The following is a 56465-nucleotide window of genomic DNA, read 5'->3' as shown; positions in this document are numbered from 1 at the left end:
GTGGCAGAGCAGATGAGAGTCGAACCTCGTCATCTCGTCCCGGACCTTCTCGCAGTCGCGCTCGTACTGGCGCTCGCTGACCTCCAGAGCCGATGTGACGGGCTCGCCGAAGTCCGTGAGCACCAGGATGCGGCGCAGCTGGGTCAGGTACCCGTAGGGGAAGCCGGCGGAGAAGGTAGGCGTACGAGGTGGATCGGTCATCTCCGGCTCGTGCCAGCTGATTCCCTCCGCCATGAGCGCCCGGCTGAGGCGGGCGAAGGCGGAGCGGTGGTAGTCGAGCCCCTCCGCGTCATTGCGCGCCTGGTCGTAGAGGAGTCCCACCGATATCGAAAGTCCCATGGGCCGGAGTGTAGGAGGGCCCCCTGACACCCGACCGCGCCTCCCGGGGCCTGCGAACCGGGATGACCTCCCGAGTCGAACCGAGATGACCCACCGCCGCCGCGGTGCGGCCCCGCCCGCGCGGCGTCGGTGGGCATCCGCAGGTTGCCGCGGCTCCCCCGTCCGCCCCTGCGGTCCCGGCCGCTCACCGCCCACCGCCCGCCGCCCGGCCGCTCGCCGGCAGGATCGCGAGCCCTGATATCTTGCCAGCGCCGTGGTGTACGGGAAACCGGTCGAATTCCGGTGCGGCCCTCGCCACTGTTGCCGCGGAGTACCGCGGCCCTCGCTGACCGGCTTTCCCCCCGGTCAGGGCCACTGAGCGGGCTGGGAGAGCCGCTTGGGAAGGTCGGCCGCGGCGCGTCGATGCGGAAGCCAGGAGACCGGCCACGGCGTGACATGTGCCACGAGGGTTTTGGAGAACATCTGCCCAGCGGTCTGCCGTACCCGTTTCGATCCATACCGCCTCGCCGACTCACCGGACGCGGTCGCCGCGGTGGCCGCGGTGACGAAGGCCGTCACCGGCCAGGAGCCCGGCCTCACGTCGGAGGCCTGGGAGGAGGTGCCCGGCCACCGGCACCAGGTCATGGTGTGCCGCGGCCCGCGTTGCACGGCCAAGGGCGCGGAGGAGGGACTACGCGCCCTGGTACGGAAACTGACCGAACAAGGCCTCGGCGACGACGACGTGCTCGTCACCCAGACGGGGTGCCAGTTCCCCTGCAAGGCGCCCGTCGCCAGCGTGCAGCCGGACGACATCTGGTACGGGAGGATCGACCCGGCTGTCGCCGACCGCATCGTCACCGAGCACCTCGCCGGCGGACGACCGGTCGAGTCCCACCGACTCCCCCGCCACAGGAGAGAACGGACAGGCCACCACGACGACTGATCGCGACCCACCGGCACGGGAGCGGGGTGAACCCCGTCCCGGGCCCACCGGCCGTCCCGTTGCCTCACGACAACGGGACACGACCAGTCGGCCACTTGCCGACGGTGTCCGGCCGACGCGGCCGTCGCGCTTCTCCCGGGGCAGACGAACCGGGTGCTACGGGTCGGGGCGGCGGGCCTTCGCCTCCTGGACACAGCGCTGGAGAAGGTACTCGACCTCGTCGGGAGCACAACGCATCCGGGCCTGCTGCCAGGCACTGTCGAAGTCGAACGGGGACCGGCTGAGCCGCTGAAGGCGGAGCGCCCGCAGGGTCGTACGCGGGGCGAGCAGGACCCGCCACAGGGACGCCCTCATCCGGCCCGTCCGTCCGGGGCGGCCCGGTCCTGCGGCGCGGTGGCCGCCGTCAAGTCCGAGATGGAGTGCCGGAGCAGGACCTTCATGGCCTCGTGCCGGGTCTCCGGATCCTGGAATCCGGCGCCGACCGCCTCCCACTGTTCGAGGAGCGGGTGCCACCAGGCGTTGCAGGACCTGATCGCGCGTGAGAGCCGTTGCAGGTCGGCCACCCGGTCCTCGTCCGGGAGCGCGGAGGTCCCCTCGATGCGGTCGATCACCACGAGGTCCGGGTGGTCGTAGAGGGCTGTCTTGAGGAACTCCAGCCGCCTGATCCGTTCGGTGTCGGCCCGCCGGACGGCCAGGGTCTCCCGCACGGTGGGCGACAAGCGGAGGGTGAACTTCGCGGACAGCAACCGGTAGTGGGGGTTGCGCCGTCTGTCGAGCGTGCCGAGGACGGCGTTGAGGGTGTCCTCGGCCCCGAGCGGGTCGTCCGGCTGCAACCCGGCGGTCACTTCCGCGGCGGCGGCACGGAGGTCGCTGCGGACCTGCTCCGCCAGATTGATCCGGTGCCGCAAGGCGGGTCGCCAGGTCAGGGTGAAGGTCGCCTCGAAGGGTACGCCCGCTTCGAGGCTGGGAAGTCGGCACGGCCGCGGGCAACCGATGGTGCGCGCGGCCCGCTGCCACGGCCACCTCATCGAACGGTGCCCTCGGGTCCGAAGAGCTTGTGGAACGGGGCGCCGACCAGGTGCTGGTAGAAGTCCTCGGCGATGTTGACGCCCTGCGCCGTGACGGAGCCCGTGAGCGCCTGCATCAGGTTCATCCCGGCCTGGAACATGCGGTGCCCGCGGAGCGGCACGAGCAACTGGTCACGGAGGTGCACGTAGCTGTCGGAGTCGGCGTCGTCTCCGCAGGAGCGGATCCAGCCGGTGATCCTCGGGATGGTCTCGCCCGCCGTCTCCGGGCTGCTGAGCAGCTCCGTCAGGGCCCGCTGGACATCGATCTCCGGCAGGTCGGCGGACAGCAGCCACGGCAGTCCCGGGGTGTCCAGCGACATCAGGGCGAGGAAGGCCAGGCTCCCGCTCCGGGACGAGCTCTTCGCCTGCTGCCAGGTCCGAACCTCGGTGACCATCCGGTCCCGGCCGGCAGGTCGGTGGACGAGCTCCTCGAAAGCCGCGAGCACGCTCTGCCGGACGGCCGGGTCGGTGGTCGTGTGGGCCACCCGCCGCAGCCGAACCACGGCCATCTTCGCAACGGCGGAGCTGACGTCGGGGTCGGCCAGGACGAGGCGGCAGGTAGCGACCACGGTGGGCGCGTTGCCGTTCGTGTCGGCCCACTGGTAGAGCGTGGCCCAGACGATGCGTCCGATGTGCTCGTCGTGTACCACGGCCCGGAGGACGGCACCCTGCAGGTCCGGCTCGGTCAACTCGGCCAACTTGTTAAGGTGTTCCCTCGTCCCATGGCGCAAGGCCAACGACGCGAGCATCCGAACCGTCGGGTCCGTCGGGTCAGGCCGGTCGGCGAGTTTCGCGAGCCAGCCAAGCAGCGGCGTACGCATGTCCTCGTAGTTGTCCCAGACGTACTCGAGCACCGCCCGCCCGTAGGCCGGCCGGTCGAAGAACACCACGTCGCGCCCGTCGACCGCGGCACCGACGTCCTGGATCCGGCGGCGCAGACCGCGGCCCGCGAACGGTGCCTGGACGGCCGTCCCCGTCGTCGGGCCGCGGTTCGCGGACTCCACCGCCGCCTGCAACTCCCGCGCGCCGGCGGATACCAGGGACACCGGCGCGGACTGCCGCACCGCCAGGGCGAGCAGCAAGTAGCGGTCCTCGAGCGCCAACGACCGCTCGGTCCTACCACTGGCGGCGGTGCGGTCACCGAAGAGCTCGTCCAACTCCCCACGCCAGTCCGACAGCGCCTCGAGCACACGGCCCTCGAACGTCTTCGCCGCGTCGCGGTCCGCTCCGCTGCGGAGCAGGGAAGGAGCCTGCTGGTCCGGGTGGTACTCCTCCCAGACCGCGAGGATCCGGCGGACCGCCCGGACCGCCTCCACAGCGTTCAGGCCTTGCAGTTGGGACCGGGCCTGAGTGGAGGCCCTGATCGCCCTGGCCGGCTCGTGGTGGCCGCCGGCCTCAAGATGGGCGTCCACCACCGCGCCGGCGGCGGGGGGCTCCGTCAGGCGGAGCACCTGCACCCCCGGCCGGGTGACCAGGCTGGTGACGTCCCAGACGTCCTGAGCGACCGTCAGCACCAGGTGGGACCCACAGCCGGCGAGGTGCTCGGCGTGCTTCCCCAGTGAGGCGAGGAAGTCGGCCGAGACCCGGTCGGTGTCCGGATCCTTGAGGTCGAGCTGGAAAGCGTGCCGCTCCTCCAAGGGAAGCCGGGGCCGGCTGGGCGAGTTCCAGTCCGCCTGCAGTTTGACCAACGCGGTGCTCGGTGCGGTGTGCTCGGCCAGCAGGCGCAGCGCGAAGGTGGTGGCGCCGATCGCGCGGGGGGCGACAACGACCAGGACGGGAGCCCGCACCCCGCCGGTGTCCGGGTCGAGCGCTTCCCGCCAGGCGTCCACCCACGCGTCACGGACGAACGGCTGCTCCAGGAAGACCTCACGGTCCAGTTCCTCACCCTCAAGGACATCGCGCTTGCGGGTCTCGAGGATCAGCTGCTTGACGTCGCCGCCGACGACGACGTCGACCTGCCGGTAGAAGTGCGCCACCGAACCGGTAGCCGTGTGGATACCCGGGGCCACCTCCCGGGTGGCGGGCCGCTCCGGAACCTCCTCGACCAGGGCCGGCGGGACGTCCGGCGACTCCGAGCGGTGACCCTGCCCGGGCTGTACCCACGTCGGCAGCCGGGACTCGAGCTCTTCGCCGACGTGTCCCTCGTCGCTCGGCTCGTCAGCGGGCCGGGGCGGGTGAAGGGTTTCAGACACGGGCTTCTCCCTTGTACGGATGCGACGGATGAAGTGGTGTCGGCTCACCGGGTGCGGCGGTCGATCCGGAGGTTTTCGACGGGCCCGTTGATCACGGGGTCGTTGAGCGCGCCGTGGAAGTTGAGGACGGCCCCCGCCCTGGCGGGCCGCTCCGACATGGGGTGCGTCGAGGGCGCGGAAGTCGGGCGCGGGGCGGCGCTGTCAGGGCCGGGCAGGTACCCGCGCAGGGAATCGGCGAACAGTCCCGGGACGAGCAGCCGGCACGGTTCCTCGAACCCGGGCTTGTCGGCCACCCGGGCGTTGGCCGCGAGGAACTGGCGTTCCGTCAGCCCAGGGCCGGTCCGTCCGGCCAGCACGGAGCGCCGGTAGACGGGCTCCGAGATGACGGCCGCCAGGAACAGCCCGTTGTCGGTAGCGGCTGCGATGGCCTGGTAGGCCGCGTCACTGTTGACCAGCCGGCAGGCGTCGTTGATCGCGGCGCCGCGGTGGTCGGGGACGCTCAGCGGGCCGACGTGGATGGCGGCGCGGAGGCGGATAGCCGGTCCGCCCATCCGGATGTCCTCGTAGCGCTGGAGCGCGGCGCTCAGGTTCCCCAGCAGAGGATCGACCAGCCGCGCGACGTGCCTGGGCGGGAGGAGCAGGATGACACCGTCGCCCGCGTCCCGGTAGCCGGTGCCCAGGGTGCACGGCGCGGGCAGTCCGCTCTGGGCGAAGACGGCCTCCAGGATGCTGTCCAGCTCGGACCGGACCGGCGACATCTGCACTTCGGGGAGCCGGCTGTAGCCCTTCATGTCGACGACCATGACGGCCTGCTCGGGCGGCACGTCATGGCCCGTCGCGTCGCGGTCGAGTGCGTCGCGGCCCGTCGCGTCGCGGTCCGGTGCGGAAGCGGAGGAAGTCATGGATAGGCGGCCTTTCGGCAGTCGGGGCGGTGGACGAGGCCCCATGCTGCTCGGCCGGACGGAGCGGTGGTGCCCAGTACTGGGCACCACCGTGGTGGCCTGCGTCACTCAGGCGAGCACGTCGGCCTGGATGGCCTGCATGTCCCGAATGACCAGTCCGCCACCGGCCTCGGTTCCGAGCCAGCCCCGTTCCCGCCACGGTCTGATCGCACTGCCGACGCCGTTCCGGGAGGCACCGATCAGCTGCGAGAGCTCGGTCTGGGTCAAACGCACCACAGTCTCGGCTCCGCGCCGGGAAGCCGCCTGGACCAGTCGGCCCAGAGCGGCGGCCAGACGCACCGGCACCGGCGCGGTCGCCATTTCCAGCCTGACCACCTCCGCCTCCCGAACGCGCGCAATGGCATGCCGCAGCAAGGGAATTGTCAAATCGTGTTTGTGGACGAAGGCGAGGAAGTCGGGGGCGGGGATGAGGTGGACGCGGCACGGTTCAGCGGCGATCACCGAGGCCGAGCGTGGCTGGGCGTCCAGGACCGCGAGTTCGCCCAGCAGTTCGCCTGCGCCACGGACGGCCAGCAGCGTCCGCTCGCCGTTGGCGCCCGCCAGGGTGACCAGCGTGGATCCGGAGCTGATCAGGATCACCTGGGTGCCGGGATCACCCTGACGGAGCAGCATGGATTTGGCGGGACGGATGCGTTCCGGTGCGAGATTGCGCATTTCTGACCAGAGCTGATCACCGATGAGAGATTCATGACGAAGATACATGTGCCCCCCCTTGAGATTCCTCGGATTGCAGAGGGACGATGCTCTCAATTCATGCAGGAATCCAACAGGCCGATTCCAGTCACTGTGCCCGCCGCAGCGATCAGGTCCGCCGAGACCCTGCGCCCGGAACTTCCGCTCGGCGAGCCCGGCCGGCCTCCACAGGCGCTGCGCCTCCAGTTCGACCAGGGCGGCCCGGTCCAGAGTCGCCAGGTCGACGGCGCCCACCGCCCCCGGCACGGGCGAGGAATCGGTGGTCCCGCTGTTCGTGCAGGTTGGGGCCCGACCTGCGGCCGAGCGACCCGCCGGCTGGGCACTGAACGGTGCCGCCCGGGGGTGAGCGCAACCGGAACTGCGACCAGGCGCCTCTGCGAGACGGCGGCGATCCCGCCCCGGGCTACGCGGGCATCACCCCGTGGATGCGGGAGATGGTGAACATCCGCTCGTCGTTCCGCAGGTGGCACCAGCCGTGCAGGTAGGGGGCGTCCAGTTCGAGCCGGCTGAGGGTGCGGACCGTCTCGTCGCCCGAGGCCGCGACGTACTCGATCGTGATGGCCTGGCCGTCGTTGACGGCATGGGCCAGCTGGCGGACGTCGGTGAAGGACAGATTGCGCGCGTGCCCTGCGATGATCTCCTCGGTGTCGCTGTCGTAGGGGCGGTCGTCCCACGGGTCCGGCTCCGGGATGTCCTGCGGGGCGTCCCGGAGCCGGACGGCGAGGGAGGACAGGTCGACGGTCGTCCGGGCGCCCGTGGTGTGGGCGTCCGCCCGCTGTGTGCGGGACCTGCCACCGGACAGGCGCGGCGGCGGGAGGGTGCTCGCCGCACGGGGGCGTTGGGCCCGCTCGACGCGGACGGACCCGTCGGGCTTCTCGGCGACGGGGGCGTAGCCCGCGGACCGTAGTGCCGCGAGCGTCTTGTCGAGCGGGATCCGGCTGATCAGCACCGTCGGTGCCAGCAGCCGCAGGCCGAGCTGGGTGAGCTTGCGGTGCGCTGCCAGTTCGGCCAGGAGGGCGGGCTCCTCACCGTGGATCACACAGGCCGCGGAGACGATGCGCACTCGACCGTGGCTGCGCGCGGTGTCGTGGATCAGGTACGAGAGCGGCTGGGGAAGCGGCTCGACGGCGATGGCGGCCAGGTCGGCTGTGAGGGCGTCGGGGGTGAGGCCCGCGTCGAGGGCGCGGCGGACGCTTCCCGGGCTGAACCGCCATACGGACGCCGCACCGGCGGTCTCCCGGTCCGCGACGGAGTCCAGCAGGGCGAGGAGGTGCGCCGACGGTGTGCCGGCGACCACGGCGGTGAGATCGCTTCCGAAGCGGGCGGTCCCGCTGGCGGCGGGCAGCAGTCGCCGGCAGGCGTCGGTCAGGGCTTGGGCGTCGTCGGCGAGCAGGGCGGCACCGATCGGGGACACGGCCCCGAGGGCGAGTGCGCCGAGCAGTTCCGCCTCCCGGATCAGGGTGGCGAACGGCGTGGTGTCCTGGGGGAGTTCGTCGACGAGCGGGCGCAGCCACCCGAGCAGCGCTCCCAGGTCCGCCGAGTTCGCCGCGCCTTCGCCGGCCGGAAGTTGCGATGCGGCTGTGAGCAGCCCGTGCCGGGCCTGCACGCAGCCTCCGCAGGGCGGTGCCCCGGCGAGCGCCGGCAGAGCCTTCCCGTCCTCGTCGCGGCTCCCGCCGGGGGTCAGCGGGAGTGCCCACCACGCCCGGAGCAGCACGGCGAGTTGGTCGGCCGGTTCCTGCTCGGCCCAGTTGTCGTAGGACGCGGTCGCCGCGACCCGGTCGCCGTCCCGGGCCAGTAGTCCGGCCGCGCTCGCCGCCTCCAGGACGAGGCGTACCGGGATCTCGTCGCACTGTGCCGCTTTGCCGATCCGGGCCAGCTCGCGGGCGCCGACCCCGCCGGCCTTGAGCCGGGCCGGTGGAGCGGCGGCGCACACCCCGAGGACGGACACGGCGTGGGCGGCGAACGCCATCGTGGCGGCCGCGGTTTCCCGGTCGATGTCCGAGACGGTGGCGGGCCCCGGCCGCACGCTGGGCGGGAGGGGTGTGAACGGGGCGTGCCAGTCGGGGCCGCGCAGTGCGAGTGCCACCTCCGCGGGCATGCGGGCCGGCCCGTACCGGTGCCGGTCCCGGATCAGCAGTCCCCTTTCCAGTGCCCACTGTTCGCCGGGCCCGAAGTCGGCCTGAGGCCCCCCGAACATGATGAAGCCCGGTCGTTCCGGAGCCTCATGTGCCCGCCGCTCGAGAAGTTTCCGCGTGGCTGCGGGCGCCTTGGCCACCAGCGCGGTGACCCGGGCCGGGTCGCTGTGATGGTCGATCAGCGCCGCCAGGCGCATTTCTTTCCTGTCGGCGGCGGGTTTGACGGCGAGTTTCGCCACCATGCGGCCCAGTTCGTCGGAGTTCGAGCCCGCGAGCAGTCGTGCGAGCGGTGCGTCGAGTCCCAGCGGCGAGCTCCACGCGTTCCGCAGCGGCGCGGCCATGTGCAGCAGGCCGTTGCCGTCGGGCCACATCAGAGCGCGATCCGCCAGTGCCTCCAGGGCGGCGGCCAACCCGTGGGCGCGTTCACCGTGTGTCGCGTCCAGGAGGCCTGCCAGGTCGTCCCGCGATGCAGCCGTCAGTACGGCGACGGCCTCCGCCACCTGTAGGCACGGCTGCGTGAGTCGGGGCAGGGCCAGCGCCACGGACGCCGGGCGCTGGAGGCGGTCCGCCAGTTCGCCGACCGACCGCGGTTCCGGAGCCGACACGGCGTCCGGGCGCGCCGCCAGGACCCGCTCCAGCTCGGCAGCGTCGAGACCGCGAAGCCATGCGGCCAGCGTCGATCCGTTCTTCTTACTGATGGGGACACCTCGCCACGCAGAAGGACGGCCTGCCCTGCCGAAAGCAGGCCCGGAGCACAATGATGGCCCACCGAAGGGGGTGGGTACGACGACCGGTAGAAACCGCCGAACCGGTCGGGCCCTTCGTGAAGGGCGCAGTCGCGCCCCCGCGGTCACGCCTCCGCGACCGCCTCCAGCGGACTCAGTGCGGCCGCCCTTCGGGCCGGGGCTGCCGCCGCGACCGCTCCGATCGCGAGGGAGGCCAGGCAGACGAGGGTGAGCGTGCCCCAGGGCAGCACCAAGGCGTACCGCTCCATCGCGCCGCCGGCCAGGGCGCCGACCGCCCAGGCGCCGAACAGGCCGCCCGCCAGGCCCAGCAGGGTGCCGAAGGCCGCGACCGTCACGGCCTCCAGGCGGATCATCCGACGGATGCCGGGGCGGTCCATGCCGAGGGTCCGCAGCGCCCCGATCTCCCGCGTCCGCTCGGCGACCGACATGGCCAGGGTGTTCACGATGCCGAGGGCCGAGATCACCACGCCGATCGCGAGCAGCCCGTACATCAGGGTGAGCAGGTCGCTCATCGTCCCTGCGGCCTCGCGCACCAGTGCGGTTTGGTCCTGCACCTTCAGCAGCGGGTTGTCGCCCACCGCCGTGCGCAGCGCGCCCTCGGAGACGCTGTCTCCCCGTACCAGGAGCCGCTGGACGGAGCCGGGCTTGAAGCCGTTGCGCTGCACCTCGCCGCGGTCGCCGAGCACCTCGTGGGCGGTGGGGTTGTCCCGGTAGACGCCCACCACGGTGTACTCGGTGATCCCCTCGCCCCGGCCCATCCGGGCGTTGATCCGGCCGCCCTCGCCCACCCCGGTCTCCCGGGCGACGCTGCCGGAGACGGCGATCCGGCCGGGCCCGAGGTCCTTGAGCGAGCCGCTCAGGAAGTCGAGCTTCATGGTCTGATCGACGGAGCCGGGGTCGACGCCGGAGATCTCCCGCACCTTGCCGCCCATGACCGCCGTGGAGTCCGCGACCGCGCTCGCCGTCCGCACGCCGGGCGTACCGGCCACCCGCTGGACGGCCGCCGGGTCGATGCCGGTCACGGTGTTGCCGGTGCTGATCACGTAGTCGGCCCCGAGCCCGTCCGCCGCCTGCCGGTCCAGCGCCTGCCCGGTCGAGCTGCCGATCGTGGCGAGCCCGCTGACCAGCGCCGTACTGATCAGCAGCGTCGCGGCGGTGGCCGCCGTACGCCGGGGGTCGCGCAGCGCGTTCTGCCGGGCGAGGCGGCCGGCGATGCCGAAGCGGTGGGTGAGGCGCCCGGTCAGCCGGATCACGGGCGGCGCTAGCACCGGCGCCAGCAGGATCAGGGCCACGACCAGGACACCGCAGCCGAGCATCGCACTGCGCAGGTTCTCCTCCGAGGCGTCCTTCGCCGAGCCCGCGAGCACGACCAGCAGGCAGACACCGAGCAGCAGCAGCCCCGCCCCGGCAGCCGTGCGCAGCCGCGAGCGCTCGGCGGGCTGGGTCACCGAGCGCAGCGCCTCGATCGGCGCGATCCGCGCGGCGCGGCGCGACGGCAGCCAGGCGGCCAGCACCGTCACCCCCACCCCGACGGACAGTGCCGCCGCCACCGGCCGGGCCCCGATCACCAGCGGGCCCTGCGGCAGCCGGTTCCCGTCGCCGCTCAGCAGGTCCGGCAGCACGGAGGCGATGCCGAGCCCGAGCGCGAACCCCAGCGCCGACGCCACGACGCCGACCACCGTGGCTTCGGCCAGCAGCGAGCGCACCACCTGGCGCCGGGTCGCGCCGACCGCCCGCAGCAGCGCGATCTCCCGGGTGCGCCGGGCGACCAGCATGGTGAAGGTGTTGACCACCAGGAACGAGCCGACGAACAGCGCCACGCCGGCGAAGACCATCGGCATCTTCTGGTAGCCGCGGGTCAATGTGCCGACGTAGATGGCTTGTTGGTCGGCCTGTGCCTGCCCGGTGGTGGCCTCGGCCTGGTCGGCCGGGAGCATCCCCTCGATCCGCTGCGCCAGCTCGTACTGACTGGTCCCCGGCCCGGCTGACACGTCGATGCCGGTGTAGTGCCCGGGAGTTGCGAACAGCTTCTGCGCCGTCGCCCGATCGAGGAGGGTGAGCGTGCCGCCGGCCGTGACCCGGGTGTCCCGGGTGGTCACGATGCCGACCAGACGCGCGGTGAGCACCGGGCCGTCGGTGGCCAGCGTGACCGTGTCGCCGAGGTGGAAGCGGCCGGCGGCCGCCGTGCCCCGGTCGACGGCGATCTCGCCCTCGGCAGCCGGCGCGCGGCCCTCGGCCAAGGGGTGGCGCGCCGGATCGTACGAAGCCGCGAGGTTCGTCCCCTGCTTGACCCGCAGCGGCGTGCCGTCGGCCGCGTTCAGCACCGCGCTGCCGTCCGCCGACGGCCGTACCGCCGTCACTCCGGGCACATCGGCGAGCCGGCGCGCGAGCGCATCCGTCAGCACGCTCGGCCGGTCAGGGGCGGCGGGTGACTCCTTCGGGGTGACGGTGACCGCGATGTCGGCGAAGTTCCGCGACGCGGCGGCACGGTGGGCGGCGGCGGTGGAGTCCGCGAAGACGAGGGTGCCGGAGACGAACGCGACACCGAGGCAGACCACGAGGACGGTCATCAGCAGGCGTGCCTTGTGCGCCAGCACGTTGCGCAGGGCTGAGGTCAGCATGAGCGGCTTTCGGAAGTATCGGAGGTGGGAGCGGTTCAGCGCGCGAAGGCGGAGGACTGGGGGTTCCCCCCGGAAGTACGCTGCAGGACGTCCAGCACCCGGTCCGGCGTCGGGTGCGCCATCTCGCCGGCCAGCCGCCCGTCGGCGAGGAACACCACCCGGTCCGCGTACCCGGCGGCCACCGGGTCGTGGGTGACCATCACCACCGTCTGCCCCAGCTCCCCCACGGAGTCCCGCAGGAAGCCGAGTACCTCGGCGCCGGCCCGCGAGTCGAGGTTGCCGGTCGGCTCGTCGCCGAACACGATCGCGGGGCGGGCGACCAGCGCCCGGGCGACCGCGACGCGCTGCTGCTGCCCGCCGGACAGCTCGGCCGGACGGTGGCCGAGCCGTTGGGAGAGCCCGACCATCGACACCACCCGGTCCAGCCACTCCCGGTCGGGCTTGCGCCCGGCCAGCGACAGCGGGAGCGTGATGTTCTCCAGCGCGGTCAGCGTGGGCAGCAGGTTGAACGCCTGGAAGATGAACCCGACCCGGTCGCGCCGCAGTCGGGTGAGCTGCCGGTCGCCCAGGCCGCCCAGCTCCGTCGTCCCGATCCGGACGGAGCCCGAGGTGGGGGTGTCCAGCCCGGCGGCGCAGTGCATCAGGGTGGACTTGCCGCAGCCGGACGGGCCCATGATCGCGGTGAACTCGCCCTCCCGGAAGGCGATGCTGACCCCGTCCAGGGCGGTGACCCGGGTGTCGCCGCTGCCGTAGACCTTGGTCAGGTCGGCGGTCGCGGCGGCGATCCCCGCTGTCGTGTGCGGGGCGAGCGGGTTGGCGGTCATGTTGGGGGCTCCTGTCCGAAGTGCGAATCACTGCACTTCGAAGGGTGTCCAACCGATGTATCGGCGTCCTGGCCCGCCGTGCATCGGTTCCCGCTCTGCTTCGCAGCAGTCGGGTAGCAGCCGGGGGCTCAGCCCGGCGGCAGTCGCAGTGTGGCCACCGCCCCGCCGTCCCCCGCGCCGGTGTCCCCCGCGCCGCCCGCCGCATTGGCGAAGCTCAACTCCGCGCCCAACACCCGCGCCTGCCCCACCCCGATGGTCAGCCCCAGGCCGTGCCCGGTGCCCCGCCCGGCGTCCCCGGTCCGGAACCGGCGCGGGCCCTCCCGCAGCAGCTCCGCGGGGAAGCCGGGGCCGTGGTCGCGCACGACGACCGTCCGTCCCTCGACGCTGACCAGCACCGGAGCGGCCCCGTGCCGGTGGGCGTTCACCACGAGGTTCCCGACGATCCGCTCAAGCCGCCGGGGATCGGTCTCCACCGACGCCGCTTCCTTCACGCGAACCTCGGCCTCGAACCCGGTCCGTGCCACCGCCTCCCGCACGACCTCTCCGAGCGGCACCCGGGCCCGCACCGGCTGCTCCGCCCCCGCGTCCAGGCGGGAGACCTCCAGCAGGTCCTCGACCAGCCCCCGCAGGTCCCGCACCCGGCCCCGGATCAGATCCTCCGTCTCCCCCGTCGGCAACAGGTCCACGGCAGCCAGCAGTCCGCCCACCGGGGTGCGCAGCTCGTGCGCCACGTCCGCCGTGAACTGCCGTTCGGTGCGCAGCCGCCGGCCGAGGCTGTCGGCCATCGCATCCACCGTCGCCGCGATGCTCGCCACCTCGTCGTGCCCCTTGGTCGGCCCGGTACGGGCGTCGAGGTCCCCGGCGGAGATCCGCCCGGCCGCCTCGGCGACCCGGCCCAGCCGGCGGGCGAGCAGCGAGGCGCCGTACCCGGCCAGGGGCGCGGCGAGCGCGAGGGCGAGCAGCGAGGCGACCACCATGGCCGCGTCCAGTCTGGGCAGGTTCGACAGCTCCGGGCCCATGTTGACCCGGAACGCCAGCACCGGGCTGCCCGGTCCGCCGGTCCGCTGGGCGGCCCAGACGGTCGGTCCGTCGTTCCCCGCCACCCGTCCGTCGTACGCGGTGTGCCGGTTGCCGTCGGCCGGGTGGCGCAGTTCGGCGGGCAGCTCCGCCGGGTCCAGCTCGGGCCCGTCCACCAGTACACCCGTGCGCCGGTAGACGTCCATCGCCGAGTACACCGCGTTGAAGGCCCGTGCCCCGGCCCGGGCGCGGATGTCCTGCGCGGTCCACAGGTGCACCAGCACCCCGACCGCCACCGCGACCAGACAGGCGGTGGCGGCGGCCAGCGCGGCGATCTTCCACCGCAGGGAGGCCCAGCGCCGGAGAAACGTACGCGGCATGGTCAGCGCCTGAGCTTGTAGCCGAAGCCGCGCACGGTCTCGATCCGGTCCCGGCCGAGTTTACGGCGCAGCCGCTGCACGCACAGGTCGACGACCCGGCTGTCGCCGTCCCAGCCGTACTCCCAGACGTTGCGCAGCAGGGTGTGCCGCTCCAGCACCACCCCGGGGTGGGCGGCGAACTCCAGCAGCACCTTCAGCTCGGTCGGGGTCAGCGCCACCGGCTTCCCGCAGACGGACACCTCCATACCGGCGGTGTCGACGGCCAGGTCCCCGAACACGAGCACCTCCCCGTCCGATGCCGCGGACGAGGGCGCCGGAGCGGGCGCGTACGTCGCCCGCCGCAGCAGCGAGCGGATTCGCGCCACCAGCACGTACGTGTCCACCGGCTTGACCACGTAGTCGTCCGCCCCGGCCTCCAGCCCGGCGACGACGTCGAGCCCGTCACCGCGCGCGGACATCATCAGCACCGGCACCAGGCTGGTCTCCCGGACCCTGCGGCACAGGCCGATCCCGTCCAGCCCGGGCAGCATCACGTCCAGGATCAGCAGGTCGAACCGCTCGTCCCGGAACAGCTCCAGCCCGGTGAGGCCGTCCGCCGCGGCCGTCATCTCGTAGCCGTAGCGCTCCAGCGCGACGGTGAAGGAGCGGCGCATCAGGTCGTCGTCCTCCACCAGCAGCACACGGACAGGACGCGAGGAGGCCTCGGTCGGGGTGAGGGAGGGCAAGGACGGACAACTCCTGTTTCAGGCGACGAGGGGGTCGCCCTCTTGTACAGCCAGGTGGCGACCAGATAGGGAATAGTACGGGGGCGGTCTCGGCGACTGTGCCCGCGAGGCGACGAAGGCCCCGACCGGCGAGCCGGCCGAGTCCTTCCTTTCGCCCCTGGTGGGCAGGGGATGGTTGGTATCACCCGCACGGAAGGGGCCCGGAGCGGTGGAGCGTGACCTGCCGGTCGTCCTACCCGAGCCCGGGGCCCACCACGAGGAGCCCCGGCTGTGGCCCTTCGACCTCCCCTTCCCGTACCGGATCAGCCCCTGGCACGACCGGGCGCGAGCGCACAGCCGGGGCTGGGTCCAGCGGACGGGTCTGGCCCCGGACGCAGCGGCCCTGCGACGGCACGACCGGTACGACATGGCGCTGTTCGCCTGCCTGAGCTATCCCGACGCCGCCCGTGACGGGCTCGAACTGGTCGCGGACTGGGTCTCCTGGTGGTCGATCTGGAACGACTTCCCGGACGACCCGGACTTCATCGGCACCCCGGGGCGGGCCGAGGCGTTCTTCGCCTCCCTCACCGCCGTCCTCGACTCACCCGCCCCGCGGTCCGACGGCCCGCGAACCGACGACCCGCACATCCGTGCCTTCGCCGACATCTGGCGCCGGTGGTGCGAGGGGATGTCACCCGCGTTCGTCGCACGCACCGGGGCGAACTGGAAACACTGGTTCGCCGCCTACCTCACCCGCTGCGAGCAGCGGCGCGAGCACGTCCTCCTCGACGTCGACGAGTACCTCGCCCTGCGCGAAGTCACCGGCGCCGCCCGCCTGGAGATGGACGCCGCCGAGCGCTGCGGCCGGTACGAGGTCCCGGACGACGTCCTTGACAGCGGCCTCCTGCGGAGGATGCGCCACCTCACCGCACAGGTCATCAACATCACCCAGGACGTCCAGTCCCTGGCGAAGGAGGAGGCCGCCGGCGACCGGCACAACCTGGTGATCGTCCTCGAACAACGGCACGGCGCCACCCGCGAACAGGCCCTCACCCGGATCCACTCGATGGCCCGCGAGCACACCGACGCCTTCCTCCGGGCCGAGGCCGACCTGCCGCGCCTGCTCGACCGGCTCCGGATCGCCGTCGAGCGGCGGACACCGGTACACCGCCACGTGGCCGACCTGCGCTCGCTGATGCGCGGCTGCGTCGACTTCTGCGCGGCCTCGGGGCGGTACCGGTAGCCGCGCCTCGGGGCGGTGCCGGTAGCCGCGCCTCGGGGCGGTGCCGGTAGCCGCGGCCGGCCCCCTACTTGCCGACCAGCACCCGGGCGACGATCCCGCTGAGCGCCCCGGGCGCCAGCCGACGGGCCGTCCACAGAGCCCGGGTCCCACGCCCCGGAAAGGCCCACGACCGGCCACGCGCCAGCGCCCGGTCCATCGAATCCAGCACCGCTTCGGCACTCAGTCCCCGGCGCGGGCCGAGCAGTTGCGGGGTCTCGACACGGATCCGGTCCAGCATCGGCGTCTCCACGGCCGGCGGGCAGACGCACAGGACCCTGATGCCCTCCGCACGGTGTTCCGCCGCGACGATCTCGGCGAGGAAGTGCACCGCCGCCTTCGCCGCGCCGTACCCGCCGCCCAGCGGGACCGGCACCCAGCCGCCGATCGACCCGAACAGCACCACCTCTCCCCCGCCCCGGGCCGCCATCGACGGCACCACCGCGTGCACCACCCGCAGTGTGCCGCCGTACACGGTGTCCATCACGCGAAGGGTGTCCGCCGGATCCCGGTCGAGCAGCCGCCCCATCCCGGCGGCACCCGCGCAGTGCACCAGCCGGCGCGGCGGGCCCAACTCCCGCCCCACGTCGAGGACCACGGCGGCGACGGCCGTCCCGTCCGTGACATCGCAGACGAACGGGCGCACCCCGGACGCCTCCGCTGCCAGACGATCGAGACCGGCCGCGTCCACATCGAGGGCCGCGACCGCCCAACCCGCCCGGGCCAGCCGCAGGGCCGCCGCCCGGCCGATACCGCTGGCAGCGCCGGTGACGACGGCGACATCTCCTCGCAAGGACGCCATGCTCCTGCTCCTGGGCTCGTCTCGGCTTGACTCGGTCGGGGATCTCGCTGTTCGGCTGCAGGTGATCACGGTGGTGCGCCGGCCTCACGGGCGCACGAGGCCGCGAGGCTTCCGAGAGGTGCGCGATGTCGGTCCGTCCCCGGGCGTGCGCCGAGGTCCCAGTATTGACGCACGGATGGCGCGGGCCAGCAACCCCGGTGGCACAACGGCGATGTGGGTGCGTGACCGTCTCGACGGGTTGTGGCGGGACGAGGGATTTCGCCGACTGGTACCCGCGCGACGGGAGCCTCGGGAGGTCCGGGCCGTGCGGCCGGGGAGGCGTTCAGGCCTGCCCGAGGACGTGGCGGTGCCTATCCCGTGCCGCTCTGCGGAAGACCTCGCGCATTTGCTCGCCGGTGGTTCCGCGCGTCTTGACGGCATGGCAGTTCGGGCAGAGCGCGATCATCGCCTCGGGGAGGTCGGCGCCACCGCGTGCGTGGTCGTCGACGTGGTCGACTTCGAGGAGGTAGTCGCCACTGACGGAGCGGTCCGAGGTGTAGCGGGGGCTGGGGCAGGAGGGGTTCTCGCAGGCGCCGAGGCTGCGTTCGAGGACGGCCTGGCGGGCGGCGGCGCTGCGCGAGAGCTGGGTGCCGACGCGAGGCCGGGCCCGGTGCGAGCGGCCGGCCGCGGTGGTCTCGCGTGCGGTCCGGTCGAGGTCCCGGTACCGGGTGGGCGTGGCCATGGTGCGCAGGAGGTCGGCGATCGCCCGGCAGCGGGCGGGCCCGGACCGGCCTTCCGCCGGATCGGCGGGCACCACGTACGCGCCGGTGGCCGCGTTCCACTCGCCGAAGAAGGCGGCGGCGTTGAGCTGCGCGCACTCCCACCAGGAGCGTCCGAGCGTCGAGAGGATCTCCAGATGATCGAGGAAGACGTCCCCGTCGGGGGCCCGGTCGCGGAGGATCTCGTACTCGAAGTCCCCGAAGAGGGAGGCGTAGGCGCGGCTCCTGCCGAACAGGACGACGCGCTTGCCGCTGATCGCCTCGATCAGGGACGGCGAGACTTCCTTGAACGGCGGGGCGTCGGCGACCTGGTCGGCGGACAGCCCCCACGCGGCGAGGTCGCGCTGCGGCAGCCGGCCCCATTCCGGGTTGACCAGTTGGCGCCAGAGCACGGAGCCCGCCGTGTCGGCGACGGTGAACTCGCATGAGGAGAGCGCCTGGAGCGGACGGGTGGTGTGCCGCGGCGGTTCACCGATCGAGGAGACCGACATGATCACGGCGTTCGGGTCGGCCAGAACCTCGGCCGCCCATCGGGACGCCGACCGCCGGTCCTCGGCCAGGCGGTCAGCAGTCGGTTCGGCGTCCGACTCCTGCGCCTCGTGGACGTCGTACAGCGGTTCCACCCGGGTGACCATGACGGACTCTGGCCGCTCGCGACCTACGGCCACCTCGGCCCGGGTGGGTGCGCCGAACTGGAAGCCGTCCGGGGCCAGCGAGTTGGCGGGTCGTCGGCCCGCCCGGCCGAGTTCGGCGGCACTCCGAAGGCCGGCCGGCGTGGCCTGCCAGCGCTGGCCGATTCCGTGGGGCCGGGCGAAGACGGTGCGCGCCGCCGCCGAGGCGAACAGGCGCGCCCCGAAACCGGCGGGAATGCCTCCGCACAGCACGAGTTCGGAGCCGGACGGTGCGGGATCCGCGGAGGGGCTGGTCACCGTAGGATCGTATCCGGACACATCCGGTGGATCGTCCGGTCGCAGGCTTGGAAACGGGGCCACTGGTACTCGCACCGATCGAGGACTGGTGGTGGCTCGGGCTCGTCTGGGGCAGGTCCGTCGTCGCGTGTGCCCGGGGCGGGCTCACCCCCGGGGCTCGCCGGCCTCGGTGCCCGTGTCGCGGGCCCGCTGCCGTCGCCTCCGCTGGGCGGCGCGGGCGATGTCCGCCCCCATGTGCTCCAGGAAGGCCGAGCCCTCGGCCATCCTCGCGCCGGCCGGGGTGTCCGGGCCGAGCAGGTCCGCACCGTCGCGCGCGAACTCGGCCAGCAGGGCGTTGCGTTGGGCGCTCGCGAGCAGGGACCGGTACCAGATGTCGTCGTCGACGACGTAGCGCTCGCGCTGGGCGCCGCCGTCCCGTTCGCGCCGCACCAGCTCCTGGTCCGCAAGGTAGCCGATCGCCTTGGAGACCGACGCCGGGCTCACCCCGAGCCGCTGCACCAGCTCGGCGGCGGTCAGGCTGCCCCGGTCGGTGACGTAGAGGCAGGCGAGGACCCGGCCGACCATGCGTGGCATGCCGAGGTGCGCCAGCAGCTCGGCCAGTCCCGCCGCGTACTCCTCCACCGCCACCGGATCGCGGCCGTCGCCGGGGCCGGCGGTGCCCTCCGGCACCCGGGGCGGGGCGGCCCTGCTCCGCCGGGAACGCCGTACGGCGGCGCGTTGCGCGTTGTCCGCCCGATAGCCGGACGGGCCGCCGTTGCGGGCGATCTCGCGGGTGACCGTGGAGGTGGGGCGGTCGAGCTGCCGGGCGATCTCCCCGTAGCCCAGCCCCGCGGTGAGCCCCGCGGCGATCAGGCGGCGCTCTTCCCGGGTCAGTCTGGCGCCTGGCACGGGCGCTCCTCTCGTCGCTGCCGAGTATGCGGCGCCACCGATCCCATTGCAACAGTCCGGCGCCGGTTCCATTGCATTAGTCGGCACTGTCATTGCAAGGAATTATCGCTTCTCAACTGGGAGTTCCAGCCTGGAGGACCGTCATGGCATTGAGGGATCGGTGAATACGGACCTAGCCTTTTCCTCGTCAGTGAAACCGACCGCGCTCAGGGGGAGACCACCGTGAAGACCACCGCCCGCACCGCACTCACCACCGCCCTCGTCGGCACCCTGCTGGCCGCCGGGCCGGCCGCTTCCGCCACCGCGGCCACCCCGGCCGCCTCCGCCGCCGAGCGCCCGCACGGCGGAGTCCACTCGGTGCTGGACCGCGCGGTGTCCGAGGCCGGTCTGCCGGGAGCCCGGGCGGAGGTCAGCGACGGCGACTCGACCTGGTTCGGGACGGCCGGCACCGCCGACCTGGACACCGGCCGCGCGATGGCGCCGAAGGACCGGTTCAGGATCGGCAGCACCACCAAGACCTTCGTCGCCACCGTCGTCCTCCAACTGGCGGCCGAGCAGCGGCTCGGCCTGGACGACAGCGTCGAGCACTGGCTGCCCGGCCTGGTGGACGGCCACGGCTACGACGGCTCCCGGATCACCGTCCACCAGCTGCTGAACCACACCAGCGGCGTCTACAACTACGTCGACGCCCCGCAGTTCACGAGCCGCTTCGTCGGCACGCCGTTCCTGCGGCACCGGTTCGACGACCTCACGCCGCGAGAGCTCGTCGAGGCCGCCGTCGCCAACGGCCCGAAGTTCGCCCCGGGGACCGGTTGGGCCTACTCCAACACCAACTACGCGCTGGCCGGGATGATCGTGGAGAAGGCCACCGGCCGCAGTCTCGCCCAGGAGATCGCCGAGCGGATCACCAAGCCGCTCCACCTCAAGAGCACCTACGAGGCGACCGCCGGCGACCCGCGCATCCACGGCCCGCACGGCCGCCACTACTCCACGCTGATGGAGCGGAAGGAGGACGCCCCGGTCTACGACGTGACCGAGCTCAACCCCTCCTGGGGGTACGGCTCCGGCGACATGATCTCCACCACCGGCGACCTCACCACCTTCTTCCGCGCCCTGCTCGAAGGACGGCTGCTGCCGCCCGCCCAGCAGGGCGAGATGTTCACCATGCTGGACACGCGGGGAAACTGGATCCCGGGCACCCGGTACGGCCTGGGCGTCGCCTCACAGGAGCTGTCCTGCGGCACGGTGTGGGGCATGGGCGGCGCGATCAACGGGTCCTGGTCCTACACCTTCGGGACGCGCGACGGCCGCCACCTGCTCTCCACCGAGGTCAACGGCGACTGGGCCAAGGGAAGTTGGGGATCGCCGATCGGGGTCTTCACCGCCGAGCTGGAGGCGGATTTCTGCCCGGCGCCCGCTTCCTGAGGCAGCCGCGGACGACACCAGGTACACGGTCGTGAGACTGGTGGGCTCGTATGTCGAAGTGTCGCGCAATCGCCGTGACGGCGCCGGATGAGATCACCGCGAGTGCGGCAGCACTGCTGAATCAGCTGGTGCGGCCGGCGGGCGATGCTGCTTCGCGTGCCTCGATGACCTCGTGCAGGTGTGCCTCTGCCCAGGCACGTGCCGCTTCCAGCAGATCAAGGAGGCTCCGGCCGAGCGGGGTCAGTTCGTACTGGACGTGCTGGGCAGGTCCGACATGAACGGTTCGGATGACGAAGCCGTCACGCTCCGCCGGCGGTGCGGGGCCGTCGTCTGCGAAGCACTGGACGGTAGACGACCGATCAACGCAGCTGGATCGCAGGGCGACGATCGTCCTCGCACCCGCCCGCCGCACCGTCCACCACGCGTCTACCGCCGCCCGCCAGAGTCATGCCCGTTCCCGAAGCGGGCCGCCGGACGGCGCCCGGCAGACGACTCCCAGGAAGACGCACATGATGCTCCGCAAGGTTCTCGGAACCGTGGCCGCCGCCGTCACGGCAGCCGCCGGCCTCACCTTCGTCACGCCGACCACGGCCTCCGCCGACATCACCAGCGGGGTGCAGTGCCGCCAGTTCGTCGGCGGGATCAGCACGCCCGTCGTATCGCAGCCGGGGCCCATCACGAGGAGTTCGGGAGGAGCCGGGGGCATCGACCCGGGCGCACTGCTCGGCGGCATCTTCTCGGGCGCCCAGTTCATCAAGTCGCTCATCGACGAGGCCAACAAGGCCGCCCAACTCCGCGAGAACCAGGCCGGGTTCGTGGAGAGCCTGGAGAAGAACCTGGAGTACATCACCAAGGGCGAGTACAACATCAGCATCGTCCGAGCGGGCAAGGGCTTCTCGGAGAACATCCTCCAGAAGGCCAACTGCTTCGGCACCGTCAAGTACGACGGGGGCTCCGAGGAGACGGCGCTGTACGACGTGTACATCTTCGACGGCGACGGCCAGGTGTGGAGCAACAACGGCGCCTACGGCTACCAGAACTGGCGGCACTACGGCTTCACCCACTCCACCGGCACGGCGGGCAGCACCACCGACAAGTACACCTACTGGTTCCCCACCACCATCCAGAAGTCCGCCCACGACGCGGCCGACGCCCGCAACCGCGGGGCGGCCGGAAAGCCCGCCCACGGCAAGGTGGTCTCGCTGATCTCCGACAACGGCCTCGCGGTCGACCTCGCGGACGGCAAGACCTTCGCCGGGAACAAGATCTGGGCGTACGGGCCGAACGGCTCCGAGGCCCAGAAGTGGGCGCTGTGGGACAGGGGCAACGGCAACTGGCAGATCGAGACCGACTTCCGCGGCAAGATGCTGATGGACGTCATCCCCAACGACTGGCACACCCACCTGGTGCAGGACAACGGCGGCACCAACCAGCTCTGGCGCTTCGAGGACTACGGCAACGGCTGGTACCGCATCCGCAGCGTCTACAACATGCAGAACGGCTACCCCAACGGTGGCTGCCTCAGCGCCGACTCCCAGGGCGTCCAGCTGGGCGCGTACAACTGCGACCGGAGCGTGGGCGGCGGCCAGCTCTGGAAGCTGATGTAGGACCCCTGCCCAACCCCGGGCCCCGTACCGTCCGCCGACGGTACGGGGCCCGGGCGCGCGCCCGGCGGCCATCGACACACCGTCACAGGACGGATGCCGGGCCGGCCTCCTGGACGTCGGCTACGTCGAGGACGGCCCCACCGACGGCCCTGCGGTGATCTGCCTGCACGGCTGGCCGTACGACATCCACAGCTACGTCGACGTCGCCCCGCTGCTCGCCGCCCAGGGCTACCGGGTGATCGTCCCCTACCTGCGCGGACACGGCACCTCCCGCTTCCTGTCCGACCACTCGATGCGCAACGCCCAGCAGTCGGCGGTGACGCTGGACGTGCTCGCCCTGATGGACGCGCTGGGCGGTACAGGCTCCTGTCGGCCGCCGAACGTTCCGGCGGCGCCCGTCACCGTCCGGCCGCGTAGGCCTGCATCCCCCGCGGGTCCGCGGCGGCCGACAGGAGCCCGGTGCGCGGATCGCGGGCCACCGCGCAGACGCGGCCCTCGCTCCACGGCCCGGCGACCCGTACCCGGTGCCGGCGTCGGCGCAGCTCGGCGATGGCGGCGTCGCCGATCCGCGCCTCGACGACGACCCGGGCCGGGTCCATGGCATGGGGGTGGAAGGAGGACGGGAAGCTCTCCTGGTGCCAGTTCGGGGCGTCGACGGCGCCCTGGAGGTCGAGGCCGCCGCGCACGGCCGGGCGGAGGGCGACGGCCAGGAAGAAGTGCAGGGTCCACTGGTCCTGGGCGTCGCCGCCGGGTGTGCCGAAGGCCAGCACCGGCTCGCCGTCCCGCAGTGCCAGCGAGGGGGACAGCGTCGTGCGCGGACGGCGGCCGGGGGTGAGGGAGTTGGGCAGTCCCGGTTCGAGCCGCGCCATCTGGAGTCGCGTGCCGAGCGGGAATCCCAGGTCCGGGACGACGGGGCTGGACTGCAGCCAGCCGCCGCTGGGGGTGGCGGAGACCATGTTGCCCCAGCGGTCGACCACGTCGACGTGGCAGGTGTCGCCGTTGGTGGCCCCGTCGGCGGCGGTGGTCAAACCACCCTGGCCCCGCGGATCCCCGGGGCCGCCGGGGCCGCCGGGTCCGGTGACGGTCGGCTCGCCGTCGCCGAGCGCCATCGCCCAGTCACCGGCCCCGGGGGCGGCGACGGCGCGCCGGCCGAGTCGTGGCGGCCGACCGCCGGGTCGGCCGGGGCGCAGCTCGGCGGAGGCGAACTCGCCGATCAGCGACCGGCGTTCGGCGTTGTAGGCGGGGTCGAGCAGGTCGGCCGCGGTGACGCCGGCGTGTTCGGGGTTGTCGCCGTACCAGGCCTCCCGGTCGGCCATGGCCAGCTTGCCGCCCTCGATCAGCGTGTGGAGGTACTCCGCTCCGCCGTACCGCGGGCCTTTCGACCCGAAGTCGTCCGGCAGCAGGGCGAGTTGCTGGAGGAAGACCGGCCCCTGGCTCCACAGTCCGGGCTTGCAGACCGTCCAGCCGCCCCACTCGTGGCTGACCGGCTCCTCGTACGTCGCCTCGAAGGCCGCGAGATCGTCGCCCGTGAGCACCCCGGCGTGCGGCACGCCGGAGGTGTCCATCGCCGGGCGCGCGGCGAACTCGGCCAGCGCGGCCGCGACGAACCCCTGTCGCCAGACCTGCCGCGCCGCGTCGATCTGCTGCTCCCGCCCCGCCCCGGCGGCCTCCGCCTCCGCCAGCAACCGCCTCCAGGTATCGGCGAGACGGACGTTGCGCAGCAGCGCGCCCGCGGCCGGCGGACGGCCGTCCGGCAGGTAGAGCGCGGCCGAGCTCGGCCAGTGCCGCTCGAACTGCTCGCGGACCGCCGTGACCGTCGCCCCGATGGCCGGCAGCGCCGGGTAGCCGTGTTCCGCATGCCCGATGGCGTACCGGAGCACCTCGGACAGCCGTTTGGTGCCGTGGTCGCGGAGCAGCAGCAGCCAGGCGTCGAAGGCGCCGGGAACGGTGGCGGCCAGCGGCCCGGTGCCGGGCACCTCGTCCAGGCCGAGCGCGGTGTAGTGCCCGATGGTGGCCGCGGCGGGTGCTCCGCCCTGGCCGCAGAGCACCTGCGGCCGTCCCCCGGCCGGGGCGAGGATGATCGGCACCTCGCCGGCCGGGCCGTTCATGTGCGGTTCGACGACCTGGAGCGTGAACCCCGCGGCCACGGCGGCGTCGAAGGCGTTCCCGCCGTCCTCCAGGACCGCCGTCGCCGTCGCGGTGGCCAGCCAGTGGGACGAGGCCGCCATGCCGAAGGTGCCCTGCAGGGTCGGACGGGTGGTGAACATGCGAGTCCTCCTCGGATTCGGGCCGGCTGCCAGGGATCCCTACCCGGCGACCGACCGGCTTGAAAGCCCACCCGAGTCCCCGTCCATCGACCGGTAGCCGTCCGGGACCGCCCGTGAGGGCCCATGCCGTGACGGCCCCGCACCTCACGGCGGACGGGATGCCAGTGATCCCGGGCGTGGAAGTGCCCGAGGCCTCTTCCCGGCCCCACGTGCTGTGGCGCTCCCGGCCCGGCATCGCGAAGCCGTGGAGTCCACCGACGTTCTCGGCCGTGACCGGCTGGAGGATCGGCGCGTGCCCGTCGGTGTACGACGGCCCGTACAAGGACGTCGTCCATGCCCTCCACACAGGCGAACGGCAGCCGGACCGACCGCTGCGGCCGCGCCGGCGGCTGCTCTTGTGCCGGACCGACAGGTCGGCCGCCGGGCTCCACCGCCGGGTCGTTCCGGGCCGACAGGCCGACAGGCCGACAGGCCGACAGGCCGACCGCCCGGCGCGTGAAGCGGTACGGGGAGGCCCCGCACCGCTTCACACCGCCCTGCGCCACCGGGAATCGACCGATCCCACCCCGTGCGCGGGACGGGTCTGTCAGTGGCTCAGGCGCACTTGACCTGAACCTTGTGCCAAGCGCCGTGGTAGTAGACCTCGACGTAGCAGCCCCTCGGCTTGTCCTCCGCCGAGGCGGTGGTCGCCGTCGCCACGCCGAGGCCGACGAAGGCGACCAGGCCGGCGAGGGCGACGGCCGCGCGCCGCTTTCCGGGGCGGGCGGTGGCGCCGACAGTGGTGCTGGTGGCCATGGATGGACCCCTCTCCTGATGGGCCGGCCCTGCCGGGGCCGGCCGAACGGTGTCGGAACAGGGGCATGTGGCCCCCGCCGCCCCCGACCGGAGGCGGCAGCACGAGAGTGGGCCACGGAAGGGGACGCCGGGGAGGTCACGGTCTGACCTGGCAGAGCCGCAAAAGCCGTGCTCGGGCCCTCTGGACGGGAGTTGTGCGTACGACGACAATCACGGACATGGACCGCGCCGAAGCACTCCGTGACTTCCTGCTCTCCCGGCGGGCGCGGCTGCATCCCGACGAGGTCGGACTCCCCGTCCACGGCACCCGCAGGGTCAGCGGACTGCGCCGGGAGGAGGTCGCCGACCTCGCGGCGATGAGCGTGGAGCACTACACCCGCCTGGAGCGGGGGAACGCCTCATGCGTCTCCGACGGCATCCTCGACGCGGTCTGCGAGGCCCTGCGGCTCAGCCCGGGGGAACGCCGCTACCTGCGCAGCCTGGCCCGGCCCGCCGGCACCGACGTGCCCCGCCTTCCGGACGATCGACGGTCGGACCTGCAAGCGGTACTCGACTCGATGGCCCTCACCCCCGCGTACCTGGTCGGCCCGCGCGGCGCCGTCCTCGCCTGGAACCGGCTCGCCGCCGCCGTCTTCCTCGACTTCGGGCGCCTGCGCCCGCAGGAGCGCACCGTCGGCCGACTGGTCTTCACCGATCCGCGCGTGCGCCGGCTCTACGTCGACTGGGAGGCCAAGGCCCGGGAGACCGTGGGCCTGCTGCGCACCGAGGTCGGCAAACGGCCCCGGGATGCCGCGCTCGCCCGCGAGATCGGCGAACTGCGCGAGCACAGCCCGGTGTTCCGGCGGTTCTGGGACGAGCAGGTGGTGCTGGAACAGACCCATGCGACGCTGCTGCTCGCCTCCCCCCGGGTGAGCGGCCCGCTGCGGCTGTCCGCGTCGGCGCTGCACCCTGCCGACCATCCCGACCTGGTGATCGTGGCGTACACGGCGGTGCCGGGGTCGGATTCCGAGTCCGCCCTGCACCGGCTGGCACGCGCCGTCGCGTCGGCCGAGACGCCTCTCCTTGCCCCGGCGACTCGCCGCCCTGCTGGGCCGGATCGCGACCGGCCGGGGATGACCGACCGGGCATGACCGACCGGCGGTGCGGCCCCTACGACCCCTCCCACCTGCGAATTCGACGGGAACGTGACGCGAACACCTCCGTCTGCTGCGGGGGTGTTTCGTCTTCGTGTCCAGATGCCTTGATCCCTGGTGTCACGGGTCGCCCACGCACAGACTGGCCACTGCACGGTCGTGCAACCACCCCTTGGATCGAGGAAGTTCCACCCGCATGCGTACCTGCCCCAGACCCGGCGCTCCCGAGCCTCACCCGCCGCATCCGGTGGGGAGGTGCCGTCCGTGCTCCGGTATGTGACCCGCAGGGCGGTGAGCTGGTTCCTGGTGATCGCCGTGGCCACCAACGCCACGTACTTCCTGGCCAGTTGGTTCCTCGACCCGCGCTCGAACTTCAAGGAGCTGCGCCCGGTCCGCACCGAGGAGCAGATCTCCCGGGCCCTGGCCCCGTACAACCTCGACCCGCACGAGCCGCTGCTGCACCGCTGGTGGGACTGGCTGACCGGGGTGGCCCTGCACTTCGACTGGGGCCGCTCCCCGGTCGGGGTCCAGGTGAACGGGGAGATCGGCCACCGCTCCCTGGTCAGCGCCGAACTGGTGATCGGCGCGACGATCCTGTCCGTCGTCGTCGGCGTCGCACTCGCGGTCCACACCGCCTCGCGCCAGTACGGCTGGCGGGACCGGGCCGCCCAGGCGCTGTCCATGGCGCTCTTCAACGTCCCGGTGTCCATCGCCGCCCTCGCCCTGGTGCTGCTGGCCATCGGGCTGAACGAACACGCGGGTTGGCACTTCCTGTACGTCGCGGGGGAGAACTCACCCGACGTGGAAGGGTTCTGGGCGACGATCGGCGACCGGCTGCTGCACCTGATCCTGCCGACGCTGACGCTCACCCTGACGGGGTACGTGGGCTACCACCTCACCCAGCGCTCCCTGCTGCTGGACGTCATCGGCTCCGACTTCGTGCGCACCGCCCGGGCCACCGGGCTCACCCGCGCCCAGGCGATCCGTCGGCACGCCCTGCGCACGGCCCTGATCCCCACCGCCCAGTCCGTGGCCTTCAGCATCCCGGCCGTCTTCACCGGCGCGGTCCTCACGGAGACGATCTTCGGCTGGAACGGCATGGGCCAGTACTTCATCCAGACCATCAACAAGAACGACGTGCACGGCACCGTGGCGACCGCCGCCTTCGCCGCCGCCCTGACCGCGATCGGCGCGATCCTCGCGGACATCGCCACCGTTCTCCTCGACCCGAGAGTGCGGGTGAACTGAGATGGGCACCCCTGTGAGTCCCGACGGGACCTCCGAAGGCGTCCTCGCCACCGCCCCCGGGCCAACCGCCGATCCGCTGCTCACCGAGCACGACGGGCACGACGGGCACAACAGCCATGACGGGCACGACAGGCGCTATCTGGGCCGGCGCCGCCTCTACCTGCGCCGCTTCCTGCGCAACCGGACCGCCGTCGCCGGTGTGGTGATCTTCCTGCTGCTCGTGCTGTTCAGCGCGCTCGGCGGCCTGTTCACCCCGTACGGCTACGCGGACGCCGACTTCTCGGCTCTGACCCAGTCCCCCGGCGCCGAGCACTGGTTCGGCACCAACCAGGGCGGCAACGACGTCTATGCCGCCGCCGTGCACGGGCTCCAGCGCTCGCTGGTGATCGCGGTGACCGTGTCCCTGCTGACCGTCGCCATCGCCGCGGTCGTGGGCGCGGGCGCCGCCTACTTCGGAGGCCGGGTGGAGAAGGCCACCCTCGCCCTCGTCCACTTCCTGCTGATCGTGCCCTCCTTCCTCGTCCTCGCCCTGGTCTCGCACCGGCTGGCGGGCGACTGGCGGGTCCTCATCCTCGTCCTGACGGTGTTCGGCTGGATGTCCACCGCCCGCGTGGTCTGGTCGGTGTCGACGTCCCTGCGCGAGCGCGACTACGTGCGCGCCGCGGAGTTCATGGGCGTGCGCCCCCTGCGCATCGTGGTGCGCCACATCATCCCCAACCTGGGCTCCCTGCTCATCGTCAACCTCACCCTGGGCGTGGTCTCCACCGTGCTCAGCGAGACCGCCCTGTCCTTCCTCGGCTTCGGCGTCCAGACCCCGGACGTGTCGCTGGGCACGATGCTCGCCGACGGCGCGGGCACCATCACCAGCGCCCCCTGGCTCTTCGCCTTCCCCGCCGGGCTGACCGTGCTGCTCACCGTGTCGATGACCTTCGTCGGCGACGGCCTGCGCGACTCCCTCGACCCCACGTCCACCACCGGCGCGGCAGGAGGCCGACGATGACCCTCGCACCCGCCCCCCGCACCGGGCCCGCACCCGTCCTGTCCGTACGCGACCTGCGCGTCTCCTTCCCCTCCGAGGCCGGACCGGTGGAGGCCGTGCGCGGCGTCGACTTCGACCTCCTGCCCGGACGCACCCTGGGCATCGTCGGCGAGTCCGGCTCCGGCAAATCCGCCACCGCCCTCGCCGTCATGGGCCTGTTGCCGCCCACCGCCCGGCTCGGCGGCCGGATCCTGCTGGGCGGGCGCGACCTGGCGGCGATGGACGACAAGGAGCTCTCCCGAGTGCGCGGCAAGGACATCGGCATGGTCTTCCAGGACCCGCTGTCCGCGCTCACGCCCATCTTCAGCGTCGGCCGACTGCTCGCCGAGGCCCTGCGCGTGCACCGGGAGCTGTCCAGGAAGGACGCCTGGGAACAGGCGGTGGAACTGCTCGACCTGGTCGGCATCCCCGACCCCCGCGAACGCGCCAAGTCGTTCCCGCACGAGTTCTCCGGCGGCATGCGCCAACGCGTCGTCATCGCCCTGGCCATCGCCAACAAGCCCTCGGTGCTCGTCGCCGACGAGCCCACCACGGCGCTCGACGTCACCGTCCAGGCCCAGATCCTCGACGTGCTGCGCCTGGCCCAGCGGGAGACCGGCGCCGGTCTCGTCCTGATCACCCACGACCTGGGCGTGGTGGCCGGCCACGCCGACGACGTCGCCGTCATGTACGCCGGACGGATCGTCGAGCACGCGGGCGTCGACGAGCTCTTCCGCCGTCCCACGATGCCCTACACCGCCCGCCTGCTGGCCAGCGTCCCGACCGTGGACAGCGGTGTCGAACGGCCCCTGATCCCGATCGGCGGGGAGCCGCCGTCCCTGGCCGACCTGCCCGGCGGCTGCCCGTTCGCGCCCCGCTGCGCGGTGGCCCGGGACGTGTGCCGGACCACCGAACCGGACCTGACCGCACCAGCCGGTTGGCCCGGCCGCGTCGCCTGCCACCGCGCGCAGGAGATCGCCGACGGAAGCCTCGACCCGGCCGGGGAGGCCGCCCCCGTACCACCGGCCGGCTCCGGGGCGCGGACCGCCGGCGACGTGGTCCTGCGCGTCGAGGACCTGGTCAAGACGTTCCCCGTCACCAAGGGGGCCCTGCTCAAGCGCCGGGTGGGGACCCTGCACGCGGTCAACCACGTCAGCTTCGAACTGCGCGCCGGCGAAACCCTGGGCCTGGTGGGGGAATCCGGCAGCGGCAAGACCACCACACTGCGCGAGGTGCTACGGCTGCGCGCCCCCGAGGGCGGCCGCATCGAAGTGGCCGGCACCGACGTCGCCACGCTGCGGTCGGCGGCCCAGGTGCGCGAGCTGCGGCGCGACGTCCAGATCGTCCTCCAGGATCCGACGGACGCCCTGGACCCCCGGCTGACCGTCTTCGACCTGCTGGCCGAACCGCTCCAGGCCGCCGGCGCCGACCGGACGGCCATCCGGTCCCGGGTCCCCCGGCTGCTGGACCTGGTGGGCCTGGACCGCGCCATGGGCGACCGCTTCCCCGCCGCCCTGTCCGGCGGCCAGCGCCAGCGCGTCGGCATCGCCCGCGCCCTGGCCCGCGAGCCGAGGCTGCTGGCCCTGGACGAGCCGCTGTCCGCCCTGGACGTCTCCGTGCAGGCCGAGATCATCAACCTGCTCGCCCGGCTGAAGCGCGAACTGGGCCTGGCCTACCTGGTGGTGGCCCACGACCTGGCCGTGGTGCGCTACTTCTCCGACCGCATCGCGGTGATGTACCTCGGGCACATCGTCGAGTCCGGCGCCACCGAGGAGATCTTCGCCCGGCCCCGGCACCCGTACACGAAGGCCCTGCTGTCGGCGATCCCGGTGCCCGACCCGGAGCGCGAGCGCCACCGCGAGCGGATCGTCCTCGCGGGCGAGCAGCCCAGCGCCGCCCGGCTGCCCGAGGGCTGCGTGTTCGTCGACCGCTGCCCGCTGTACCGGGAGGCCGACGAGAGCGTACGCACGCGCTGCCGCACCGAACGGCCGGCGACCGTCGCCGCCCCGGACGGCTCCGACCATCAGTACGCCTGCCACGCGGTCTGACTCCCGCCCCTCCCTCGCCCGCCGCCTCCCCTTTCTCGCCCCTTCTCACCGATTCCCATCAAGGACATCCCATGCGTCGCAAGCTCGCCCTGCCCCTCGCACTCGTCGCGGCCGTCTCGGTCGCCGCCACCGCGTGCTCCTCCTCCGGCAACTCCCCCGGGCAGGACGCCAAGAACGCCGCCAAGGCCGCGTCCTCGGTCACCGACTACAACCCCCAGCCGTACGAGAACATCAAGGACGGCGGCACCTACACCACCTCGGGCACCTTCGACGAGCAGGGCAACCCCTTCAACGTCAACGGCACCCTGAACGCGCTGCGGATCTGGTCCTGGTACAACGCCGACGCCATCACCTACTCGCCCACCGGCGAGGTCCAGTACAACCCGGACTACTACAGCGACGTGAAGGTCTCGGTCGAGGGCGGCGACCAGAAGGTCGTCATCACCCTCAACCCCAAGGCCGTGTTCAACGACGGCACCCCGATCGACTGGCGGGCCATCGAGGCCACCTGGAAGGCCAACAACGGCTCCAACAAGGACTACGCGGCCTCCTCCACCGACGGCTACGACCGCATCACCTCCGTCACCCCGGGCGCGGACGACAAGCAGGCGGTCATCACCTTCAAGGGCGTCAACGCCTCCTGGTCCGCGCTGTTCACCACCTTCCTGCACCCCCAGGCCGCCACCGTCGACAACTTCAACAAGGCGTACGTCAAGACGGCCCACCCCGAATGGGGCACCGGACCGTACACCGTGGGCACCTGGGACGCCCACTCCGGCAACATCACCTTCGTGCGCAACCCCAGCTGGTGGGGCCGGACGGGCAAGCTCGACAAGCGCGTCTACGTCAACCTGGAGAGCGCCGCCTCGATCAACGCCTTCAAGAACGGCGAACTCGACTACACGTCCGCCGTGGCCGCGGAGAGCCTCAAGCAGGTGAAGACGGTCAAGGACGCCGAGGTCCGCCGCGGCGGCAGTCCCTTCGAGTACTCGCTGTACCTCAACGCCAAGTCGCCCCTCCTCGGTGACATCCAGGTCCGCAAGGCGGTGCAGGAGAGCATCGACCGCGCACAGATAGCGAAGATCCGCTTCCAGGGCCTCGACTACACCGAGCCGCTGCCCGGCTCGGCGGTGCTCTACAGCTTCCAGCAGGGCTACCAGGACAACGTCGCCGCCGTACTGAAGTACGACCCCCAGGAGGCGCGGAAGACCCTGGACGCGGCCGGCTGGAAGCCCGGGGCCGACGGCATCCGCACCAAGGACGGCAAGGAGCTCGCACTCGGCTACACCCTGCTCGGCGACGACCCCATCGAGAAGGCCACCGCCGGAGCGTTCACCGCGATGCTCAAGGCTGTCGGCGTGAAGGTGGACATCAACAAGGTCTCCGAGAACGACTTCTCCAAGGTGCTCAGCGACCGCCGCTTCGACCTGTTCGTCTCCGGCAACCGCTCGACGGACCCCTTCGGCGCGCGGTACCTGTGCGACTTCTACTGCTCGGACCGTGACTCCAACATCACCGGAGCCGGCACCCCGGAGCTGGACGGGGAGATCCGCGCCACCGGGGAGATCGCCGATCTCGGCGAGCAGATCGCGGCCGTCAACAAGGTCGAGCAGAAGGCCCTCCAGCAGTACGCCTTCCTGCCGCTCTACAGCGGACCCTCCACCTACGGGATCCGGAAGGGCCTCGCCAATGTCGGTGCCACCATCTTCTACAGCCCGCTGCCCGAGACCATCGGCTGGCAGAAGTAGCACCGTCGGCGCCCAGGACGTGCGCACCGTCCGCGCCCGGGCGTCGTCGAGCAGTTCGGCGGCCTCGGCGAGGAAGTCGGCGAACGGTCAAGAGCTCGTGCCACAGGTCCCGGGGAAGCAGGTGGACGGGAAACAGGTGGAGGCGTCCCCGAAGGGGAGCCCGGTCCGGTCACGCCGGCGGGATCGGGCCGAGGTAGGTGCCGCCGGAGGCGTCGATGGTCTGACCGGTCACCCAGCGGCCCTGCGGGCCCGCCAGGAAGCCCACCACGTCCGCGACGTCCTCCGGTCGGCCGATCCGGCCCAGGGCGGTGATCGACTCCAGCCCGGCCATCGCCTCCGGGGCGCTCGTCCACCCGGACGTCATGTCGGTGAGGATCACGCCGGGGTTGACGGTGTTCACGGTGATCCCGCGCCGGCCGAGTTCGTTGGCGAGCGGCGCGGCGAGGGCGGTCAGCGCCGTCTTGCTGACGGTGTAGCCGATCTGGAGGGGCGAGCCGATCCGGGCGGCCGCCGAGGCCACGTTCACGATCCGTCCGCCGTCCCGCAGCAGCGGCAGGGCCCGCTGGATCACGAAGACCGGGGTGCGCACGTTGATCGCCATCACCCGGTCGAACTCCTCCTCGGTGATCTGCCCGATCGAACCGGCCAGGTGGATGCCCGCGTTGTTGACCAGGACGTCCAGGCCGTCCTCGCCGTGCTCCGCCAGTCCGGCGGCAAGGCCCTCGAACAACCGGTCCAGCGCGCCGCTCTCGCCGAACCGGGCCCGCACCGCGAACGCCCGGCCGCCGGATGCGGCGATCAGCTCCACGGTCTCCGCGGCGGCCTTCTCGTTGCCGCCGTAGTGCACCGCGACCAGCGCCCCGTCGGCGGCGAGCCGCAGCGCGACCGCCCGCCCGATCCCGCGCGACCCGCCCGTCACCAGTGCCGTCCTGCCGTGCGGTTCACCCATGGCCCGCCACTCCCTTCGTGCCGCCCCGGCCGGATCCGGGGCTCGGTCCGGGCCGTCGCGGCCCGGTGCCGGACGACCCCTCATGCATGCCCGGGACCGGAGGGCTGATGCCTCCAGGCTCGCCCACGGGCCGGTGTTCGCCCGTACGGCCGCCGCCCGCCGGTCAACCGACGCGCCGGCGGGGCCGCGCCCGCGGGGTGCGTCTTTTGCCGGAACCCCTTGACAGGTATAGACCACTCCGCTTGAGTCTGGGGCAGCCCCGCACCGGCCCGCACCCCGGTCCGCCCGTCCCCCACGACGTGCCCCACCCCGCGGGGCCCCGCTCCCCTGCCCCGACGTCCCTACCTCCACGACCGTGCGGCCCCACACCGCACAAGGGGTGATCAAGTGTCCACGAAACGCCTGCTCGCACTGCTCTCCGCCGTCGTCACGGCGCTGGCGGTGGTCCTGCTGCTGCCCGCGGCCAACGCCAGTGCCGCCGTCTGCGCCACGCCCTGGAACTCCTCGGCCGTCTACACCGGCGGCGCCACCGTCTCCTACAGCGGCCACAACTGGCTCGCCAAGTGGTGGACCCAGAACGAGCCGCCCAGTACCGGCGGCTCCGGCGTCTGGTCCGACCAGGGCGGCTGCGGCACCGGCCCGACGACGACCCCCACCCCGACCGTCACGCCGACGTCCACCGGCACCCCGACCCCGGGCGGATTCCCCGTCAGCCAGGCCCAGTTCGACCAAATGTTCCCGAACCGGAACCCCTTCTACACCTACCAGGGCCTGATCGACGCCCTCTCCGCCTACCCCGCCTTCGCAGCCACCGGCAGCGACACCGTCCGCAGGCAGGAGGCCGCGGCCTTCCTGGCCAACGTCAGCCACGAGACCGGCGCACTGGTCTACGTCGTCGAGCAGAACACCGCCAACTATCCGCACTACTGCGACACTTCACAGCCGTACGGCTGCCCGGCCGGGCAGGCCGCGTACTACGGGCGCGGCCCGATCCAGCTGAGCTGGAACTTCAACTACAAGGCGGCCGGCGACGCCCTCGGCATCGACCTGCTGCGCAACCCCAACCTGGTGCAGACCGATCCGGCCGTCGCCTGGAAGACCGCTCTCTGGTACTGGAACACCCAGAACGGGCCGGGCACCATGACCGCGCACAACGCGATCGTCAACGGCTACGGCTTCGGTGAGACCATCCGCAGCATCAACGGCTCACTGGAGTGCAACGGCGGCAACCCCGCCCAGGTGCAGAGCCGCATCGACGCCTACCAGCGCTTCACCCAGCTGCTCGGCACCGTGCCGGGCTCGAATCTGAGCTGCTGAGCGCCCACGACCCGTCCCCACGATCGATCCTCCGGCCGCTTCGCGGAGCGGCCGGAGGATCGTCGAAGCCGGGACGCCTCCTGCTCGGCACCGCTCTGGATCCACGTCGACGGGGCGCTCGGCGCAGCGTACGCGCCGTTCCAGCGCATGGCCTACCACGAGGAGAAGTTCGGCTGGACGCCCGACGCGGACCTGCCCGAATTCGACTTCGGTCTCGTCGTGCCGAGCGAGAGCCACGGGCCCGTCGACATGGTCCCGTCCATCGCGCTGAGCGGGCACAAGCGGAGGCTGCCGCCCCGTCCCCGCCGAGCCCGAGGTGCTCACCCTCGGCACCAAGCCACAGCTGATCACCCTCGCCACCGTGCGGCCCGCCGACGCCTGCTCCCCGAACGGCGGCGGTTGCTGACCGCAGCGGGACACCACCCGCACCACCGGGCCGCGACCGGAACGGCCCTCCGGATGCGGCCCCGCACCGCACTCCCCGCCCGGCGCCTGACCCGGATCACCGGCCGGGGCGCTCTCCGCTGCGCCCCTCCCGCCTGAAGTACCCTCCCCGGAAGCCCACTTCACCCCGTGCTCGCACCGTACGCGCCAGGGGACGTCTTGAAGGTCCTGAAGGTGGCCCGGTAGTCGGCGGGGGACGTGCCGACGTGGCGGTGGAAGGCCGCCCGGAAGGCGGCGGGGCTGCCCAGGCCGCTGAGCCGGGCGACCTGCTCGACGGGTGTCGTGGTCGTCTCCAGGAGTTCGCGGGCCCAGTCGATGCGGGCCGCGGTCAGCCAGGCCATCGGCGAGGTGCCCGTCTCCTGCTGGAAGCGGCGGATGAACGTCCGGCGGGACATGTGCGCGCGGAGGGCCAGCTCGTCCACGCTCTGCCGTCGGGCGAGGTTGTCGAGCATCCAGGTGCGGACCGGTCCGAGCTCCTCACCGCAGGCCGCCGGTCGGAAGCGGTCGATGAACTGCGCCTGCCCGCCCGGGCGTTGGGGCGGGGCGACGAGTGCCCTGGCACGGGCGTTGGCGGCCGCGGCGCCGAAGTCCCGCCGGATGATGTGCAGGCAGAGGTCGATGCCCGCGGTCACGCCCGCCGAGGTGAGGACGTCGCCGTCGTCGACGTAGAGCTGGTTGGGTCGCACGTCGATCCGGGGGTACCGGCGCTGCAGCTCGGCGGCATCCCGCCAGTGGGTCGTCGCGGGGCGCCCGTCCAGCAGCCCGGCGGCCGCCAGGACGAACGCGCCCGTACAGATCGACACGAGGCGGGCTCCGCGCTCGTGCGCCGCGCGGATCGCCGCCAGCGCCGCGGCGGGAGGCAGGCTGTCCGGGTCCTGGTACCCGGGGACGACGACGGTGCCGGCGTCCCGCAGCGCCTCCAGCCCGGCGGACGCGGCGACGGTGAAGCCGCCGCTGTCGACCGGTCCGGCGGCCGGGTCCGTGCAGACGGTGACCCGGTAGTGCGGGTCCGACCCGAAGGTCTGCACCGGGATGCCGAGGTCCAGCGGGAGCACCCCCGGAAGTGCCAGCACGGCGACCAGGTGCCCTTCGGCGGCCTGGGTGCTTCGCGTACTTCGCGTACTTCGCGTGCGCGGCGTGATCGGCGTGATCGGCATGGCACGATCCTAGCGACCCATGGCCCCCGTGCCACTGTCGCGGGCGGGGCCCCGGTTCCTAGCCTGGGGCCATGGACCTCTCACTCGACCTGCCCACCGGCCCCCTGGCCGAAGCCGTCCTCTCCGCCGTGCGGACCACCGAGACCCCGGCGGTGGCCAACCACAGCGTGCGCAGCTTCCTCTTCGCCCAGCTCCTCGCCGCCCACGAGGGCTGCCTGGACGACGCCGCATACGACCGCGACCTGCTGTTCGCCGCGACCGCCCTGCACGACCTCGGCACCGGCAGCCTGGCGAAGGGCGAGGCCCGCTTCGAGGTGGAGGGCGCGGACCTGGCGGCGGACCTGCTGCGGCAGCACCACGTCCCCGAGACGGACGTCGACCGCGTGTGGGAGGCGATCGCCCTGCACGCCTCCACCGGCATCGCCGAGCGCCGCGGCCTGCTGTCCTACCTCACCAGCGAGGGCGTGAGCGCCGACTTCGGCCGCAACGCGGACGTCGTCGCCCCGCACGCGCAGCGGATCCACGCCGCCTACCCCCGGCTGGCCATGGTCCGCTCGCTCGTCGACGCGATCGTGGAGCGGGCGGCCCGCTCGGCGGCCGCGGCACCCCGCTACTCGCTCGGCGGCGAACTGCTCCGCGAACGCCGGGCCGACGGCGTCACCCGCCTGGAGCTCGCCGCCGCCACCTCCCCCTGGGGGGAGTAGCCGCCCGACCGACCACCGGGGCGGACGGCACGCCACGACCGACCGACCGACCGGCCCGGCCCGGACGGGCACGTCGGCGGACGACCGACCACCGACGACCCACGACCGGCGACCGGCGACCGGCGACCGGCGACCGGCCTCATTCGGCGTCGGTCCCGGTCGGTCCCGCCTTCTTGGAGGAGTTCCTCCTCAGGCCTCGTCGAAGCGCTCCCATCAGGTGCCCGGCCGGCCCCCGCGGCCGCGTCCGGGGCTCCTCGGGTACGGGCCAGGGAATCCTCGCTCTCGTGAAGTCGTAGGCGGTCTCGGCGTGTTCGGCCTGGTCGATGCCGACCGTCTCGGTCTTCGGGGAGACCCGGAAGCCGATGGTCCGCTGGATCGCCCGCCCGAGCAGCCAGGAGATCGCGAAGGAGTAGACGGCGACCGCCGCGACCCCGATCGCCTGCTTGCCGAGTTGCCCGGGCCCACCCCCGTAGAACAGGCCCTTCGCGCTCTGGCCGACGTGCCCCGTGGCCAGGAGACCGATCAGCAGCGAGCCGACCGCCCCGCCGACCGCGTGCACGCCCACCACATCGAGCGAGTCGTCGAAGCCCCAGCGGTACTTCAGCGAAACGGCGGCGCAGCAGACCACGCCCGCGACCAGCCCGATCGCGATCGCGCCGAGCATCGAGACCGAGCCGCAGGCCGGAGTGATCGCGACCAGGCCGGCCACCGCACCGGAGGCGGCGCCGAGCAGGGTGAAGACGCCGCGCCGGGCCTTCTCGTAGGCCAGCCAGCCGATCATCGCGGCGGCGGTGGCGACCTGGGTGTTCATGAACGCCATGCCGGCCACACCGTCGGCGGCCAGCGCCGAGCCCGCGTTGAAGCCGAACCAGCCGAACCAGAGCAGCCCGGAGCCGAGCATCACCAGCGGCAGGCTGTGCGGGCGCATCGGGTCCCTCCCGAAGCCGATCCGTCTGCCCAGCACCAGGCAGAGCGCGAGGCCGGCCACACCGGCGTCGACGTGCACGGCCGTGCCGCCGGCGAAGTCGATCACGCCCACCCGGTCGACCAGCCAGCCGCCGTGCCCGTCGTCGGTGAAGAACACCCAGTGCGCGACCGGGAGGTAGACCACGGTGCCCCACAGCGCGACGAACAGCACCCAGGCGGTGAACCTGGCACGGTCCGCGATCGCCCCGCTGATCAGCGCCGGGGTGATGATCGCGAACATCAGCTGGAACGCGGCGAACACGGTGACCGGGATCGAGCCCTTCAGGTCGTCCAGGCCGATGCCGCGCATTCCCAGGTGGTCCGGGTTCCCGATCAGACCGGCGAAGGAGTCCGTGCCGAAGGCGAGCGAGTAGCCGTAGAGGACCCACAGCACGCTGACGATCGCCAGCGCGACGAAGTTCATGGCGAGCATGTTCAGGACGCTCTTGACCCGCACCATGCCGCCGTAGAAGAAGGCCAGTCCCGGGGTCATCAGCATCACCAGTGCGGCAGCGATGAGCACGAACGCCGTGTCGCCCGCGCTGAAGCCCTCCGGCATCGGCGCCTCCTCCTGCTGTCGATGCCACGCCGCCCGTGGAGCCCGTCCCCGCGGCGGCCGCGCGGACCGTGACGAACCGTACCGCCGGACACCACCCGGAGCGGCCGAGCCTTCCCCCCGGGTACGTCGAACGGGCTAGCCCGGCGGCCCTGGGGCTGGGGTCAGGGCGGGGTGACACGACGGCCGCCTCGGCCGGTCGGCCCGGTAGCGCCGGTAACGTCCCGGGTCATGAGGATTCTGGTCACCGGCGGTGCCGGGTTCATCGGTTCGGCGGTCGTACGGGCCCTGGCGGCCGCGGGCCACGAGGTCCGGGTGCTGGACGCGCTGCTGCCCGCCGTCCATCCCTCCGGGGTGATGCCCGTGCTGCCGGAGGGCGTGGAGGCGCGGCACGGTGACGTGCGGGACGCGGCGGCGGTCGAGCGGGCGCTGGTGGGCGTGGACGCGGTCTGCCACCAGGCGGCGATGGTGGGCCTGGGGCTGGACCTGGACGACATGCCCGCGTACGTCGGCTGCAACGACCTCGGCACGGCGGTCCTGCTCGCCGCGATGGCCCGTTCGGGCGTGCGGAACCTGGTGCTCGCCGGGTCGATGGTGGTCTACGGGGAGGGCCGCTACCGGTGCCCGGCGCACGGGGACGTCGCGCCCGGTCCGCGACGCCCGGCCGACCTGGATGCCGGACGGTTCGAGCCCCCGTGCCCCCGGTGCGGCGCCGGCCTGAGCCCCGGGCTGGTGGCGGAGGAGGCCCCGACCGATCCGCGCAGCGTGTACGCCGCCACCAAGCTCGCCCAGGAACACCTGGCCTCCGCCTGGGCCCGGGCGTGCGGGGGGCGCGTCCTGACGCTGCGGTACCACAACGTCTACGGCCCTGGCATGCCGCGCGACACCCCGTACGCCGGGGTCGCCTCGCTGTTCCGCTCGGCCCTGGCCCGGGGCGAGGCGCCGCGGGTGTTCGAGGACGGCGGGCAGCGACGGGACTTCGTCCACGTCCGGGACGTGGCCGGGGCCAACGTCGCCGCGCTCTCGGCGGTCGGCGGTCGGCTTCCTGGCAGTGCCCGGGCGTACAACGTGGGCAGCGGTGAGGTCCGGACGATCCGCGACATGGCGGTGGCGCTCGCCGCCGCCCACGGCGGGCCGGTGCCGGTGGTGACGGGTGAGTACCGGCTCGGCGACGTCCGGCACATCACCGCGGACTCCGCGCGGCTGCGCGGGGAACTCGGCTGGCGGGCCCGGGTCGCCTTCGCCGACGGCATGACGGAGTTCGCGACGGCGCCGCTCCGCGCCTGACGCCCGGCGGCCGGAAGGCCGGTCCCCGGCGGCCCCCCACGCGCCGTGGCTCCCCCGAACGGGTGCTGCCGGACGGGTGCGGCCCGTGCGTGAAGGCGCGGTTCGGCTCTGCCGGGCCACCCGGCGGCTACGGTGACCGCCGTGACAGAAGCTCCCCCTCCCCCGCCGGTCGGCGATGTGGTCCTGCCCTGTCTGGACGAGTCCGAGGCGCTGCCCTGGGTCCTCGAACGGGTTCCGCCCGGCTGGCGGGCGATCGTCGTGGACAACGGTTCACGGGACGGCTCCGCCGCACTCGCCCGCTCCCTCGGCGCGACGGTGGTCGAGGAACCCAGACGCGGCTTCGGTGCCGCCTGCCACGCCGGGCTGCGCGCCGCCACCGCCGAGCTGGTCTGTTTCCTGGACTGTGACGGCTCGCTCGATCCCGCCCAACTCCCCCGGGTCGCCGCCCCGGTGCTGGCCGGCACGGCCGACCTGGTGCTCGGCCGCCGCCGGCCCGCCACCGCCGGAGCCTGGCCCCTGCACGCCCGGCTCGCCAACGCCGTCCTCGCCCGCCGGCTGCGGGCCCGCACGGGCGTCCGGTTGCACGACCTCGGTCCGATGCGGGCCGCCCGCCGGGAGCAGCTGCTGGCCCTGGGACTCGGCGACCGGCGCTCCGGATACCCGCTGGAGATGGTGCTCGCGGCTTCGGCCGCCGGGCTGCGGATCGCCGAGACCTCCGTCGACTACCTGCCGCGGGCCGGCCGGTCCAAGGTCACCGGAACCGTACGGGGCACCCGCCAGGCCGTCCGCGACATGCGGGTGGTGCTGGCCGCGCCGCCGCCCACGCTCCTGGTGATCGCGAAGGCGCCCGTCCCCGGCCGGGTCAAGACCCGTCTCACCCCGCCCTTCACCCCGGGCCAGGCGGCGGCCCTGGCCGAAGCCGCGCTCACGGACACCCTGCGCTCCCTGGACTCGATGCCCGCCGGGCGCCGCCTGCTGGTCCTGGACGGCGAGCCGGGCGACTGGCTGCCGCCGGGGTGGCTGGTCGTCCCGCAGTGCGACGGCGGCCTGGACCGGCGGCTGGCCGACGCCTTCGCGCACGCGGCCCGGCTGGCCCCGGGCGCCCCCGCGCTGCTGGTCGGCATGGACACCCCGCAGCTGGACGCCGCCACCCTGTCGGAGCCGCTCTCCGCCGTCCGACGGCCGGGTGTCGACGCCTGGTACGGCCCGGCGGCCGACGGAGGGTTCTGGGCGCTGGGCCTGGCCCGGCCGACCGCGGAGCTGGCCGCCCGGCTGCTGCACGACGTGCCGATGTCCACGCCGGACACCGGCACAGTGCTCCTGCGCCGCCTGGCGGAAGCCCGCCTGACCGTCCACCGGTTGCCGGTACTGACGGATGTGGACACCGCCGACGATGCCCGGCAGGTCGCCGCCGAGTCCCCCGGAAGCCGCTTCGCCGCCCGGCTGCGAGCCGTGACGACCGCGCCGGAGGTGGCGAGTTGACGGTGGCGGCACCCTGGGTGGACGACCCGTTCGCCGAAGCCGTCCGCACGGGCCGCGGCCCGCTGTGGCTGCGTCACGAGGACGGCCGCCGGCTGCGCCTGGACATCGAGCGCTGGTGCGCTCCCGCGGCCGGCGCCGACCACAGCCTGCTGCGGCGCTGCACCCGCCTGGGCGCGCCGGTCCTCGACCTCGGCTGCGGCCCCGGCCGGCTGGTGGCCGCGCTGTTCACCCTCGGTGTGCCCGTCCTCGGGGTGGACGTGACGAGGACCGCGGTGGCCCGCACGGTCGGTCTCGGCGGCCGGGCGATCTGCCGATCCGTCTTCGACCGCCTGCCCGCCGAGGGGCGCTGGGGTGCCGCGCTGCTGGCGGACGGCAACCTCGGCATCGGCGGCGACCCGGGCGCGCTGCTCCGCCGGGGTGCCGAACTCCTCGCCCCGGAAGGGCTGTTGCTGGTCGAGGTGGAGACGGAGGAGGTGGACGAACGGGCCGTCGTCCGGGTGGAGGGGCCGGGCGGGCGGCTCGGCCCCTCCTTCCCCTGGGCCCGTCTCGGCGGGTCGGCGACCCTGCGGCTGGCCGGCGCGGCGGGCCTCGTCGAGGCGGAGCGCTGGACCTCCTGCGGACGCCGCTTCCTCGCCCTGCGCAAGGGGTGAGACCGGGGGTCTGCCCGTGGTCCCCGACCGGCCGGCCGGCGGCCCGGGTGTCCGGCGGCCGACTGCCCGGGTACCCGGTCACGGGTTGGTCGTCTCCGGCACCGCCCCGGCCATCGCCCGGCGCGCTCCGCCACGCAGCCGCCCGCGCACCGGCGGCACCGCGAGCACCCACAGCAGCGCGGCCCCGTACGCGGCGCGCTGGGCGTCCTCCCCGCCCGTCAGGTAGAGCACCTGCCCGGCAGCCGGTACCGCCAGCCACTCCCACCGCCCGTCCAGCGCGACCAGGGCGACCACCAGCAGCCCGTACCACGGGTAGCTCGGGGCCACGAGCAGCAGCGCCGTCCCGGTCACCAGGAGCGCGCCGCACCAGGGCCTGGCCGGGTCACCGTGCCGCAGGACCCGCAGCACCACCGCCGCCAGCACCAGTGCGGCCGCCCACGGCGTCCAGGAGTCGGGCAGCATCACCCGCAGCAGGCCGAACCGTTCGAGGTGCCCCTGCTCGTACCCCTCCTCCCTCAGGTAGCCGGGCAGGTAGCCGAGCACACCGGTGCCGGAGAGCACGACGTACGGGAGGTAGGCCGCCGCGAAGGTCCCGAGGGCCGTCGCGGCGAGCAGCAGGTCGTTCCCGGTCGGCCGCCGGGCGAACAGCCCGGACAGCGCCCCGGGCAGCGCGAGTGCCGGGAGCAGCTTGGCCGCGGCCGCCGCACCGAGCAGCGCGCCGCCGGCGCCGGTCCGGCGGCGGGCCGCGCAGCCCAGCCCCGCCACCATGAGGAGGGCGCCCAGGGTGTCGGCGTGGGCGTCGTTGACCGCCCAGAGCGCCACGGCCGGGCACCAGCCCCACAGTGCCGCCCGCCGGCTCCGCCCGCCGACGGCGACCAGCGCACCGGTGGTGGCGACCGCCAGCAGGGCGCCACCGACCTGCACGCCGCGCACCCCACCGCCCAAGGGGTGTTCGACGAGGAACCAGGCCTCCGCGACCGGCGGGTAGACGGTGTGCACGGCGGGCCGGTTGATCCGGGTGCAGTCCCCGGCCGCGGTCCTTCGCTCGTCCCAGGCCGAGCACCCGTCCCCGTCCGGGAACAGGCCCGGGTCGCGCAGCCCGGCCAGCGCCGGATCGTCCGGGGTGTGCGCGTACGGGGAGACGCCGGCCGCCTGGACCCGCCCGTCCCACACGTACCGGTAGGCGTCGTCGCTGGTGCGCGGGGGTGCCAGCAGCCCCGTCCCGGCGACCAGGATGCTCCCGGCCAGCACCAGCGGCGCCACGTGACGGTCGGCCACCCCCCGCAGCAGGAGCAGCGCCAACGCGAACAGTGCGGCATCGAGCAGGTACCAGCCGGGGAGCCGCGACCGGTCGGCGAGCGTCCCGCCGCCGGTCACGGTCAGCGCCAGGCCCGCCACCAGCGCGGCGAGCGCCAGCGCGCAGGGCAGGACGCTGCGGGTCCGGTCAGTCCGGTCAGTCACCCGGGACGCCGGGAAGGCCGGTCGCCAGGCCGTCCAGGGCGTGCGGGCAGGGGCATTCCCGGTCGACGGGCAGGGCCTCCAGCGCCTTGAACAGCACGGTGCGCAGCCGGTCGACGTTGCGGGCGAAGACCGCCAGTACCTCCGCCTGGGTGACGCCCCCACCCTTCTCCACGCCGGCGTCGTGGTCCGTGACGAGGGCCAACGACGTGTAGCAGAGCCCGAGTTCACGGGCGAGCGCCGCCTCCGGGTGCCCGGTCATGCCGACCACCGACCAGCCGTTCGCGCCGAACCAGCGGGATTCCGCCCGGGTGGAGAAGCGCGGCCCCTCGATCACCACCAGGGTGCCGCCGTCCACCGGCTCCCAGGCCGCCGAGCGCGCCGCCTCCAGGGCGGTCGACCGCCCCGCCGGGCAGTACGGGTCGGCCATCGACACGTGCACCACGTGCGGCCGCGAGCCGTCCGGCAGCGGCTGCCCGTCGTAGAAGGTCTGCACCCGCCCCGAGGTCCGGTCCACGAACTGGTCCGGCACCAGGAGCACCCCGGGCCCGTACTCCGGCCGCAGCCCGCCGACCGCGCACGGCGCGATCACCTGCCGCACACCCAGCGAGTGCAGCGCCCAGAGGTTGGCCCGGTAGTTGATCCGGTGCGGGGCCAGCGCGTGGCCGCGCCCGTGCCGGGGAAGGAACGCGACCCGCCGCCCCGCCACCTCGCCCAGGACCAGCGCGTCGCTCGGCGGACCGTACGGCGTGTCGACGCGCACCTCCGTGACCGTGTCCAGCAGCTCGTACAGTCCGGAGCCGCCGATCACGCCCAGCTCGGCCTGCGGGGAATCCTGACGCACTGCCATGTGCACCACCTCTCATCGGGAGACGTCCGGTCACCCGCGGGCGCGGGCCGGAAGGAAACGGTCGACGTACGGTCCTACGGTTCGCGGACGGCTTCGTCATCACTCGCCGATCGCCCGGCCCGGCGCGCGCGGCGGATCCGGAGCGCGAGGCCGACGGCGGCCGCCCCGAAGAGGACCCCGGTGATGACGAGCCACCGGTCGAGGTAGACGTCGATCGACAGCCCGGTCGCTCCCGGGTATGGCTCGGACAACCGCAGGATCAGGGGGAACCAGACGAGCAGCAGGAGGCCGGACAGGGCCGCCGGCACGCGCAGGTAATTGATCCAGGGCACGGCCGGCACCGGCCCGGGCAGCCGGCGCAGCACCGATCGGGCCGAGAGGTCGGCGATCGAGTAGAGCGGGAGCAGGATCAGGTCGTGGGCGACGGCCGCGCCGACGAACCAGACCGCCACCGCGAGGGGCCGTTCGGCCACCAGGCGCTGGGCCGCGTAGCCGGTGAGGGCGAAGGAGGCGAGGAGCGCGAGCAGGTGCAGGGGCCGCGCGCCGTACCAGCGGATGACGGGGGTGGGTCGGTCCATCGTCACGTCCTGAAGGTCAGCCGGCCGACCCACTTCGTGTTGTTCACACCGGGGTTGGCGGGGACGATGATGCGGGCGGGGTAGCCGTGGTCGAGCGAGAGGTCGGCCCCGTTGACGTGCAGGGCGAGCAGGGAGAGCGGGTCGCGGATCTGGTTGCCGCGCAGCAGCACGGACGTGTAGGGGCCGGGCGGTTGGACCGACTCCACGAGGACGTCCGCCGCGTCCGGGAGCCCGGCCATGGCCGCGAGCTCGGCGAGCGGCAGTCCGCTCCAGTGCTGGTCCTCGGTGGACCAGCCCTCCACACAGGCGATCGGCAGCCGGGCCGACCGCTGCGGCAGCGCCAGCAGCTGCTCCCGGGTGAACACCCGCACCGGAGCGGCGCCGTACAGCTCCAGTCGCCAGTCGGGGCCGACCATGGCCGCCGTGACGCCGACGGAGGCGGCCGTCTTGTTGATCTGGAATCCGTTCGGACCGTTCGCGGGCTCACGGTTGTGCGGCGCCAGCAGCGCGGTGGCCCGGAGCCGGCCGCCGATGCTCTGCCCGGCCGTGACGGCCATCAGGGCCAGGGAGCCGGCGCCCACCAGGGCCAGCGCACCGCGCCGGGCGATCGTCGGCGGGGCCGGGTCCGCCGCCACGAGGCCGTCCGCGTCCGGCGGTTCGGGCCGGGTGCCGGCGACGCCGGTGCGCAGCTCACCCCACAGCGGGCGCGACCTCAGGGCACGGACCAGTTTCCCGAGCTTGAGCGCGACGTGGACGACGAACGCGGCGATGAACACCCACGCCCCGTAGAAGTGCAGGGTGTAGAAGGAGCCCGGAAAGACGTAGTGGAGCTGGATGTTGAGGATCCCGGTCACGAACTCGAAGACCACCCCGCCGACCAGCGTCAGCAGCGACAGCCGTTCCAGGGCGTGGGCGGCACTGCGCACGGGCGGCCACTCGAACAGCTTCGGGATGACCGACCACAGCTTGGCCAGCACGACCGGCACCAGGACGACGCCGAGCGTCACGTGCACTCCCTGGGTGAGCCGGTAGAGCCAGGAGGGGCGCGTGGGCCAGTCGAAGAGGTAGAAGCCCAGCAGGCCCTTGTCCGGGGTCTGGTCGTTGAGCGGCCCGAGGTCGGGGTTGTACGCGGCGTAGGACAGTGCCCCGGTCACGAACAGGACCGGGATCCCGACGAGCAGCACCGAGCCGAACACCGAGGTCAGCCACGGCCCGCGGATCGGGCTGCGCCAGAAGCCGGGCCGGAACGGTCCCGGCGGGGCGGGCAGCCGGCCCAGCCCGCGCGTGACCGCCGACAGCCTGGCACCGGCCGCGGTACGGGCCCGCGTGAAGGCCGGGCGCAGGCGCCGCCCCGCACGCGCGCCCCATCGCGGCCGGACCCCGCTCCCGGACGGTCCGCCGCCGCGTCCAGCCGTCACCACCGACCACCTCCAGCCGCTCGGATCCCCCGAGGCCCCGGCACACCGGCCCCGCGGCCGGGGAGGAATCGGCGGTTGCCCGTCCTCCACGGCACCGCGGATGACCTGTCTGCCGCGGCTCGCCGCACAGCCAACCACCCCGCCTCGGAGCAGCCCGAGCAAAGCCACACGCGCCGACGAAGAGACCACCCGAACGGGCGGGTCCCGTACCGGCACCCGGACCTCCGCCACCGCGGAGACCCGGACCCGCATCGCACCGCGCGGGGCACGGGCACACGCACCGCCGCTGGAGTGCTGTGCTCCGAGGCGGACTTCCCACGTGATGCGGCTCACTTGTGTCACGACATATGTGTCGCGTAACATGTCCGTTATGAGCACTTCTGCCAACACTCCAGAGAGGATTCCGACCCTCGCCTTCGCCACCTGCTTCTCCGGCGCCCCGTGGAGCGCCGAGCAAAGGAGACAGCCATGCAGTTCGAGAACACCCTGACCATCAACGCACCCGTCGACGAGGTCTTCGCCTACCTCGCGCGGCCCGAGAACCTCCCCCGCTGGAACTACGCGCTCGACACCACCGAGCAAACCTCCCCGGGGCCGATCGGGGTCGGCACGACCTACCGCCAGACCCGCCACCTCCCCCGCCCCGCCGAGGAGCACTTCCGCGTCACCGAGTACGACCCCCCGGGCCTGCTGACCGTGGACGGCGACTTCGGCCCGTTCTCAGGAACCGCCACCTACCGGCTGACCGCGGTCGACCGGCACACCACCCGGCTGGTCAACAGCGTCCACCTCACCGCCTCCGGAGCCCTCAAGGCCGTCGCCGCGCTCGCCGGCCCCCGGATCAAGCACGCCGTCGCCAGGAACCTCGACGTCCTGAAGGACATCCTCGAAACCCGATGACGATCCGTGCACGGCGCACCGTGATGTCCGGCGTCCCGATTGCCGTCCCGGAATTCAGTCCGGAACCGGAACAACCCAACCTGCGACGCCCGGCGTGCCTACTCGAGACGATTTGGATGGCGGGTCGACTATTTTCCATGACGAAGATCAAGAAGGTTTCCGCCATCAGCACCGGCAGAGTGGCGATCCACCCCGAGCATGTGCGGGCGAGCGGAAAGCCACAGCTCTGGTGGGTCATGACCTCGCGGCGGTGGACCGCGCCGCGGCCGATCAACGTGTACGTGATCGAGCACGAGGACGGCCTCGTACTGTTCGACACCGGGCAGGACCGGGCTTCGGTCACCGACCCCGGCTACTTTCCGGGCGGATTCACCGGGCTGATCTACAAGCGGCTGGCCCGGTTCGAGATCGGCGAGAGCGACACCCTGACCGCGAAGCTCGCGGCCCAGGGCTACGACATCGCGGACGTGACGACGGCGATCATCTCCCACCTGCACCAGGACCACATCGGCGGACTGCGCGAGTTGACCCACGCGCAGATCCTGGTCAGTGCCGAGGAATGGGCATCGCTACGTGAGCCGCGGCCGGAGATGCGCGGCCTGCTGCGCAGCCACATCGAACTGCCCGGCCTGCGCTGGACCCACCCGCGGTTCCGGAAGACGGACGACATCGCACCCTTCACCGAAGGCCACGATCTGTTCGGGGACGGTTCGCTGGTACTGGTCCGGACGCCCGGCCACACCCCCGGCTCGATGTCGCTGCTCGTGCGCCGTCAGGGACGCGGCCCGCTGCTCATGGTCGGCGACCTCACCTATGACGACCACCTGCTGGAAGAAGGCCACATCGCCGGCGTCGGTGCCAAGGGCCCGCTGCACGCCACCACCGCGCAGGTCAACGAGTTCCGCCGCCGCAACCCCGGCCTGAAGATCCTGGCCGCCCACGACCCGAACGCCGCGGCCGCGCTCGCCACCAGCGAGAGGACATGACGCCCGCGTCCCGCCGGGGAACTCCCTTGGCTGGTCCTGGCCGTACGGCGCGAAGGCAGCCGTCGACCAGGCCCGGCCGGTTGAGCGGTCCCGACTGAAGAGGTGGTCGACGCCGGCGACGTTCCGGGTTGCCGGCGCGTCCACGCGGGCGTGGACGCGCCGGGTCAGGCCGAGGCGCACCGCCGGGCGGGTGGCCCGGTGCTCGCTCGGGGAGGTCAGGCGGAGGCGAACTCCACGTACTCGATGATCGCGCCACCCGGGTGCCGGAGAGTCGCGTTGCGGCCGGTGGGCACCGCGTTGGGGCCGTCGAGCAGGGTGCCGCTGTCGAGGATCTCGTCCAGCGAGTCGACCAGCACGGTGGCGTGGGTGTCCCGGTACGGCGCGAGCGCCTCGGGCGAGCCGGCGATCAGCAGGAAGCCACCGACGCCGGCCAGCTCCAGGTCGCGGTACTCGAACCGCAACCGGGGCGGCTCGCCGGCGAGGGCGACGAAGGTGGGCAGCGCGGTGTCGAGATCGTCCACGTAGACGCGGGCGAGGGTGGCGAGTGCAGGCATGGCAGCGCTCCGGAGGGCAGACGTGATGGGCCACTGAAGATCGTTTCGACTTTCCCGAAATATCAAAACGATCGGCATACTACTGCCATGACAGACGACCTGGAACTGGCAGCCGTGCTGCACGCACTCGGTGACCCGGTGCGCCTCGCCCTGGTCCGCCGGATGGCGGCCGAGGGCGAGAGCGCCTGCAGCCCCGACTGGCTCACGGTGCCGCGGTCGACGCTCTCCAACCACTGGCGCATCCTCCGCGAGGCCGGTCTCACCACCACCCGCCAGGAGGGCAAGAATCGCATCATGGCGCTGCGCCGCCCGGAACTCGACGCCCGCTTCCCGGGGCTGCTCGCCTCGGTGCTGGGGGAACTCTGAGCGGCCGGCTCGGCGTTCGGGGCCTGCCACGTCACTGGTGAAGCGGTGGAGCCCGCGCGGCGCCGACGTGATCGAGTGGTACGACTACTTCCTCTACCGCGGCGGGTCGACCTTCTCCACCGGGCCGAAGTCGCGGAAGGTGCCGTAGGTACGCATCCGGACGCCCCGCAGCTCGGTCTTCTTGTCGTAGCGGACGGTGCGGCCCTGGGCGTCGATCCACTGGTCGAGCTGGAAGCTCTCCACGCTCTTGCCCTTGAGGATCTTGTACTGCTCGGGCTCCACTGCCTTCATCTGTTCCAGGTCCACCGTGCCGGAGAGGTGGTAGCACGGCGTGCCCTCGCAGTCCTCCATCCCCTTGCGGGCGGACGGGCCGAGGGCCAGCACCGCCTTGGCGTAGCCGTGGTAGTCGGCGATCCGGTTGCCGAGCGGGGAGGTGCGCCAGCTGCTGCCGTTCCTGATGTAGGTGGTGCCGTCGTCGGTGACGACGACGCTGGGGCTGTCGTTCGCGCTGCCGATCATGTCCTCGCCGCCCACGCTCATGAACTCGGCGAGCCGACCGGAGCGGATCGGACCGTTGAGGTTCACCCGGGCCTTGATGACCGCGCTGATCGGACCGCCGTCGGAGATGAAGTCCTGGGTGGCCGCGTACGGCGTCCTCTCCGCGAGCGCGAGCGCCGCCTCCGGGTCGATCACCCCGCCCGCCGTGGCGGCGACCGCGGTGGCGGTGGGCGCGGGCGTCGCGACGGCGCTGGGCGGCGGGGTGGGAGTCGCCGTGGGCGCGGAGGTCGGCACGGCCTCGGGCGTGGTGGCGACCGCGGACGCCGTCGAGGACGCGGCCGGCGCAGCGCCGTCGTCGCAGCCCACCAGACCGACGAGGGAGACCGCCGCGACGGCGACGGCGAGCACGGTGGAGCGGCGCATGATCAGGAGACCCCCGGTCGAACCAAGAAGCGAAGAGACGGGGCATCCTGCCACAGCACCTGGTCCGTGATCGAACCGTTTCCTCGCCGCGGACGCCCCTGACGGGAGCTCAACGCGCGTACGCCGTCTCAAGCAGTCCGTTTCCTTCGTCCGGCACGGACCGCTGGTCCACCCGTCCTGGGTGACGCGGGCGCGCCGCCCGCCACCGCTACGAGAAAGACCTGTGCGGCTACCTGACCGTCTGCGTCACGATCAGCCCGCGAGGGAGTCGGTCTCCCCCGGTGGCGGAGTGGTGACGGAGGTTCACGTCGACGGCGGTGGTCACAGGGCGCCGATGGTCTTCGACGCGTGGTCGGCGACCTGGCGCGGTGTGAGGCGGGCGGTGTCGATGACCTCTGCGTCGGGCCGCGAGCCAGCCGCCGTACGCCTCGGTGTAGACCGGCAGCTTCCGGCGGCGGAAGGCGCGGACCTTCTCGTTGCGCGCCTCGTCGTCGGGGAATTCGACGCCGGCGGCGATACGGGCGCCGACGGCGACGGCAGCCCCGACAGCGGGACACGTCGGATTCCGTCACTCTCGGCTCGCCGACCCGGATCACCGCGACGGCACCGCCGTCGGGCGCGTCCCGCGGCAAGATCGTGGACGTCAGGGTGCTGGTGAACGGCTGTCTCTCCGCGTCCGGCCCCGCCGACGAGTTCACGTACCCCGGCTGACTCCGGCCGACGGCAGTACGTGCCACGCCTTCGACGCCCGCGCGGACGGGCGTGGGACACGAGAGACGCCCCCTGATGAGGCGCTGTCGTCAGGCTTCCGTGTCCGTACGCGCCAGGATGCCTCTGAGCAGCCCCGTGGCCTGGCCCACCTCGATGAGGTAGCCGTCCGGATCGCGCATGTAGCAGCGCAGTTCGGCGCGGCGGTCGATGGGCGGGGTGAGGAACTCGGCCCCTTTGGCGCTCGCCGTGGCGTAGAAGTCGTGGATGTCCGCCACCCGTACGTTCAGGAAGCTGGAGACGGTGCCGGGATCCTCCGGTGTGCGCAGGATGACATCGGGTTTGTCGTCGGTGGGCCCGCCGCCCGGGTTCATGATGATCCAGCTGTTGGCGACCTTGACGATGCAGGGGTTCTCGTCCAGCACCACCCGTCCGCTCAGGACGTCGGCGTAGAACGCCCGCGAGCGAGGGACGTCGCTGACCGTGAGGAAGTGTGTGAGCAGTAGCCCCTCGGCCGGCGCAGGAAGATCGCCGGCTGTGGCGCCGGCAGACGTGACGTCGGACATGTGTCGAGCGTATGGCGCGCATGGCCGTGCCGCATTCTCGGCAGGTGCGCCTGGGGCTGGACCGGCGGTGACCGCTGTGGCCGGCTGGGCCGCCCGGCGGCGCGACCGACCCGGCATCGCCCACCGCTCTACCGGCGCACCACCGCCCTTGCCAGACACTACGGTGACCGTACTATGGTGGCCGGTGTGACGAAGAAACGCTCCATGCAGGAGCCCACCTTCCTGCTGCTCACCGCGCTCGCCGACCAGCCACGGCACGGCTACGCGCTCGGCGACGAGGTCGCCGCGGTCTCCGAGGGGCGGGTCCGGCTCGGCGCCGGCACCCTGTACGGCACGCTCGACCGGCTGCTCGCCGAAGGCCTCATCCGGGTCGAACGGGAGGAGACGGTCGCCGGGCGGCCCCGCCGCGTCTTCGCCCTCACCCCGACCGGGACCCAGGCCCTCACGGGCGAGAGCGACCGGCTGCGCGCCGCCCTCCGCGAGGCCGACCGGCGCCTCGCCATCACCCGGAACAGGCTCGCAGGAGGCACGGCATGACCTCGCACCAGGAGCACCAGGAGCAGAACGGCCGGAAGGGCCGGAAGGACCACCGGGGCGCCCGCCTGACGACCCACCTGCTGCGCCGTGCCCTCGCCCTCTACCCGGCCTCGTACGGCACCCACGCGCTGGCGGAGGTCGCCGACCACGCCGAACGCCGCGTCCGCGCCGCGTCCCCGCTCGCCGCTCTGCGCGAGGTCGCCGACGTGGCGGGGCACGGGCTGCGGGTCCGACTCGGCCTGGTCTCCCACCTGCCGACGGGCCGGGCCCTGGCCACCGCGGCCCCGCTCGCCGCCGCACTCGCCGGCAGCTACGCGGCCGTCCACCTCTGGTGGGCCGTCCGGACCGCCACCGACCCGGACGGCGGGGTACGCGTCGGATCGCTCGTCGCCACGGCGGCCCTGCTCGTCCCGGCGGCGCTGATGGCCGTCGCGGCCCTGGCCGGCCGCTGGACGACGGCCCGGGTCCTGGCGGCGGCCACCGTCGTGGCCCCGCTGCTCGTCCTGTCCGCCGACCCCGAGCTGCCCGGTGCGCAGGCGCACGTCCCACTGACCTACGCCCTGCAGGGCCCGGACACCGTGCTGTTCGCCCTCAACGCCCTCGTGCTGCTGATCGCTCCGCCGGACCGCACCACGCAACCGCGCCCCGCCGTACCGTGGGGGGTCGTGATCGCTCTCACGGCCTCGGACGCCGTCCTCACCCAGGCCCTCGGCCCCGGCGAGGGGACGGTCTTCCGCACCGGATTCCACGTCCTCGCCCCGGTGGTCGCCGGCGCGGCCGTCGCCTGCAGCACCCGCACGGTCGGCTCCGCGGCCCTGACCGCCGTCGTCCTGGGCGTGCCGCCCGTGGTCGCCCCCGTACTGACGGGCTCCTACATCATGAGCGCGACCGCGCTCCTGTTCCTGGTGGCGCTGTTCACCGTCGGGTACGCGGCCGCCCTCGCCGTGGTCCGGCTGACGGACCGGTTCACCCCGCGCACCGGACGGCAACAGCGCTGATCCCCGGACGCGGCCGAGTCGGCCGGGCCGGCGGTACCCCGCCCGCGCCCGGCCGCTGGAGGTCCCCTCGGCCGCGGATGCGGGTCACCGGGCGGCGGCCGACCCTTCGGCAGGCTCGGTGCGCTCGGCGGGCTCGGTCTGCTCGTGCTCGGTGTCCCGGACGACGACGACCGGGCAGGAGGCGTGGTGGACGCAGTGCTGGCTGACCGAGCCGAGCAGCGCTCCGACGAAGCCCCCGTGGCCGCGGTTGCCGAGGACCAGGAGTTCGGCACCCTCGGCGACCTCCAGCAGGACCTGGGCGGCGTTGCCGTACTCCACCCGTTCGCGCACCTCGACCGGGTACTGCGGGCCCGTCTCCTCCGCGACGGCCTCGGCGAGCGTCTTTCCGGCGTACCCGGCGACGACCCCGTCGTCCACGTCGGCCACCGGCACGCCCCAGTGGTAGACGGCCGGGTACTCCCAGGTGATCACCGCCTCGACCGCGGCTCCGACCAGGGCGGCCTGACGCACTGCCCACCGCAGGGCGGCACGGGAGGACGCCGATCCGTCGACGCCCACCACGATCCGCCGCTGCGCCACCGTGTCGTTCATGTCGTTCCCTTCCTCATACCTTCGGATTGTGGATCGCCGACCGGACCCCGGTCAGCGCAGGTCGAAGACCAGGCGGGCGGAGACCTTGCCGCTGAGGACTTCGTCGAAGCAGGTGTTGACGTCCTCGAGTCGGCGGGTCTCGCGGATGACCCGGGTGCGGCCGAGGGCGTGCAGGCGGAAGACCTCGGCGAGGTCCTCGCGGGTGCCGACGATCGAGCCGATGACCTTGGTGCCGTTCAACACCGTTTCGAAGACGGGGAGTTCGAGTTTGCCGCCGGCGGGGAGGGCGACCAGGACGAGGGTTCCGCCGCGGCGCAGGGCGCCGTAGGCGGCCTGGAAGGAGGCGTTGCTGACGGCGAGGGCGATCGCGGCGTGGGCGCCGCCGAGGGCCTGGACCTCGGTGGCGACGTCCTGGGTGCGGGCGTCGATGACGTGGTCGGCGCCGAGGTCGCGGGCGAGGGCGAGTTTGTCGTCGGTGACGTCGACGGCGATGGTCTCGGCGCCGCAGAGCCGGGCGTACTGGAGGGCGAGGTGGCCCAGGCCGCCGATGCCGGAGACCAGGACGCGGGTGCCGGGGCGGGCGCCGGAGACCTTGAGGGCCTTGTAGGTGGTGACGCCGGCGCAGGACAGCGGGGCGGCGTCGAGGGGGTCGATGCCGTCGGGGACGGGGACGACGTAGTCGCCGTGGGCGAGGGCGTACTCGGCGTAGGCGCCGTCGACGGAGTAGCCGCTGTTGTGCTGGTGGACGCAGAGGGTCTCCCAGCCGGAGACGCACTGGTCGCAGCGTCCGCAGGCGTCCGCGAGCCAGGGGATGGCGACCCGTTCGCCGACCCGGACGTGGCGGACCCGCTCGCCGGCGGCCTCGACGATGCCGACGCCCTCGTGTCCGGGGACGAACGGCGGGCTGGGCTGGACGGGCCAGTCGCCGCGGGCGGCGTGGATGTCGGTGTGGCACAGGCCGGAGGCCTCGATCCGGACCCGGACCTGGCGCGCGGCCGGCTCGGGTACCCGACGGTCCTCGACGACCAGCGGTGCGGTGAACTCGCGGACGACGGCGGCCTTCATGGCGGTCCTGCCCTTCTCACGGTGACGAAGGCGGTTCCGGTTCCCACCGGTCCCGCGCTGCCTCCATCCCACCGCCTCGGCCCGGCGTCCGCTGGGGCCGGGAGGTCCACGCGTCCGAGGCCGAAGGTCCCCCATCGCGCCGGGACGGCCCGGCTGCAAAAGAGACGCCGCCGTCCGCCCGGGTGACGCGGGTGGTCGAGGTGTCGCCGTGACGAGCGCCGGCGTGGCGGGCGGTGCCGTGGCGGCCCGGAGCGGTCGCTGCCGGTCCGGGCCGCCGCGGCGGGGTGTTCAGGAGGTGGTCAGACGGTCCGTCATCGTCCGGACGATCGCGCCCTGGTGGGTGGCCAGGTAGAAGTGGCCGCCGGGGAAGACCCGCAGGTCGAAGGAGCCCTCGGTGTGGTCGGCCCAGGCGGCGACCTCGTCGACGGTGGCCTTGGGGTCTTCGTCGCCGGTCAGGGCGACCAGCGGGCAGCGCAGGGCCTCGCCCGGCTCGTAGGCGTGGGTCTCGGCGGCCTTGTAGTCGGCGCGGGTGGCGGGCAGGATCATGCGCAGGATCCCTGGGCCCCGACCAGGCCCGATACCCGGACGGCACCCCGCCCCGGACGCGGCGGCGTGAACCGCACCACACACGTCCTGCCGGTCACCGCACAGGTGTCGGCTGCGCATGAACGGCGCCGCGCCACTCGCCGCGCCACACGCCGAACACACCCGCGCGGCCGAACGCACTTTCAGCCGATGTACTCCCTGAGCACGAACCGGTCCCGCCATGCCTCCTGCAAGAGCGCCCCCAGGACCCTGAGGGCATCGGCGTCCTCGCCGAAGGCGCAGAACGTGCCCGGCTTGTGGTCGAACTCGAAGAACAGCAACGGGGAGAAGGCTTCGCGATCGATCAGGCGTCGACCTTACGAAGTCGCACCGACAGACCCGGTCCCTACGAGCGGTGCCTCGAACCGCCCTTCCCCACCGATGCCATCAGGGCCGCACCCGGGTTCAGACGCCGTCGTCCGCCCCGGCCGCGGGCGGCTCGGGGCGGGTTCCCGCAAGCCTCTCGGCCAGGTCGGCGACCTCGCGACGCAGGGCTGCCACCTCTGCGGTCAGGGCCTCCAGGGGTGCGTCCGCGGACGCGGTGGCCGCGGCGGTGGGCGTGGCCGCGGGCGACGGCGACCCGCCGACGTCCTCGGCGTCCGCCCCGCTCCCGTCGAGTCGGAGAAAGCTCGCCAGCGCCCCCGCGAGCACACCCAGCACGGCGATCCCGGTGACCATGATGGCCGTCGCCACCCAGCGCCCCGACAGGGTCTCGGGAACGATGTCCCCGTAGCCGACCGTGGTGAGGGTGACGATGCCCCACCACAGGGCATCGCCGACCGTCGCGAACTCGGGGTTGACCGGGCTCTCGGCACGGTACGCGGTCAGCGAGCCGACCACCACGATCCCGATCGCCACGACGGCGACCCGCCCCAACTGCTGGAACAGGTGGCGGGCTCCTCGGCTGACCATCACCAGACGGGCCAGCCGAGCCAGGCGCAGCATGACCGCGAACCGGCCCGCGGACGCGCCGGGGAGCAGGAACCACGGCGCGGTGGCCACCACCACGAACAGGTCGAAGCAGCCCAGTCCGGTTCGCCCGTAGTGGTGACGGCGACGGGCGTGCACGACGTAGTCGGCCAGGAACACCAGCCAGGTGGCGATGCCGACGACGACGCCGACCGCCCCGCCCGACTGCGGGACGATGACGAACGGCAGAAGGGCCGAGACCACGAGCGGCAGCCGCATGGCGGCGTCGAAGCGCTTCAGGAACGCGGCGTCGCGCGCCGACCGGGGCTCGCCCGGCCGACACTCCGTTCCGGGGGCACCGTCCATGCACGCGAGCATGCCAGACCGGCCGCGGCGTTCCCGTGAGCGCGGCACCT

General features: G+C 73.0%; 51 protein-coding genes, 2 pseudogenes and 1 riboswitch (1 of these 54 cut by a window edge). Of the genes and pseudogenes, 21 read left to right on the top strand and 32 right to left on the bottom strand.

Annotation, left to right across the window (positions count from 1 at the left end; translation table 11 throughout):
* On the bottom strand, window positions 1-339 hold the 5' portion of the coding sequence (locus ACIQ87_RS27555; RefSeq protein WP_402411348.1) for a hypothetical protein. 309 nt of this gene lie to the left of the window's left edge; only the first 339 of its 648 coding nucleotides appear in the window; the start codon lies at window positions 337-339; its stop codon lies off the left edge, out of view.
* A gap of 237 nt (window positions 340-576) precedes the next feature.
* Window positions 577-782: riboswitch (cobalamin riboswitch) on the top strand.
* Here ACIQ87_RS27555 and ACIQ87_RS27550 point away from each other — a divergent pair.
* Window positions 770-1261: a (2Fe-2S) ferredoxin domain-containing protein gene (locus ACIQ87_RS27550; protein WP_402411345.1), complete on the top strand. Its 492-nt coding sequence runs from the start codon at window positions 770-772 to the stop codon at window positions 1259-1261. (Overlaps the previous riboswitch by 13 nt.)
* A 156-nt stretch (window positions 1262-1417) precedes the next feature.
* On the opposite strand, the gene ACIQ87_RS27545 is transcribed toward ACIQ87_RS27550, so the two are convergent.
* From ACIQ87_RS27545 to cseB, 10 genes are all read right to left on the bottom strand, one after another.
* Window positions 1418-1615, bottom strand: a complete 198-nt coding sequence (locus tag ACIQ87_RS27545) for a hypothetical protein (protein WP_402411343.1) — start codon at window positions 1613-1615, stop codon at window positions 1418-1420.
* Entirely contained in the window at window positions 1612-2289 is a 678-nt protein-coding gene (locus ACIQ87_RS27540; RefSeq protein WP_402411340.1) for a hypothetical protein, read from the bottom strand. Before ACIQ87_RS27540 ends, ACIQ87_RS27545 begins: the two co-directional genes overlap by 4 nt.
* Complete coding sequence (locus ACIQ87_RS27535; protein WP_402411337.1) at window positions 2286-4520, bottom strand: hypothetical protein; 2235 nt, start codon at window positions 4518-4520, stop codon at window positions 2286-2288. Before ACIQ87_RS27535 ends, ACIQ87_RS27540 begins: the two co-directional genes overlap by 4 nt.
* 44 nt (window positions 4521-4564) lie before the next feature.
* Window positions 4565-5422, bottom strand: a complete 858-nt coding sequence (locus ACIQ87_RS27530) for a hypothetical protein (RefSeq protein WP_402411334.1) — start codon at window positions 5420-5422, stop codon at window positions 4565-4567.
* 108 nt (window positions 5423-5530) lie between these two features.
* Entirely contained in the window at window positions 5531-6409 is an 879-nt protein-coding gene (locus ACIQ87_RS27525; protein WP_402411331.1) for a Crp/Fnr family transcriptional regulator, read from the bottom strand.
* A gap of 169 nt (window positions 6410-6578) precedes the next feature.
* Complete coding sequence (locus ACIQ87_RS27520; RefSeq protein WP_402411329.1) at window positions 6579-8915, bottom strand: helicase-associated domain-containing protein; 2337 nt, start codon at window positions 8913-8915, stop codon at window positions 6579-6581.
* A 245-nt stretch (window positions 8916-9160) separates the two neighbouring features.
* Window positions 9161-11677: an ABC transporter permease gene (locus ACIQ87_RS27515; protein ID WP_402411328.1), complete on the bottom strand. Its 2517-nt coding sequence runs from the start codon at window positions 11675-11677 to the stop codon at window positions 9161-9163.
* 35 nt (window positions 11678-11712) lie between these two features.
* Window positions 11713-12501, bottom strand: coding sequence for an ABC transporter ATP-binding protein (locus ACIQ87_RS27510; protein ID WP_402411325.1), 789 nt, complete (start codon window positions 12499-12501; stop codon window positions 11713-11715).
* Window positions 12502-12629: 128 nt separating this feature from the next.
* Complete coding sequence (locus ACIQ87_RS27505; RefSeq protein WP_402411323.1) at window positions 12630-13898, bottom strand: ATP-binding protein; 1269 nt, start codon at window positions 13896-13898, stop codon at window positions 12630-12632.
* A gap of 2 nt (window positions 13899-13900) precedes the next feature.
* Window positions 13901-14623, bottom strand: coding sequence for a two-component system response regulator CseB (gene cseB / locus ACIQ87_RS27500; RefSeq protein ID WP_402411320.1), 723 nt, complete (start codon window positions 14621-14623; stop codon window positions 13901-13903).
* A gap of 208 nt (window positions 14624-14831) precedes the next feature.
* Between cseB and ACIQ87_RS27495 the strand changes: the two genes are divergently transcribed.
* Complete coding sequence (locus ACIQ87_RS27495) at window positions 14832-15845, top strand: hypothetical protein (RefSeq protein WP_402411317.1); 1014 nt, start codon at window positions 14832-14834, stop codon at window positions 15843-15845.
* A gap of 64 nt (window positions 15846-15909) precedes the next feature.
* On the opposite strand, the gene ACIQ87_RS27490 is transcribed toward ACIQ87_RS27495, so the two are convergent.
* The 3 genes from ACIQ87_RS27490 to ACIQ87_RS27480 all read right to left on the bottom strand — a co-directional run bounded on the left by ACIQ87_RS27490 (window position 15910) and on the right by ACIQ87_RS27480 (window position 19258).
* Complete coding sequence (locus ACIQ87_RS27490; RefSeq protein ID WP_402411314.1) at window positions 15910-16683, bottom strand: SDR family NAD(P)-dependent oxidoreductase; 774 nt, start codon at window positions 16681-16683, stop codon at window positions 15910-15912.
* A gap of 322 nt (window positions 16684-17005) precedes the next feature.
* Window positions 17006-18370, bottom strand: coding sequence for an HNH endonuclease (locus tag ACIQ87_RS27485; RefSeq protein WP_402411311.1), 1365 nt, complete (start codon window positions 18368-18370; stop codon window positions 17006-17008).
* Between the two features lie 144 nt (window positions 18371-18514).
* Window positions 18515-19258 carry a MarR family transcriptional regulator gene (locus ACIQ87_RS27480; RefSeq protein ID WP_402411308.1) on the bottom strand — a complete coding sequence of 248 codons (744 nt, stop codon included), beginning with the start codon at window positions 19256-19258 and terminating at the stop codon, window positions 18515-18517.
* Between the two features lie 222 nt (window positions 19259-19480).
* Between ACIQ87_RS27480 and ACIQ87_RS27475 the strand changes: the two genes are divergently transcribed.
* Window positions 19481-20683: a serine hydrolase domain-containing protein gene (locus ACIQ87_RS27475; RefSeq protein ID WP_402411306.1), complete on the top strand. Its 1203-nt coding sequence runs from the start codon at window positions 19481-19483 to the stop codon at window positions 20681-20683.
* Between the two features lie 121 nt (window positions 20684-20804).
* Here ACIQ87_RS27475 and ACIQ87_RS27470 read toward each other — a convergent pair whose 3' ends face one another.
* Entirely contained in the window at window positions 20805-21095 is a 291-nt protein-coding gene (locus ACIQ87_RS27470; protein ID WP_402411303.1) for a winged helix-turn-helix transcriptional regulator, read from the bottom strand.
* Between the two features lie 97 nt (window positions 21096-21192).
* Between ACIQ87_RS27470 and ACIQ87_RS27465 the strand changes: the two genes are divergently transcribed.
* Together ACIQ87_RS27465 and ACIQ87_RS27460 are read left to right on the top strand one after the other, a co-directional pair.
* Window positions 21193-22290, top strand: a complete 1098-nt coding sequence (locus ACIQ87_RS27465) for an RICIN domain-containing protein (RefSeq protein ID WP_402411300.1) — start codon at window positions 21193-21195, stop codon at window positions 22288-22290.
* 94 nt (window positions 22291-22384) lie between these two features.
* Window positions 22385-22642, top strand: a pseudogene (locus tag ACIQ87_RS27460) (alpha/beta fold hydrolase); the annotation flags it as partial.
* A 46-nt stretch (window positions 22643-22688) separates the two neighbouring features.
* Here ACIQ87_RS27460 and ACIQ87_RS27455 read toward each other — a convergent pair.
* Both ACIQ87_RS27455 and ACIQ87_RS27450 read right to left on the bottom strand, forming a co-directional pair.
* Window positions 22689-24557, bottom strand: a complete 1869-nt coding sequence (locus tag ACIQ87_RS27455) for a gamma-glutamyltransferase family protein (RefSeq protein ID WP_402411298.1) — start codon at window positions 24555-24557, stop codon at window positions 22689-22691.
* A 594-nt stretch (window positions 24558-25151) separates the two neighbouring features.
* On the bottom strand, window positions 25152-25352 hold the full coding sequence (locus ACIQ87_RS27450) for a hypothetical protein (protein WP_402411295.1): 201 nt from the start codon (window positions 25350-25352) through the stop codon (window positions 25152-25154).
* Window positions 25353-25570: 218 nt separating this feature from the next.
* Here ACIQ87_RS27450 and ACIQ87_RS27445 point away from each other — a divergent pair, with 218 nt between their 5' ends.
* From ACIQ87_RS27445 to ACIQ87_RS27425, 5 genes are all read left to right on the top strand, one after another.
* Window positions 25571-26482 carry a helix-turn-helix domain-containing protein gene (locus tag ACIQ87_RS27445; RefSeq protein ID WP_402411292.1) on the top strand — a complete coding sequence of 304 codons (912 nt, stop codon included), beginning with the start codon at window positions 25571-25573 and terminating at the stop codon, window positions 26480-26482.
* 267 nt (window positions 26483-26749) lie between these two features.
* Window positions 26750-27733: an ABC transporter permease gene (locus ACIQ87_RS27440; protein ID WP_402411289.1), complete on the top strand. Its 984-nt coding sequence runs from the start codon at window positions 26750-26752 to the stop codon at window positions 27731-27733.
* Between the two features lie 139 nt (window positions 27734-27872).
* Window positions 27873-28733 carry an ABC transporter permease gene (locus ACIQ87_RS27435; RefSeq protein ID WP_402411393.1) on the top strand — a complete coding sequence of 287 codons (861 nt, stop codon included), beginning with the start codon at window positions 27873-27875 and terminating at the stop codon, window positions 28731-28733.
* The gene (locus ACIQ87_RS27430; protein ID WP_402411286.1) at window positions 28730-30799 is read left to right on the top strand and encodes a dipeptide ABC transporter ATP-binding protein; all 2070 of its coding nucleotides are present in this window, start codon (window positions 28730-28732) and stop codon (window positions 30797-30799) included. The genes ACIQ87_RS27435 and ACIQ87_RS27430 overlap by 4 nt, the downstream gene beginning before the upstream one ends.
* 71 nt (window positions 30800-30870) lie before the next feature.
* Complete coding sequence (locus tag ACIQ87_RS27425; RefSeq protein WP_402411284.1) at window positions 30871-32547, top strand: ABC transporter family substrate-binding protein; 1677 nt, start codon at window positions 30871-30873, stop codon at window positions 32545-32547.
* Window positions 32548-32716: 169 nt separating this feature from the next.
* Here the strand turns inward: ACIQ87_RS27425 and ACIQ87_RS27420 are convergent, their stop codons facing one another.
* Complete coding sequence (locus tag ACIQ87_RS27420; RefSeq protein WP_402411281.1) at window positions 32717-33496, bottom strand: SDR family oxidoreductase; 780 nt, start codon at window positions 33494-33496, stop codon at window positions 32717-32719.
* A gap of 387 nt (window positions 33497-33883) precedes the next feature.
* Between ACIQ87_RS27420 and ACIQ87_RS27415 the strand changes: the two genes are divergently transcribed.
* Window positions 33884-34813 (top strand): glycoside hydrolase family 19 protein, encoded by a 930-nt coding sequence (locus ACIQ87_RS27415; protein WP_402411278.1) that lies wholly within the window; start codon window positions 33884-33886, stop codon window positions 34811-34813.
* Window positions 34814-35379: 566 nt separating this feature from the next.
* On the opposite strand, the gene ACIQ87_RS27410 is transcribed toward ACIQ87_RS27415, so the two are convergent.
* Entirely contained in the window at window positions 35380-36414 is a 1035-nt protein-coding gene (locus ACIQ87_RS27410) for a GlxA family transcriptional regulator (RefSeq protein ID WP_402411275.1), read from the bottom strand.
* Window positions 36415-36485: 71 nt separating this feature from the next.
* Between ACIQ87_RS27410 and ACIQ87_RS27405 the strand changes: the two genes are divergently transcribed.
* Window positions 36486-37118, top strand: a complete 633-nt coding sequence (locus tag ACIQ87_RS27405) for an HD domain-containing protein (RefSeq protein WP_402411272.1) — start codon at window positions 36486-36488, stop codon at window positions 37116-37118.
* Between the two features lie 139 nt (window positions 37119-37257).
* Here the strand turns inward: ACIQ87_RS27405 and ACIQ87_RS27400 are convergent, their stop codons facing one another.
* A complete protein-coding gene (locus tag ACIQ87_RS27400; protein ID WP_402411269.1) occupies window positions 37258-38643 on the bottom strand; it encodes an ammonium transporter in 1386 nt (461 codons plus the stop codon).
* A 228-nt stretch (window positions 38644-38871) separates the two neighbouring features.
* Between ACIQ87_RS27400 and ACIQ87_RS27395 the strand changes: the two genes are divergently transcribed.
* The 4 genes and pseudogenes from ACIQ87_RS27395 (at window position 38872) to ACIQ87_RS27380 (ending at window position 42059) form a co-directional block, all read left to right on the top strand.
* Window positions 38872-39927 (top strand): NAD-dependent epimerase/dehydratase family protein, encoded by a 1056-nt coding sequence (locus ACIQ87_RS27395; protein ID WP_402411266.1) that lies wholly within the window; start codon window positions 38872-38874, stop codon window positions 39925-39927.
* 132 nt (window positions 39928-40059) lie between these two features.
* A pseudogene (locus tag ACIQ87_RS27390) lies at window positions 40060-40779 on the top strand (glycosyltransferase family 2 protein); the annotation flags it as partial.
* Between the two features lie 102 nt (window positions 40780-40881).
* Window positions 40882-41409, top strand: a complete 528-nt coding sequence (locus ACIQ87_RS27385; RefSeq protein WP_402411391.1) for a DUF2064 domain-containing protein — start codon at window positions 40882-40884, stop codon at window positions 41407-41409.
* Between the two features lie 2 nt (window positions 41410-41411).
* Window positions 41412-42059: an SAM-dependent methyltransferase gene (locus ACIQ87_RS27380; protein ID WP_402411388.1), complete on the top strand. Its 648-nt coding sequence runs from the start codon at window positions 41412-41414 to the stop codon at window positions 42057-42059.
* Window positions 42060-42137: 78 nt separating this feature from the next.
* Here the strand turns inward: ACIQ87_RS27380 and ACIQ87_RS27375 are convergent, their stop codons facing one another.
* The 4 genes from ACIQ87_RS27375 to ACIQ87_RS27360 form a co-directional block, all read right to left on the bottom strand.
* The gene (locus ACIQ87_RS27375; protein ID WP_402411263.1) at window positions 42138-43520 is read right to left on the bottom strand and encodes a hypothetical protein; all 1383 of its coding nucleotides are present in this window, start codon (window positions 43518-43520) and stop codon (window positions 42138-42140) included.
* Window positions 43513-44367, bottom strand: a complete 855-nt coding sequence (locus ACIQ87_RS27370) for an S-methyl-5'-thioadenosine phosphorylase (protein ID WP_402411260.1) — start codon at window positions 44365-44367, stop codon at window positions 43513-43515. The genes ACIQ87_RS27375 and ACIQ87_RS27370 overlap by 8 nt, the downstream gene beginning before the upstream one ends.
* A gap of 74 nt (window positions 44368-44441) precedes the next feature.
* Complete coding sequence (locus ACIQ87_RS27365; protein WP_402411257.1) at window positions 44442-44945, bottom strand: hypothetical protein; 504 nt, start codon at window positions 44943-44945, stop codon at window positions 44442-44444.
* Window positions 44946-44947: 2 nt separating this feature from the next.
* Window positions 44948-46243, bottom strand: coding sequence for a molybdopterin-dependent oxidoreductase (locus tag ACIQ87_RS27360; protein ID WP_402411385.1), 1296 nt, complete (start codon window positions 46241-46243; stop codon window positions 44948-44950).
* 588 nt (window positions 46244-46831) lie between these two features.
* On the opposite strand from ACIQ87_RS27360, the gene ACIQ87_RS27355 reads away from it, so the two are divergent.
* Entirely contained in the window at window positions 46832-47263 is a 432-nt protein-coding gene (locus ACIQ87_RS27355) for an SRPBCC family protein (protein ID WP_402411254.1), read from the top strand.
* Window positions 47260-48249 carry an N-acyl homoserine lactonase family protein gene (locus ACIQ87_RS27350; RefSeq protein WP_402411251.1) on the top strand — a complete coding sequence of 330 codons (990 nt, stop codon included), beginning with the start codon at window positions 47260-47262 and terminating at the stop codon, window positions 48247-48249. The genes ACIQ87_RS27355 and ACIQ87_RS27350 overlap by 4 nt, the downstream gene beginning before the upstream one ends.
* Before the next feature lie 215 nt (window positions 48250-48464).
* Here ACIQ87_RS27350 and ACIQ87_RS27345 read toward each other — a convergent pair whose 3' ends face one another.
* Window positions 48465-48803, bottom strand: a complete 339-nt coding sequence (locus ACIQ87_RS27345; protein ID WP_402411248.1) for a hypothetical protein — start codon at window positions 48801-48803, stop codon at window positions 48465-48467.
* Window positions 48804-48890: 87 nt separating this feature from the next.
* Here ACIQ87_RS27345 and ACIQ87_RS27340 point away from each other — a divergent pair, with 87 nt between their 5' ends.
* Window positions 48891-49169: an ArsR/SmtB family transcription factor gene (locus ACIQ87_RS27340; RefSeq protein WP_402411246.1), complete on the top strand. Its 279-nt coding sequence runs from the start codon at window positions 48891-48893 to the stop codon at window positions 49167-49169.
* A gap of 93 nt (window positions 49170-49262) precedes the next feature.
* Here ACIQ87_RS27340 and ACIQ87_RS27335 read toward each other — a convergent pair whose 3' ends face one another.
* A complete protein-coding gene (locus ACIQ87_RS27335; protein WP_402411243.1) occupies window positions 49263-50090 on the bottom strand; it encodes a hypothetical protein in 828 nt (275 codons plus the stop codon).
* An 800-nt stretch (window positions 50091-50890) separates the two neighbouring features.
* Entirely contained in the window at window positions 50891-51364 is a 474-nt protein-coding gene (locus ACIQ87_RS27330) for a VOC family protein (RefSeq protein ID WP_402411241.1), read from the bottom strand.
* Between the two features lie 204 nt (window positions 51365-51568).
* Between ACIQ87_RS27330 and ACIQ87_RS27325 the strand changes: the two genes are divergently transcribed.
* Entirely contained in the window at window positions 51569-51901 is a 333-nt protein-coding gene (locus ACIQ87_RS27325; protein WP_402411383.1) for a PadR family transcriptional regulator, read from the top strand.
* The gene (locus ACIQ87_RS27320; RefSeq protein WP_402411238.1) at window positions 51898-52899 is read left to right on the top strand and encodes a hypothetical protein; all 1002 of its coding nucleotides are present in this window, start codon (window positions 51898-51900) and stop codon (window positions 52897-52899) included. The genes ACIQ87_RS27325 and ACIQ87_RS27320 overlap by 4 nt, the downstream gene beginning before the upstream one ends.
* 84 nt (window positions 52900-52983) lie before the next feature.
* On the opposite strand, the gene ACIQ87_RS27315 is transcribed toward ACIQ87_RS27320, so the two are convergent.
* The 5 genes from ACIQ87_RS27315 to ACIQ87_RS27295 form a co-directional block, all read right to left on the bottom strand.
* Complete coding sequence (locus ACIQ87_RS27315) at window positions 52984-53490, bottom strand: universal stress protein (protein ID WP_402411235.1); 507 nt, start codon at window positions 53488-53490, stop codon at window positions 52984-52986.
* A gap of 51 nt (window positions 53491-53541) precedes the next feature.
* Window positions 53542-54555, bottom strand: a complete 1014-nt coding sequence (adhP, locus tag ACIQ87_RS27310; RefSeq protein ID WP_402411232.1) for an alcohol dehydrogenase AdhP — start codon at window positions 54553-54555, stop codon at window positions 53542-53544.
* A 288-nt stretch (window positions 54556-54843) separates the two neighbouring features.
* On the bottom strand, window positions 54844-55101 hold the full coding sequence (locus tag ACIQ87_RS27305) for a thioesterase II family protein (RefSeq protein ID WP_402411228.1): 258 nt from the start codon (window positions 55099-55101) through the stop codon (window positions 54844-54846).
* A 182-nt stretch (window positions 55102-55283) separates the two neighbouring features.
* Window positions 55284-55421 carry an Imm51 family immunity protein gene (locus ACIQ87_RS27300; RefSeq protein WP_402411225.1) on the bottom strand — a complete coding sequence of 46 codons (138 nt, stop codon included), beginning with the start codon at window positions 55419-55421 and terminating at the stop codon, window positions 55284-55286.
* A 124-nt stretch (window positions 55422-55545) separates the two neighbouring features.
* Window positions 55546-56415: a potassium channel family protein gene (locus tag ACIQ87_RS27295; protein WP_402411222.1), complete on the bottom strand. Its 870-nt coding sequence runs from the start codon at window positions 56413-56415 to the stop codon at window positions 55546-55548.
* Window positions 56416-56465: the final 50 nt, after the last annotated feature.

It is taken from the genome of Kitasatospora sp. NPDC096204, assembly GCF_044763205.1.
GTDB lineage: Bacteria > Actinomycetota > Actinomycetes > Streptomycetales > Streptomycetaceae > Kitasatospora.
The sequence above is the reverse complement of the archived record's forward strand: the minus strand, read 5'-3'. Positions and strand labels throughout refer to the sequence as shown.

Coding starts and splice junctions, on each gene's coding strand:
- ACIQ87_RS27540 (WP_402411340.1), bottom strand. CDS start 2,289: ATGAGGTGGCCGTGGCAGCGGGCCGCGCGCACCATCGGTTGCCCGCGG.
- ACIQ87_RS27385 (WP_402411391.1), top strand. CDS start 40,882: ATGCCCGCCGGGCGCCGCCTGCTGGTCCTGGACGGCGAGCCGGGCGAC.
- ACIQ87_RS27350 (WP_402411251.1), top strand. CDS start 47,260: ATGACGATCCGTGCACGGCGCACCGTGATGTCCGGCGTCCCGATTGCC.
- ACIQ87_RS27320 (WP_402411238.1), top strand. CDS start 51,898: ATGACCTCGCACCAGGAGCACCAGGAGCAGAACGGCCGGAAGGGCCGG.
- ACIQ87_RS27335 (WP_402411243.1), bottom strand. CDS start 50,090: ATGCGCCGCTCCACCGTGCTCGCCGTCGCCGTCGCGGCGGTCTCCCTC.
- ACIQ87_RS27405 (WP_402411272.1), top strand. CDS start 36,486: ATGGACCTCTCACTCGACCTGCCCACCGGCCCCCTGGCCGAAGCCGTC.
- ACIQ87_RS27545 (WP_402411343.1), bottom strand. CDS start 1,615: ATGAGGGCGTCCCTGTGGCGGGTCCTGCTCGCCCCGCGTACGACCCTG.
- ACIQ87_RS27305 (WP_402411228.1), bottom strand. CDS start 55,101: ATGATCCTGCCCGCCACCCGCGCCGACTACAAGGCCGCCGAGACCCAC.
- ACIQ87_RS27340 (WP_402411246.1), top strand. CDS start 48,891: ATGACAGACGACCTGGAACTGGCAGCCGTGCTGCACGCACTCGGTGAC.
- adhP (WP_402411232.1), bottom strand. CDS start 54,555: ATGAAGGCCGCCGTCGTCCGCGAGTTCACCGCACCGCTGGTCGTCGAG.
- ACIQ87_RS27430 (WP_402411286.1), top strand. CDS start 28,730: ATGACCCTCGCACCCGCCCCCCGCACCGGGCCCGCACCCGTCCTGTCC.
- ACIQ87_RS27410 (WP_402411275.1), bottom strand. CDS start 36,414: ATGCCGATCACGCCGATCACGCCGCGCACGCGAAGTACGCGAAGTACG.
- ACIQ87_RS27445 (WP_402411292.1), top strand. CDS start 25,571: ATGGACCGCGCCGAAGCACTCCGTGACTTCCTGCTCTCCCGGCGGGCG.
- ACIQ87_RS27345 (WP_402411248.1), bottom strand. CDS start 48,803: ATGCCTGCACTCGCCACCCTCGCCCGCGTCTACGTGGACGATCTCGAC.
- ACIQ87_RS27395 (WP_402411266.1), top strand. CDS start 38,872: ATGAGGATTCTGGTCACCGGCGGTGCCGGGTTCATCGGTTCGGCGGTC.
- ACIQ87_RS27330 (WP_402411241.1), bottom strand. CDS start 51,364: ATGTCCGACGTCACGTCTGCCGGCGCCACAGCCGGCGATCTTCCTGCG.
- ACIQ87_RS27530 (WP_402411334.1), bottom strand. CDS start 5,422: ATGACTTCCTCCGCTTCCGCACCGGACCGCGACGCGACGGGCCGCGAC.
- ACIQ87_RS27295 (WP_402411222.1), bottom strand. CDS start 56,415: ATGGACGGTGCCCCCGGAACGGAGTGTCGGCCGGGCGAGCCCCGGTCG.
- ACIQ87_RS27455 (WP_402411298.1), bottom strand. CDS start 24,557: ATGTTCACCACCCGTCCGACCCTGCAGGGCACCTTCGGCATGGCGGCC.
- ACIQ87_RS27420 (WP_402411281.1), bottom strand. CDS start 33,496: ATGGGTGAACCGCACGGCAGGACGGCACTGGTGACGGGCGGGTCGCGC.
- ACIQ87_RS27515 (WP_402411328.1), bottom strand. CDS start 11,677: ATGCTGACCTCAGCCCTGCGCAACGTGCTGGCGCACAAGGCACGCCTG.
- ACIQ87_RS27490 (WP_402411314.1), bottom strand. CDS start 16,683: ATGGCGTCCTTGCGAGGAGATGTCGCCGTCGTCACCGGCGCTGCCAGC.
- ACIQ87_RS27505 (WP_402411323.1), bottom strand. CDS start 13,898: ATGCCGCGTACGTTTCTCCGGCGCTGGGCCTCCCTGCGGTGGAAGATC.
- ACIQ87_RS27355 (WP_402411254.1), top strand. CDS start 46,832: ATGCAGTTCGAGAACACCCTGACCATCAACGCACCCGTCGACGAGGTC.
- ACIQ87_RS27315 (WP_402411235.1), bottom strand. CDS start 53,490: ATGAACGACACGGTGGCGCAGCGGCGGATCGTGGTGGGCGTCGACGGA.
- ACIQ87_RS27365 (WP_402411257.1), bottom strand. CDS start 44,945: ATGGACCGACCCACCCCCGTCATCCGCTGGTACGGCGCGCGGCCCCTG.
- ACIQ87_RS27510 (WP_402411325.1), bottom strand. CDS start 12,501: ATGACCGCCAACCCGCTCGCCCCGCACACGACAGCGGGGATCGCCGCC.
- ACIQ87_RS27465 (WP_402411300.1), top strand. CDS start 21,193: ATGATGCTCCGCAAGGTTCTCGGAACCGTGGCCGCCGCCGTCACGGCA.
- ACIQ87_RS27425 (WP_402411284.1), top strand. CDS start 30,871: ATGCGTCGCAAGCTCGCCCTGCCCCTCGCACTCGTCGCGGCCGTCTCG.
- ACIQ87_RS27450 (WP_402411295.1), bottom strand. CDS start 25,352: ATGGCCACCAGCACCACTGTCGGCGCCACCGCCCGCCCCGGAAAGCGG.
- ACIQ87_RS27370 (WP_402411260.1), bottom strand. CDS start 44,367: ATGGCAGTGCGTCAGGATTCCCCGCAGGCCGAGCTGGGCGTGATCGGC.
- ACIQ87_RS27325 (WP_402411383.1), top strand. CDS start 51,569: ATGCAGGAGCCCACCTTCCTGCTGCTCACCGCGCTCGCCGACCAGCCA.
- ACIQ87_RS27400 (WP_402411269.1), bottom strand. CDS start 38,643: ATGCCGGAGGGCTTCAGCGCGGGCGACACGGCGTTCGTGCTCATCGCT.